Annotated in this window: 60 protein-coding genes and 1 tRNA gene (1 of these 61 running past the window's edge); 11 read left to right on the forward strand and 50 right to left on the reverse strand. The window is 50.7% G+C overall.

Going from position 1 to position 57,671, the window contains the following annotated elements; translation table 11 throughout:
* Positions 1-176: 176 nt before the first annotated feature.
* On the reverse strand, positions 177-581 hold the full coding sequence (locus tag PT964_RS19415; RefSeq protein WP_274365010.1) for a DUF1761 domain-containing protein: 405 nt from the start codon (positions 579-581) through the stop codon (positions 177-179).
* A 162-nt stretch (positions 582-743) separates the two neighbouring features.
* On the opposite strand from PT964_RS19415, the gene PT964_RS19420 reads away from it, so the two are divergent.
* On the forward strand, positions 744-2,237 hold the full coding sequence (locus PT964_RS19420; protein WP_274365011.1) for a peptide MFS transporter: 1,494 nt from the start codon (positions 744-746) through the stop codon (positions 2,235-2,237).
* A 90-nt stretch (positions 2,238-2,327) separates the two neighbouring features.
* Here the strand turns inward: PT964_RS19420 and PT964_RS19425 are convergent, their stop codons facing one another.
* The 5 genes from PT964_RS19425 to PT964_RS19445 form a co-directional block, all read right to left on the reverse strand.
* Complete coding sequence (locus PT964_RS19425) at positions 2,328-2,870, reverse strand: DinB family protein (protein ID WP_274365012.1); 543 nt, start codon at positions 2,868-2,870, stop codon at positions 2,328-2,330.
* Between the two features lie 66 nt (positions 2,871-2,936).
* Positions 2,937-3,884: a helix-turn-helix transcriptional regulator gene (locus PT964_RS19430; protein WP_274365082.1), complete on the reverse strand. Its 948-nt coding sequence runs from the start codon at positions 3,882-3,884 to the stop codon at positions 2,937-2,939.
* 83 nt (positions 3,885-3,967) lie between these two features.
* A complete protein-coding gene (locus PT964_RS19435) occupies positions 3,968-4,324 on the reverse strand; it encodes a nucleotide excision repair endonuclease (protein ID WP_274365013.1) in 357 nt (118 codons plus the stop codon).
* Between the two features lie 78 nt (positions 4,325-4,402).
* Positions 4,403-5,959, reverse strand: a complete 1,557-nt coding sequence (locus PT964_RS19440) for a tetratricopeptide repeat protein (protein ID WP_274365014.1) — start codon at positions 5,957-5,959, stop codon at positions 4,403-4,405.
* 113 nt (positions 5,960-6,072) lie between these two features.
* A complete protein-coding gene (locus PT964_RS19445) occupies positions 6,073-6,210 on the reverse strand; it encodes a hypothetical protein (RefSeq protein ID WP_274365015.1) in 138 nt (45 codons plus the stop codon).
* Between the two features lie 167 nt (positions 6,211-6,377).
* On the opposite strand from PT964_RS19445, the gene PT964_RS19450 reads away from it, so the two are divergent.
* Together PT964_RS19450 and PT964_RS19455 are read left to right on the forward strand one after the other, a co-directional pair.
* The gene (locus PT964_RS19450; protein ID WP_274365016.1) at positions 6,378-6,977 is read left to right on the forward strand and encodes a TetR/AcrR family transcriptional regulator; all 600 of its coding nucleotides are present in this window, start codon (positions 6,378-6,380) and stop codon (positions 6,975-6,977) included.
* Between the two features lie 75 nt (positions 6,978-7,052).
* Entirely contained in the window at positions 7,053-8,261 is a 1,209-nt protein-coding gene (locus tag PT964_RS19455; protein ID WP_274365017.1) for an MFS transporter, read from the forward strand.
* 600 nt (positions 8,262-8,861) lie between these two features.
* On the opposite strand, the gene PT964_RS19460 is transcribed toward PT964_RS19455, so the two are convergent.
* Positions 8,862-10,115: a P-loop ATPase, Sll1717 family gene (locus tag PT964_RS19460; RefSeq protein ID WP_274365018.1), complete on the reverse strand. Its 1,254-nt coding sequence runs from the start codon at positions 10,113-10,115 to the stop codon at positions 8,862-8,864.
* 217 nt (positions 10,116-10,332) lie between these two features.
* On the opposite strand from PT964_RS19460, the gene PT964_RS19465 reads away from it, so the two are divergent.
* Together PT964_RS19465 and PT964_RS19470 are read left to right on the forward strand one after the other, a co-directional pair.
* Positions 10,333-11,349, forward strand: a complete 1,017-nt coding sequence (locus tag PT964_RS19465) for a hypothetical protein (protein ID WP_274365019.1) — start codon at positions 10,333-10,335, stop codon at positions 11,347-11,349.
* A 26-nt stretch (positions 11,350-11,375) separates the two neighbouring features.
* On the forward strand, positions 11,376-11,534 hold the full coding sequence (locus PT964_RS19470; protein ID WP_274365020.1) for a hypothetical protein: 159 nt from the start codon (positions 11,376-11,378) through the stop codon (positions 11,532-11,534).
* Positions 11,535-11,636: 102 nt separating this feature from the next.
* Here the strand turns inward: PT964_RS19470 and rlmH are convergent, their stop codons facing one another.
* The 3 genes from rlmH to PT964_RS19485 all read right to left on the reverse strand — a co-directional run bounded on the left by rlmH (position 11,637) and on the right by PT964_RS19485 (position 13,807).
* The gene (gene rlmH / locus PT964_RS19475; protein ID WP_274365021.1) at positions 11,637-12,116 is read right to left on the reverse strand and encodes a 23S rRNA (pseudouridine(1915)-N(3))-methyltransferase RlmH; all 480 of its coding nucleotides are present in this window, start codon (positions 12,114-12,116) and stop codon (positions 11,637-11,639) included.
* A 263-nt stretch (positions 12,117-12,379) separates the two neighbouring features.
* On the reverse strand, positions 12,380-12,553 hold the full coding sequence (locus tag PT964_RS19480) for a CxxH/CxxC protein (RefSeq protein ID WP_274365022.1): 174 nt from the start codon (positions 12,551-12,553) through the stop codon (positions 12,380-12,382).
* A gap of 33 nt (positions 12,554-12,586) precedes the next feature.
* On the reverse strand, positions 12,587-13,807 hold the full coding sequence (locus tag PT964_RS19485) for a S1C family serine protease (protein ID WP_274365023.1): 1,221 nt from the start codon (positions 13,805-13,807) through the stop codon (positions 12,587-12,589).
* 322 nt (positions 13,808-14,129) lie between these two features.
* On the opposite strand from PT964_RS19485, the gene PT964_RS19490 reads away from it, so the two are divergent.
* Positions 14,130-14,354 (forward strand): hypothetical protein, encoded by a 225-nt coding sequence (locus PT964_RS19490; RefSeq protein ID WP_274365024.1) that lies wholly within the window; start codon positions 14,130-14,132, stop codon positions 14,352-14,354.
* On the opposite strand, the gene PT964_RS19495 is transcribed toward PT964_RS19490, so the two are convergent.
* The 27 genes from PT964_RS19495 to rpsF form a co-directional block, all read right to left on the reverse strand.
* A complete protein-coding gene (locus PT964_RS19495) occupies positions 14,351-15,214 on the reverse strand; it encodes an MBL fold metallo-hydrolase (protein WP_274365025.1) in 864 nt (287 codons plus the stop codon). The genes PT964_RS19490 and PT964_RS19495 overlap by 4 nt on opposite strands.
* 29 nt (positions 15,215-15,243) lie before the next feature.
* Positions 15,244-16,014: a two-component system regulatory protein YycI gene (yycI, locus tag PT964_RS19500; protein ID WP_274365026.1), complete on the reverse strand. Its 771-nt coding sequence runs from the start codon at positions 16,012-16,014 to the stop codon at positions 15,244-15,246.
* Positions 16,014-17,327, reverse strand: a complete 1,314-nt coding sequence (locus PT964_RS19505; protein ID WP_274365027.1) for a YycH family regulatory protein — start codon at positions 17,325-17,327, stop codon at positions 16,014-16,016. The genes yycI and PT964_RS19505 overlap by 1 nt, the downstream gene beginning before the upstream one ends.
* Positions 17,324-19,186, reverse strand: coding sequence for a cell wall metabolism sensor histidine kinase WalK (gene walK, locus PT964_RS19510; RefSeq protein WP_274365028.1), 1,863 nt, complete (start codon positions 19,184-19,186; stop codon positions 17,324-17,326). Before walK ends, PT964_RS19505 begins: the two co-directional genes overlap by 4 nt.
* Complete coding sequence (gene yycF / locus PT964_RS19515) at positions 19,186-19,920, reverse strand: response regulator YycF (protein ID WP_274365029.1); 735 nt, start codon at positions 19,918-19,920, stop codon at positions 19,186-19,188. Before yycF ends, walK begins: the two co-directional genes overlap by 1 nt.
* 142 nt (positions 19,921-20,062) lie before the next feature.
* Positions 20,063-21,640, reverse strand: coding sequence for a M23 family metallopeptidase (locus PT964_RS19520; protein WP_274365030.1), 1,578 nt, complete (start codon positions 21,638-21,640; stop codon positions 20,063-20,065).
* A 231-nt stretch (positions 21,641-21,871) separates the two neighbouring features.
* Positions 21,872-22,495, reverse strand: coding sequence for a hypothetical protein (locus tag PT964_RS19525; protein ID WP_274365031.1), 624 nt, complete (start codon positions 22,493-22,495; stop codon positions 21,872-21,874).
* A gap of 295 nt (positions 22,496-22,790) precedes the next feature.
* Positions 22,791-24,077, reverse strand: a complete 1,287-nt coding sequence (locus PT964_RS19530) for an adenylosuccinate synthase (protein ID WP_274365032.1) — start codon at positions 24,075-24,077, stop codon at positions 22,791-22,793.
* A gap of 146 nt (positions 24,078-24,223) precedes the next feature.
* Positions 24,224-25,591 (reverse strand): replicative DNA helicase, encoded by a 1,368-nt coding sequence (dnaB, locus tag PT964_RS19535; RefSeq protein WP_274365033.1) that lies wholly within the window; start codon positions 25,589-25,591, stop codon positions 24,224-24,226.
* A 1-nt stretch (position 25,592) separates the two neighbouring features.
* Positions 25,593-26,039: a 50S ribosomal protein L9 gene (gene rplI / locus PT964_RS19540; RefSeq protein WP_274365034.1), complete on the reverse strand. Its 447-nt coding sequence runs from the start codon at positions 26,037-26,039 to the stop codon at positions 25,593-25,595.
* On the reverse strand, positions 26,036-27,997 hold the full coding sequence (locus tag PT964_RS19545; protein ID WP_274365035.1) for a DHH family phosphoesterase: 1,962 nt from the start codon (positions 27,995-27,997) through the stop codon (positions 26,036-26,038). Before PT964_RS19545 ends, rplI begins: the two co-directional genes overlap by 4 nt.
* Before the next feature lie 21 nt (positions 27,998-28,018).
* Positions 28,019-28,942, reverse strand: a complete 924-nt coding sequence (locus tag PT964_RS19550) for a DUF2232 domain-containing protein (protein WP_274365036.1) — start codon at positions 28,940-28,942, stop codon at positions 28,019-28,021.
* An 8-nt stretch (positions 28,943-28,950) separates the two neighbouring features.
* A complete protein-coding gene (locus tag PT964_RS19555) occupies positions 28,951-29,259 on the reverse strand; it encodes a MazG-like family protein (RefSeq protein WP_274365037.1) in 309 nt (102 codons plus the stop codon).
* Between the two features lie 149 nt (positions 29,260-29,408).
* Entirely contained in the window at positions 29,409-30,557 is a 1,149-nt protein-coding gene (locus PT964_RS19560) for a Gfo/Idh/MocA family protein (protein WP_274365038.1), read from the reverse strand.
* 33 nt (positions 30,558-30,590) lie between these two features.
* Positions 30,591-31,646, reverse strand: a complete 1,056-nt coding sequence (locus PT964_RS19565; protein ID WP_274365039.1) for a Gfo/Idh/MocA family protein — start codon at positions 31,644-31,646, stop codon at positions 30,591-30,593.
* Positions 31,647-31,661: 15 nt separating this feature from the next.
* Positions 31,662-32,390 (reverse strand): ThuA domain-containing protein, encoded by a 729-nt coding sequence (locus PT964_RS19570; RefSeq protein ID WP_274365040.1) that lies wholly within the window; start codon positions 32,388-32,390, stop codon positions 31,662-31,664.
* A 103-nt stretch (positions 32,391-32,493) separates the two neighbouring features.
* Complete coding sequence (locus PT964_RS19575; protein ID WP_274365041.1) at positions 32,494-33,786, reverse strand: extracellular solute-binding protein; 1,293 nt, start codon at positions 33,784-33,786, stop codon at positions 32,494-32,496.
* Between the two features lie 25 nt (positions 33,787-33,811).
* Positions 33,812-35,356, reverse strand: a complete 1,545-nt coding sequence (locus PT964_RS19580; protein ID WP_274365042.1) for a response regulator transcription factor — start codon at positions 35,354-35,356, stop codon at positions 33,812-33,814.
* Positions 35,331-37,163: a cache domain-containing sensor histidine kinase gene (locus PT964_RS19585; RefSeq protein ID WP_274365043.1), complete on the reverse strand. Its 1,833-nt coding sequence runs from the start codon at positions 37,161-37,163 to the stop codon at positions 35,331-35,333. The genes PT964_RS19580 and PT964_RS19585 overlap by 26 nt, the downstream gene beginning before the upstream one ends.
* Positions 37,164-37,342: 179 nt before the next feature.
* Entirely contained in the window at positions 37,343-39,145 is a 1,803-nt protein-coding gene (locus PT964_RS19590) for a glycoside hydrolase family 66 protein (RefSeq protein ID WP_274365044.1), read from the reverse strand.
* 22 nt (positions 39,146-39,167) lie between these two features.
* On the reverse strand, positions 39,168-40,001 hold the full coding sequence (locus tag PT964_RS19595) for a carbohydrate ABC transporter permease (RefSeq protein WP_274365045.1): 834 nt from the start codon (positions 39,999-40,001) through the stop codon (positions 39,168-39,170).
* Between the two features lie 15 nt (positions 40,002-40,016).
* Positions 40,017-40,976 (reverse strand): carbohydrate ABC transporter permease, encoded by a 960-nt coding sequence (locus PT964_RS19600; protein ID WP_274365046.1) that lies wholly within the window; start codon positions 40,974-40,976, stop codon positions 40,017-40,019.
* A gap of 109 nt (positions 40,977-41,085) precedes the next feature.
* Entirely contained in the window at positions 41,086-42,408 is a 1,323-nt protein-coding gene (locus PT964_RS19605; RefSeq protein WP_274365047.1) for an extracellular solute-binding protein, read from the reverse strand.
* Positions 42,409-42,760: 352 nt separating this feature from the next.
* Complete coding sequence (locus tag PT964_RS19610; RefSeq protein WP_274365048.1) at positions 42,761-42,922, reverse strand: hypothetical protein; 162 nt, start codon at positions 42,920-42,922, stop codon at positions 42,761-42,763.
* A 405-nt stretch (positions 42,923-43,327) separates the two neighbouring features.
* Positions 43,328-43,630, reverse strand: a complete 303-nt coding sequence (rpsR, locus tag PT964_RS19615) for a 30S ribosomal protein S18 (RefSeq protein ID WP_274365049.1) — start codon at positions 43,628-43,630, stop codon at positions 43,328-43,330.
* Between the two features lie 83 nt (positions 43,631-43,713).
* Positions 43,714-44,196, reverse strand: coding sequence for a single-stranded DNA-binding protein (ssb, locus tag PT964_RS19620; RefSeq protein ID WP_274365050.1), 483 nt, complete (start codon positions 44,194-44,196; stop codon positions 43,714-43,716).
* A gap of 42 nt (positions 44,197-44,238) precedes the next feature.
* On the reverse strand, positions 44,239-44,523 hold the full coding sequence (gene rpsF, locus PT964_RS19625; RefSeq protein ID WP_274365051.1) for a 30S ribosomal protein S6: 285 nt from the start codon (positions 44,521-44,523) through the stop codon (positions 44,239-44,241).
* A gap of 202 nt (positions 44,524-44,725) precedes the next feature.
* Here rpsF and PT964_RS19630 point away from each other — a divergent pair, with 202 nt between their 5' ends.
* Positions 44,726-44,920 (forward strand): YjzC family protein, encoded by a 195-nt coding sequence (locus PT964_RS19630; protein ID WP_274365052.1) that lies wholly within the window; start codon positions 44,726-44,728, stop codon positions 44,918-44,920.
* A 289-nt stretch (positions 44,921-45,209) separates the two neighbouring features.
* Here PT964_RS19630 and PT964_RS19635 read toward each other — a convergent pair whose 3' ends face one another.
* Positions 45,210-45,350 (reverse strand): hypothetical protein, encoded by a 141-nt coding sequence (locus tag PT964_RS19635; protein WP_274365053.1) that lies wholly within the window; start codon positions 45,348-45,350, stop codon positions 45,210-45,212.
* Positions 45,351-45,465: 115 nt separating this feature from the next.
* Between PT964_RS19635 and PT964_RS19640 the strand changes: the two genes are divergently transcribed.
* From PT964_RS19640 to PT964_RS19650, 3 genes are all read left to right on the forward strand, one after another.
* On the forward strand, positions 45,466-46,071 hold the full coding sequence (locus tag PT964_RS19640; RefSeq protein WP_274365054.1) for a DUF3889 domain-containing protein: 606 nt from the start codon (positions 45,466-45,468) through the stop codon (positions 46,069-46,071).
* 110 nt (positions 46,072-46,181) lie between these two features.
* Positions 46,182-46,592 (forward strand): VOC family protein, encoded by a 411-nt coding sequence (locus PT964_RS19645; protein WP_274365055.1) that lies wholly within the window; start codon positions 46,182-46,184, stop codon positions 46,590-46,592.
* A gap of 145 nt (positions 46,593-46,737) precedes the next feature.
* Positions 46,738-47,562 (forward strand): CPBP family intramembrane glutamic endopeptidase, encoded by an 825-nt coding sequence (locus PT964_RS19650; RefSeq protein ID WP_274365056.1) that lies wholly within the window; start codon positions 46,738-46,740, stop codon positions 47,560-47,562.
* A 211-nt stretch (positions 47,563-47,773) separates the two neighbouring features.
* Here the strand turns inward: PT964_RS19650 and PT964_RS19655 are convergent.
* From PT964_RS19655 to PT964_RS19670, 4 genes are all read right to left on the reverse strand, one after another.
* Positions 47,774-47,864: transfer RNA gene (locus tag PT964_RS19655), tRNA-Ser, on the reverse strand.
* An 87-nt stretch (positions 47,865-47,951) separates the two neighbouring features.
* Positions 47,952-48,161 carry a DUF951 domain-containing protein gene (locus PT964_RS19660; protein ID WP_274365057.1) on the reverse strand — a complete coding sequence of 70 codons (210 nt, stop codon included), beginning with the start codon at positions 48,159-48,161 and terminating at the stop codon, positions 47,952-47,954.
* Positions 48,162-48,188: 27 nt separating this feature from the next.
* A complete protein-coding gene (locus tag PT964_RS19665) occupies positions 48,189-49,049 on the reverse strand; it encodes a mechanosensitive ion channel family protein (protein ID WP_274365058.1) in 861 nt (286 codons plus the stop codon).
* Positions 49,050-49,063: 14 nt separating this feature from the next.
* Complete coding sequence (locus PT964_RS19670; RefSeq protein ID WP_274365059.1) at positions 49,064-49,315, reverse strand: putative Se/S carrier protein; 252 nt, start codon at positions 49,313-49,315, stop codon at positions 49,064-49,066.
* 119 nt (positions 49,316-49,434) lie between these two features.
* Here PT964_RS19670 and yyaC point away from each other — a divergent pair, with 119 nt between their 5' ends.
* Entirely contained in the window at positions 49,435-50,046 is a 612-nt protein-coding gene (gene yyaC, locus PT964_RS19675; protein ID WP_274365060.1) for a spore protease YyaC, read from the forward strand.
* On the opposite strand, the gene PT964_RS19680 is transcribed toward yyaC, so the two are convergent.
* The 8 genes from PT964_RS19680 to mnmE all read right to left on the reverse strand — a co-directional run.
* Positions 50,012-50,515: a DUF4446 family protein gene (locus tag PT964_RS19680; protein WP_274365061.1), complete on the reverse strand. Its 504-nt coding sequence runs from the start codon at positions 50,513-50,515 to the stop codon at positions 50,012-50,014. The genes yyaC and PT964_RS19680 overlap by 35 nt on opposite strands.
* 24 nt (positions 50,516-50,539) lie before the next feature.
* Positions 50,540-51,712, reverse strand: coding sequence for an aminotransferase class V-fold PLP-dependent enzyme (locus tag PT964_RS19685; protein ID WP_274365062.1), 1,173 nt, complete (start codon positions 51,710-51,712; stop codon positions 50,540-50,542).
* Between the two features lie 78 nt (positions 51,713-51,790).
* Positions 51,791-52,648 carry a ParB/RepB/Spo0J family partition protein gene (locus tag PT964_RS19690; protein WP_274365063.1) on the reverse strand — a complete coding sequence of 286 codons (858 nt, stop codon included), beginning with the start codon at positions 52,646-52,648 and terminating at the stop codon, positions 51,791-51,793.
* On the reverse strand, positions 52,641-53,402 hold the full coding sequence (locus PT964_RS19695; protein ID WP_274365064.1) for a ParA family protein: 762 nt from the start codon (positions 53,400-53,402) through the stop codon (positions 52,641-52,643). The genes PT964_RS19690 and PT964_RS19695 overlap by 8 nt, the downstream gene beginning before the upstream one ends.
* Positions 53,403-53,665: 263 nt before the next feature.
* Positions 53,666-54,490: a nucleoid occlusion protein gene (noc, locus tag PT964_RS19700; protein ID WP_274365083.1), complete on the reverse strand. Its 825-nt coding sequence runs from the start codon at positions 54,488-54,490 to the stop codon at positions 53,666-53,668.
* Between the two features lie 356 nt (positions 54,491-54,846).
* Positions 54,847-55,575, reverse strand: coding sequence for a 16S rRNA (guanine(527)-N(7))-methyltransferase RsmG (gene rsmG / locus PT964_RS19705; protein WP_274365065.1), 729 nt, complete (start codon positions 55,573-55,575; stop codon positions 54,847-54,849).
* Positions 55,576-55,579: 4 nt separating this feature from the next.
* Positions 55,580-57,484, reverse strand: coding sequence for a tRNA uridine-5-carboxymethylaminomethyl(34) synthesis enzyme MnmG (mnmG, locus tag PT964_RS19710; protein ID WP_274365066.1), 1,905 nt, complete (start codon positions 57,482-57,484; stop codon positions 55,580-55,582).
* A 28-nt stretch (positions 57,485-57,512) separates the two neighbouring features.
* A protein-coding gene (gene mnmE / locus PT964_RS19715) for a tRNA uridine-5-carboxymethylaminomethyl(34) synthesis GTPase MnmE (protein ID WP_274365067.1) crosses the window boundary here: on the reverse strand, positions 57,513-57,671 show its 3' portion. The gene runs 1,218 nt beyond the window's last position; 159 of the gene's 1,377 nt are visible here — the last part of the coding sequence; its start codon lies beyond the right edge, outside the window; it ends in the stop codon at positions 57,513-57,515.

A 57,671-nucleotide genomic window follows, 5' to 3' on the forward strand; every position in this document is an offset into this window, starting at 1 on the left:
TATGGAAATCCTTGTTAGTTAATTGGTCAGTCGTAGAAAAAAAAGGGCTTTTCCGGAAACACCCATAGGGTTTTCGGAAAAGCTCTGACTTCTATAACCCGATTTCCTGCAAAATGTAACGAATTCCCTCTACACCGTACCGGCGCTAGGCGAACCGCTCATGCTCGCTTTGCTTCCTACATTGCACCAATGATCAGACCTGCGAGAAGATACGAAACCAGATGATAGCCAATTGTGATGAGATAAAGACCTAAGGTCTTACTTTCAAATAAGAAGTTCATGCCTATTTTTAACGAAACGCTGATCCCGATCAACAAACCGATGACAATTCCTGAAAGAAGGCTAGGTTCTTCTATCATCGATTGCAGCAAGGCCAAAAGAAACGCTCCGCCTAATGCGGTCAGCGCCGTGAGTATATAGGTCAGCGGACTTCCACCGGACATATCCTCTTTCCTCAACCCCACTTGCTTCATCCACGCATTGCCGAACAAGACCGGCGAATACCATAAAAATCCGAGAACCATCGTTACTGCAGTTGCCGCAAGAACGGCAAAATAATTCACTTCCGCAAGATGTATCAAGGCCATTATCCCTTCTAGAAATAGTAGTTTACGTTATTTTTCCATGTAAACGCACTTTTGGCAAGTGGTTAGACTTTTCTATTTTTACAGCTCATAAAACCCACCAAAAAGGGAATTATTAACTCATTGACATAAATGTACATGACGAGCGGGGTTGTTGTAGTGTCGGATGCAAATAAACAAAAAATCAGCTCCAGTGTTCCCCAATATGGCTTTTTTGGGCACCCGAAAGGACTATTCACTCTCTTCTTTACAGAATTTTGGGAGCGATTTTCTTATTACGGCATGAGAGCCATTCTTGTTTTCTATATGTACTACGAGGTGTCAAAAGGCGGATTGGGGCTGGACAAAACCATTTCTCTTGCCATTATGTCCATCTACGGATCGCTTGTATATATGTCCGGTATTATCGGCGGCTGGCTGGCCGACAGAATATTCGGCACTTCAAAAGCCGTATTTTACGGTGGAATTTTCATTATGCTCGGCCATATTGTTCTTGCAGTGCCTGGAAGTGTCGCCTTATTCTTTGTTTCCATGGCGCTAATTGTACTGGGCACTGGCTTGTTGAAGCCCAATGTATCGAGCATTGTAGGTGAAATTTACAGTGAAAAGGATAACCGACGCGACGGCGGATTCAGCATCTTCTATATGGGGATTAACCTTGGCGGATTTCTAGCGCCATTAGTCGTCGGAACCGTTGGCTTGCAATATAATTTCCATTTGGGCTTCGGACTTGCGGCCGTCGGAATGTTTTTCGGATTAGCGGTTTTCATTCTTACCAAGAAAAAAAATCTTGGTCTGGCCGGCACCTTCGTTCCCAATCCTCTTTCACCGGCTGAGCAGGCAAAAGTATTTGCCCGAATTGGAATAGGTGTTGCTTTAGTAGGAGTCTTAATGGCAATTACGATTCCAATGGGGCTGCTAACATTCGATACCTTTATAGCCGTTGTGGGCGTTCTTGGATTTGTAATTCCAGCCCTCTATATACTTGTGATGTACCGAAGTCCTAAAACAACAGCGGTGGAACGTTCAAGACTTATCGCATATATTCCATTGTTTCTTGCCTCCGTAATGTTCTGGGCAATCCAAGAACAAGGATCGACCATCCTTGCCAATTTTGCAGATCAACGTACACAGTTAGACTTCGCGGGCATTCATATTTCTCCCGCCTGGTTTCAATCATTAAACCCATTATTCATTATCATACTTGCACCTGTATTTGCTTGGATATGGGTGAAGCTCGGGGATCGTCAGCCGTCGATCCCGGCAAAATTTGCTTTAGCTTTGTTTTTCGCCGGGATATCCTTTCTTGTCATTCTATTGCCGGCTTATTTGGGGGGAAGCAGCTCTTTGGTCAACCCATTATGGCTTGTCCTAAGCTATTTCGTTGTCGTAATTGGCGAATTGTGTTTATCTCCTGTCGGATTGTCTGCCACAACCAAATTAGCGCCTGCCGCCTTCTCCGCCCAAACGATGAGCCTATGGTTCTTATCTAGCGCAGCCGCTCAAGCCGTCAATGCGCAAATCGTTAAATTTTACTCACCGGAAACAGAAATGGTCTACTTCGGCGTCATTGGAGCGATATCACTCATCCTTGGATTCATTCTGCTTATGATTGCTCCAAAAATCCAGAATAAGATGCAGGGAATACGATGAAATACGGCTTCTACATATGACATCGAAAACGACACCTGTCCAATACCACTGCTTCCCGCTTTCCGGATTGGCAGCTCCCTGCTTCCGTTCTTACAAATGCGATTCTCTCCAAGCCTCATCCAGACGCTTCTTCTGCAGCAAATGGTGGCGATAGTGCATCTCGATCAGTTGAAACCATTCGAGCGCGTTCAATCCGCCGAATCGCGGATGTGCAACTGTATTTCGGACAAGTGCCGCCGCCACCGCCGGTTCGACCTCAGCCATCAGACGAACCGTGTGCCGCAGCCCATCCTCAAGTTGTTCCTTGCTTTCCGGTTGCGGCGGTGTGTATTGAGGGGATGGCGGAACCCGGATGCGATCCGGCGGAAAGCTTCCCGCGCTGAACAGCTCCTCACCTTGTATCGTCTTTCCCGCCGAAGCGACCTCCGGATTGCCGTCCGGCTCAAGGCATAGGGCAACGTTCCGTAAATGCATGAACTGTGCGGAACGAATGAGATGCATAAGCATTTGACCGAACGACCATTCGTCTTCCGCGGGTTTCCACAGCAACTGCTCAAGGCTGATGCCTTTCAAATCACGAATATAGTTTTCGACCGTCTCCTCGAACTTGAGAAGCGTTTCCTTCGTATTCATTGCTGAATCCAACTCCTTATACTTAAGTTGCCTCCAGCATACAACAACGCTACTGACATCAGTCTGTCAGTAGCGTTGTTGCATTTTTTCGATTTCTTCGCGCATTCTGTCCCGCAGCGATTCCGGCTCCAGTACCCGTACCGCCGCACCCCATCCGAGCGTCCATTGAAGCAGCTCCTCGATTCGTCGGACGCGGAACGTCGCCAGCCAGCCTTCCACCCCTAGCTCGAGTGACTCCATATAAAAGTTTTCCGCTTCCTGAACCCGGTCCGCGATGGCCGGGTCGACCAACATCCGGACAATCACGTTCCGATCGTCTGAAGGCCGGTGATCCTGAAGCTGAAAGCCGGGAAGGACCTCGAACGTTTCTTCCAGTATGACGAGCTCGTTCATTCGGGAAAGCCGAAAGTGTCGAATGTCGCGCCTCAGTCTGCAGAACGCAACAAGCACCCACGCTCCCTGAGAAAAAACGAGCCCATAAGGATCGGCCGTGCGTTCGCTGTGACGATTTCCGTCCGGTTCCGGCAGGTTTTTTGAATAGCGGAAACGAATCCTTCGCTTCTCCAGAATGGCTTGGCGCAGCTGCTCGAACCATCCTTTTTCCCGCCCGCGCGTTCTCGCCGCTCTATCGTTCAGCAATCGGATCGCCGACCGTACACGGGCTGTCTCCTCGCGCACGTTCTCCGGTAAAATCGCCTCAATCTTTTCCTGTGAGCTGCGTGCACTCGAGCCGTACTTAGAATCTAGTCTCAGTTCTACGAAGTCTGCCCCGATTAGCAGCGCCACTGCTTCCTCCGCCGTGAAGCTTACCGGGGGCAGGAAGTAGCCGTCCATAATGGAATACCCTACGCCCGGCGCACCCGCCACCGGCACGCCCGCCTCGCTGAGCGCTTGCATGTCACGGTAAATGGTGCGGACACTCGTTTCGAAACGGGCAGCCAAATCCTCGGCGCGCAGCACGCCTTTACGCTGCAACTCAATGACGATGCCCAGCATCCGTTCGGATTTGTTCACTGCCACCTCTTCCTTTCTCCACGTGCAATCACAGAGCCGCAGCCTGACAGCGTTGAATTCATGATCATGAACTACCAAACCAATTATTGATTCAGCAATTTATCCGGATTATATTTCGCCCCAAGCTTGTTTGCTATATAGGTTTCATAAATTTCCCGATCCACGGGGTCCTCTACGATGCACACCTCTATTTTCGTAACTTCATCCCTGTGATTCTTAATGGGCGAGACGTTATCTTCAAAATGCTTCTTGATCCGCTGCCGCAGTTTTCGAGCCTTGCCTACAAACAGCAATTCGTCCTTGCTGTTATAGAACATGAAAATGCCGCCTTTTTCCCTAGTGATCTGGTGGAAATCCGTAAAGCCGTAGATGTGGCTCAATTCGGGAGCCTTTTGCTTATAGATGATTACTTCAGGCGTTGGGATGGTAATTGTTATCAAGTTTAACCACGTCCTCTTCATGTATAGGATTACATCGTAACATAGATGATCGTCATCGTCTCTTTAAGTATACATAAATCACTGCAACTCAAAATGGCTCATCAACGCCAATGCCTCTTCATGATCAGGCTCAAGCTCCAATAATTTCCGAACATACCTCAATGCATCTTCGACTAACTCTAACTCGAAACAACAAATGGCCAGGCAATAAAAAACGGTTGATACAACCTCATCTTGCTCTTGAGCTACTGACATTTCCAAATACCATTTGGAGTGTTCGTACATACCCATCTCAAACAGTACCAATCCGGCATCAAGCGCTAAATCATAACGCTGCTCCATGACGTAATACGACGACCACATCATCTGTATGCCTCTCAAAATGTCCTGCTTTTCTTCATCGGTTGCATCCGGTAATAGATTGGAGATCTGCTTCGTGTTCTGAATGAAAAATTCTGCATCATATCCGCCCAAACGCCAAAAACTTAATATTTGCTGCAGTCCCATGCTATCTTGATTACGATCCACCCATTCCTTCAAACTAAAAAATTCGTCCGGACCAAAGCGTTCAATACATCGACGATAAGCTAATCTAATATTGGGATAATCCATTGGTTTGTCCAAATTGAGAATACAGCCGACATTTATATTTTTATAATGATGCGGGGGGAATAACGCCGCTGCTCCTCTTTGCTCATAGACATACCGAATTGCATGGTAGTTTGCCGTTAAAGAGAAACTTCCATGTAAGACCAACTCCGGCGGTTTCGCGAATTTCCAGTTATCCAGTAAGTGATCCCCTTTGTCTGCTGTTATCAATAGGAATCCCGCCTGAGATAACCGATTCAAACGCTCTAAACAACTTAATCCGGAGGCGGGAAATAAAATATGCGAGTCTTCTAGTTGTTCCTGATACATGGAAATGACATCACGGTAAGGATAGGTTTCTTGTTCGTACTCAGGCGCCCGGCGATACTCGTATTGTAAAGTTATTTGCTTTAACCATTCTGATGGTTTGAGCGAATCATTGCGTTCGGGATATTCGAAATGAACATCTGCTTCATAAATTTGCCCGTCACCAATATAAATCAATTCTTGCGGAATGCTGTCAAAAAAGTAGTTGGCAACAATAATTAACGGTTGTTCTAACTCTCCTTCACTAATCGTTGTGCCCGATACAACGAGGTTCAGTACGGTATCATGGACAGCATCAAATTGCGCAAAATCCAACAACCCCTCGGTAATATAAGATTGCAGAGCGGGATGTTTCTTCCAAGCTAATACATTGTTTATCGCGAGATCCGTCATGATGTACCGGAACGAAGGCAGCGATATCCCCGCGTAGTCTCTTAACTGGCACAACTCATGCAGCACATGGTAAGCAAGACGTCCCGCTCCTGCTCCAAGCTCCACAATGAAAACAGGATCTTCGCGATCCCCCTTATCGGCCCGGTCTTGAAGAAACTCAAAGATCATATCTGCATATGCAGTAGCGATCATCGGATTACTCGTTATAAATTGAGGAACTTGGCCGTTTCTCCACGCCCTCGTTCCTTCCTCTTCATAATATTTTCGCTGGAAATCCCAAATAGGCGCTTCACTGAAGCGGTAACGTTGTTTATTATTACTTGTCATTAAACGATCCTGCTCTCTGGATAGTACTTTTTTCGATACGCATTCCTTTTCTGTTATGAGATCTACACCATCTTTGTTTCCAAAGTACAAATCAACAATTTTTATGCCTATTTTCAGCTTGCACTAACATCTTGAAGTTCATTCCAGAACCCTTGGTTCGAAAAAGGTAATCTTTCGTTGTAAAGAATTTCATCGAGTTTCTTGAACTCCGCTCCCTTGAATTCATTTTCTGTACGTTTGTATCCTTTCATTTTACCACTCCTCGGTCTATAAGATATCGACCTTCTGCAATGGTTGATTCGGGCACAAGAAATGCTTGCGCAAGTCTGCTTTATCGAATAGAATACTGAATAAACATTCAGTATTCTATGATCGATTTTCCCTCAAATCTACCCAGCCGGAAAGTGGTGAAGCATAGTTGAATAAAAAGAAACAGCAAACCGAGCAGACGAAAAAGAAGATAGCCGACGCATCCCGAGCTTTGTTCGTGCAAAAAGGCTACAAGGCCACGTCGATTGAAGATATCGTGAAAGCAACCGGCTGCAGCGGCGGCAACATTTATTATCATTTCAAGAGCAAAGAAGGGCTTTTTTTATATTTAATTGAAGAATGGAACCGGGAATGGGAAGATACATGGCTGGCAAAGGAACCGCTCTATTCGACTACCAAAGATAAATTGTACGGCATGGCTGAGCATTTGGCTCTTGATCAATTCAATCACCCGCTAACCAAGGCCGTTGACGAGTTTTTTAATAATTCGGAGAAAGCTTCCGAGGTGGAAGAACGTATTAATGAGATGATCCAAGGTTATCTTAACTTTAACCAACAGCTGCTGCAGAAAGGGATCGACAACGGCGAGTTTGAAATCATGAATGTATCCGGACTAGCCCTGATCTTAGACAGTTTGCTGTATGGTTTAAGTCAACACTCTCGAAGAATGAAACGAGAAGAAGCGCTGGCGGCTTATAAGTTAGCTATGGATGTGTTTTTACACGGTATAGCCAATCCGGCCCACTAGCCGCTTTTTTTACGCCATTATCTAGAATGAATATTCAGTATTAGCATGTATGCTTATGATTTGGAGGAATACAGAATGGCGTTATTATTAAAAAAGCGCGGTGCCGTGCTGCTCCTAATGCTTAATCTATTTCTAGTCTTTACTGGGATCGGCCTGATCATCCCGATTTTGCCTAAATTCATGGAGGATCTGGGCATTTCGGGGAGTACTGTCGGCTTGCTGGTTGCAGCCTTTTCGTTGACTCAGCTTCTTTTTTCGCCGCTAGCCGGCCGCTTGGCTGATTCATTCGGAAGAAAACGGATCATTGTCATCGGCATGATCGTGTTTGCCTTGTCGGAAGGGCTGTTCGGGATTTCAGATGACGCGGTGCTGTTGTTTGTATCACGACTGCTCGGCGGCATAAGTGCCGCGCTCATCATGCCGGCTGTTATGGCTTACGCAGCGGACGTCACGACCAAAGAAGAACGCGCTGCCGGAATGGGCTATATTAACGCGGCCATTACAACAGGCTTTATTATCGGGCCTGGCATTGGCGGATATATCGCCGAATTCGGCATACGCGTACCCTTTTATAGCGCTGCAGTTGCGGGGATTATAGCAGCCTGCATTACTTTGTTTATCCTGCAGGAGTCACTGCCGGCAGAAGAAGTGTCATCAGAGCTGCCATCCTATGCGGAACCACGGGGCGGTCTTCTTTCACAATTGATGCACTCCTATCGCGAGCCCTACTTTTTAAGCCTGATTATCGTATTTGTCATGTCTTTCGGACTGGCTAATTTTGAAACGGTCTTTGGACTGTTCGTCGATCATAAATTCGGGTTTACTCCTAAAGATATTGCCTTTATCATTACGTTCGGCTCCATTTCCGGTGCTGTTGTCCAAGTTACAGCCTTTAGCTGGATTCTGAACCGTTTTGGCGAAAAACGCGTCATCTCGATTTGCCTTCTATTTGCCGGCGTATTTATACTTCTGACGCTGTTCGTTCACAAATACTGGCTCATTTTTGCCGTTACCTTTATTGTCTTTCTGGCAATCGATATTTTGCGTCCGGCCATCAGTACCCAAATGTCGATGCTGGCTAAGGACCAGCAAGGCTACGTTGCCGGCCTTAACTCGGCCTTTACCAGTCTCGGCAATATTGCCGGACCTGCCATAGCCGGATTTTTGTTCGATGTGGATATCAACTATCCTTACACGCTCGCATGTATTATTCTGCTCATCAGTTTCGGCTTATCACTACGAGTGGGAAAACGTAAGCTGCAGGATTCCGCTACGGCATTCTAACAATTCAAAGGTTCTGTTCTACGGATCGGGAGCTCATTGATATCATTCAAGAAAAATGGCTTCCGGTTCCCCTCACTATTGAGTCTCCCTTGAAGAATCAAGCACCAGAACTCGACTCAGTTTGGTCAACTGCTGATTACCAAGGTTAGTATCCACTACCCAATGCTTATCAACTAGGGTAACTCTCCTCACATAAATTCAGGAAAGACTAAATAAATTCGCCGTTACTTGTGAAAAGGTTTTCCGCGCTATCTGTAACGGCAAGTTTAAAGCCCCTCATAATTAATAAGAGGGGCCTTTGGCTTTAGGTTTCATCATTTTAATAAATGTGAGTCACAATTAGGGCATAGTGGGGAGGTCTCTTCTGAAAAATGCGACCTGTGCAGAAAATAGAATCTATCACAAGTTTGACACTCTACGGCCATATCTGCTTCAAGTTCCACTACAGTTCTTGATTCTAATATAACAGGAACCAGAATTGCGTCTTGAATTAAATAATAGGGGGATGGCCTCCCAGTTCTATTTGGAACTGAGCAAACTTGCTTAATTACACCTTTGTCATCCCATATTTGAATTTTTCTGCGTGCAGTGTTCGCTGATCTAGAAAAGATCACTACTTAAATAGTTCGTTGTAAAACCAACCATACTTATTCGCTTTAAATCACTAATTAGATCAATACCATAAATGGGGCGCGCGCTTTCCCGGCAAAACTTTTTTATTCCGAGATCTAAACTCGTCGAATCGATTTTACCTTCTATTCCTCTTCGTATTTGCTCATCAACAATATCTTGCAGCATTCTAATAATATTACGAGGTGAGTTATTGGAAAAAGAAATGATAGTTCTGTAGGGATCAACGATACTCTCATCAAATAAACTTTTTAAAGAACTGACTTTACCATCACTATAAGCTATAAGCCTGCGGTCAATCATGGTACATAATTCAGAATATCTCCATTCTAATCTAAAGTCTTGCACCCTATCTCGTCGGGCATCGACCTCATAGAATGGTTCTAAAGCGTCCCAGAGGAAAAACTTTATAGCTATTTCGTTAGAATTAACAAATCTTAAATCTTTTATCAAGGGACTAATTAATCTATAGGATTTCTCAGGATCATTGCCAGTTAATTCTGTCTCATCAACTTTATCAATTAATACATAAAAGGCCTTAAAAGATTTTTTGATTATTGAAACTAGGATATTAAATTGGTTCATTGGATCTTCATTTAATTTTGGCTCTTCAAACTTCCCAGGGGCTACACCACTTAAACCAAACTTCGCCTTTAGAAATACTGAAGCTAGCCCAACTAAAGGCAAGTTCTCATTCCACCACTTTTTCACTCTTGTTGGTATTGTCATTGACCTTTTAACAACATCTTTGATCGTTGGGGTATCAACTTCTCCAAGATAGTTATCTATCATTTTGGTTAAAAATTTTCTTTCATCAGAGGGAAAGAAAAAGTTGGGGTCAACATCTAACTGACTTAAATGACCAAAATATGTAATTAATGTAAGTTTATTTAGGTTTCTTAAATGATACCCTAAATCAACCTCATCTAAAGATTTAATATTGGTAGTAAAAAAATAATCGTACGTAACCACGAAAACATTTTCTGATATACCTCTATCTTCGATCATCCTACGTTGAGCAGACTTACCTCCCCCTCGTGGGGCAAGAACTACGTGCGTCTCTGGTTCTTCAGGTTTCCCCCATAAAGATTGGTAATACGGTGGATCTACGAAATAATGATCTAGTCTGCTCTCTTGGTCTGCATTTGTATATTTAAACGGATCCTCTTCAAACCCTAATGAAGTATAAAAATCTTCTTTTTTGCTGACCCCAACTCGACTCATTTAGATCCTCCATTCAGATTCAATAGTATGCTTGTATTATATAACATAAGGGGAAACTTTTGGATACTTGCCCTTATTTATAATAAGGTTCAGCAGCCTTTTGTGGTAAAGCACTTGGGAATTTTCCTACTAATAAGAATATTCCGTTTTGGCACTAAATTCCACGCAAATTTGTTATAATATTTAGATTATCATATTCATTTCTTTGAGGTGTAGGATGAATAGTTTTGTAAAATTCTTATTTATTGTTATTGCTCCAGCTCTAGCGTTAGCTGCAACATCCCATGGGTCCCTAATACTCAATAAACCTTTTATATTCGAAAATGAATTTATTAAATTGGATACAACTTGGGCTACAATAGTTCTATTACTTTATATCGCTATTTCATCTGCATTCTTTATATATTCAAGAGTAATGGAGATTTTGAATGAAAAGAAAGAACAAATTAATTCATTAATTTTGGAGAATAGTGAACATAAGAGAAACCTTCAAGATAATGCAAGCGGACTTTGGAGAGAACTTAAATACTTAAATAAGTATAAACAAAACGAAGTATTAGCAAATATAATGGAAATATTCACAAAAAACAATACATCCGTTGTTTCCGTTCAAATGTACGAATACTTTATTAATAAAAGTAACTTTTTCGGAGTAACTCAAGTTAAAATTAATCACACTATTGGGGTTGCTAAAGAAGGGCAAAATCAAAATGCAATTTTGCAGTCATATTATACTATTCCTTCTTATATTCTTAATGCTTTTTATAAGGCTAGAGCAACTGCAGAACTAGGTTATCGAAACTTAGCGAAAGCTTTACACCGATTTGCAGTAAGATATACAAGACAATTGAATTCGCGTACTGAAGAAACTTTGACAAAACAAGATGTCTTCTTACTGGCACTACTAATTCTTGCTTTAGAGAAATTAGACCTCTATGACGACCTAAGAATAACCAAACACGATGATACCCTTCATAAACTTCAAAAAAACGGCATACTAAGGGGGATCATTGATAATGGAGAATATTATACTTTTACTTATAAATCACCTGGAAATATGAATAATGAAAAAGTAACGAGGACATACTTAACAAAAAAAATAACCATTAACGGATTGCAATGCATTTTTGTAATCACAGCAGATATTCAAGACCAACAAATTAATTTACATCAATTAGGCAATCAGTTTACAGAGCTTTTGGTTGCCAGTGACTTAAAAGTTGAATATAATTAAGTAAAGTGAAACGGGAGATGGCATTAATGAGTTTAAAATTAACCGATCAACAAAAAGCAATTATAAAAAAAGATCTCATTAACGCTGGTGCAATTCAAAGGGAAAGACCTCTTACACCCCGTGACTCTTATTATTCAAAAAGCATTGGCAAAACAAATACCACCCCAGCTAAGGTTAGAATATAGGTGTTATGATAGCGAGAGACGAGACGGCACTTTACAGGCCGTCTCGTATTTATTTTAGTAAGGAATTCTTCTCTACACTTACTTCAACCCTCCGCTTTACCACTATTTGTGGTACGGTTCCCCCCGGTTGATCCGGAACGAGCGGTACACCTGCTCCAGCAGCAGAAGGCGCATGATCTGGTGCGGGTACGTCATCGCGCCGAAGGAGAGGCGCTGGTCCGCGCGGGCGAGCACCGCGTCCGCAAGCCCGAGGGAGCCGCCGATGACGAAGGCGACGGAGCTCCGACCGTAGGTGGCCAGACGGTCGAGCTCACCCGCAAGCTGCTCGGACGACCAGCGCGCGCCGTCGATGGCGAGGGCTATCACATAGGCGTCAGGCTTCAGCGCCGCCATGATCCGCTCGCCCTCGCGGGCTTTCACCTGCGTTTCCTCCGCAGGGCTTAAATTTTCAGGCGCCTTCTCGTCCGCCACCTCAACGATCTGCACCTTCGCGTAAGCGCTCAGCCGCTTCAAATATTCGTCGATCCCCTGCGTAAGATACTTCTCTTTCAGCTTGCCTACGGTAACCACCTGTATATGCACGACGCATCGCAACTCCTTCACATCATCCAAAAATAAATTAGCACCACTGCGAGTGCTTATTTGCCTCAAAACAAGCCCCTGCCGAAAAATAGCATCACTACAGAGCGCTATTTGCCGAAAATGCCGGTTCATACCGCCACTTCCGTCGACTTAGCAACTTGTAGTGATGCTATTTTACCACGACAGCCCGAAAAAGGCCGAATAAGCACTCATAGTGATGCTAACACTCTAACTCCGTAATCCCCGCGCCGGCGATATAACCGCTAAACGACCAAAAACCGCGCCTTCCGCCCGCACTCCGGCTCCGTGCAAAGCGCCGGCGGCTCCCACGCGGCGAACGAAGCCTCGTTCAAATCCACCACGTCGGGCGCATCCTCATGTTCGTCAATAAATCGATCAATCGCAATTTCCAGATGCTCTTCACATACGCAATACATCAGTCGAATACATTCTCCTTATCCAATAAAACATTACGGATCCGGGTTTTCGGTCAGCTGTACGTCAACGTCGTACTTTTTGCCGTCCCGGTAGTAGTCTACTTTGACATTATCGCCGATCTTCTTGCGGTCATACAAAAATTTACGAAGATCCAGCGTGCTCCCGATCGGCTTGTCATCCAAGGAAACTATGACATCATTCGTCGTCAGCCCGGCATCCTTCGCAGGACCGTATGCCTCGAGCACAATAATGCCGTCCTCCACTTCGTCCGGAAGCTTCAGCATATTCCCGTCTTCGCCGTCGCCTCTATACAATTCCAAATCCACCGTGGCAACGCCCATATACGGGCGACGAACCTTGCCGTACTGCTCCAGCTCTTCGATTATGGAGACCACAAGGTTGCTCGGAATCGCGAAACCAAGCCCCTCCACTCCGGGCTGGGCCACCTTCATCGTATTAACGCCGATGACCTTCCCGTCCATTCCCACCAAGGCGCCGCCGCTGTTGCCGTGGTTGATGGCGGCGTCCGTCTGGAGCAGCTCCATCTCCCAGTCGATATTTCCGTCCATCGCGAGCGAGATCGGAATAATCCGATTGAGCGACGAAATCATTCCACCCGTGAACGTCGGCGAATAGCCGAGTCCGAACGGATGGCCGATCGCGATAACCGATTCCCCTTCGCGCAGCTTCGACGAATCGCCGAATTCCGCGACGCTGGGAAGCTTACGCCCGTCAACCTCAAGCACCGCCAAATCCGTCAGCACGTCGCTGCCGATCAGCTTCGCATCCATACGCTGGCCGTCGGATAATACGACTTCTATAGAAGAGGCATCTTCGATGACGTGGTGGTTGGTGACAATTTTTCCGCGCTTGCCGTCGATTTCATACACGATGCCGGATCCGAGCGAAACCTCGGGAGCCGTTCCCTCTTCGCCTTCGTGAGAACTGATGACGCTGACGATCGCCGGCTTCAGCTCTTCAACGATGTGCACAACCCGGTCCGGCTGGCTGGCGACATCCTCATATGCTACATCAGGCGAGCGTTCATCCGTCCGGACGCCGCCTCCCGCTCCCCCGAACAGCCAAGGGGACAATATCAGAAAAATAGCAAGCGCTCCGCCGGCCGCCGATGCCGCTGCAATTCCGGTATAACGCCCCGGGCGGCGCCAAGTCGGCCAATTGGAAGAAGAGAGTTTTCTCTTGCTCCTGCGGGACAGCTTGGGAGAGTAAAAATCATCGTCGAACAAACCCATGTGGCCGTACACTCCTCCCCATACGGGCAAAAAGGCAACCAGCTTTACCGCTCTTACCGAACGGCGCCCGTTTGCTGACCCCTGTTCTTCATGATACCCAAAAAACGCAACATTCACCAAGGATAAATGGTTTGCCGTCCTTTCCGAACGGTGTCCGTTTACCGAAGACGACTTCAGGGGGGATATATCTGTAGGATATACTCGCTGAATCGTAAAAAATGAGGAATGTTTTTCGTCCTATCTACCTACAATAGTAACATACCGCGTCTAGTAAAAAATAATAGAATTTATGACCATTTGAAACCAAAGGGAGAAGTGACTTATGAAGCGGACTATGAACGCCTGGGATCAAGTAAATCTGGTGGCGCAGCTCGCCGATTTGAAGGATTCTCAATACACGAACACGCTGGCGTTAAGCGCATTGATTGAAATCCTGATTGAAAAAGGAGTCCTCTCCCCCGAAGACTTCCACCACCGAACCGCGCAGCTCGAGAAAGAGGATTTACAGACCGCCCTCCGGCGCCGTTCGGACATTACCGCCCATTAAGCGGTAGCTTCGTCTTCCCTTGCGGCGGCGGCTTCGCTTTCGGCGCTCCCCAATCCTCCAACATCGATGCGATCCCATTCCGTCGCCCGATCCCAGTATGTATCCATCAACCGGACGGGACGCTCCGGCGTGCTTAATCCGGACTCTGCCAATATATTATTCACAGTCAGCTTGGCTAAATCCATCTGATTATGGTCTCGGCTCAAATGGGCTAAATAAACCCGCTTCGTTCGAGGAGAAAGCAGCTCGCACAGCGCTTCCCCGGCCGCATCGTTGGACAAGTGCCCGAGGTCGCCGAGAATGCGCCTCTTGATGTTCCAAGGGTATTTCCCGACACGCAGCATCTGGATATCGTGGTTCGATTCAAGAACCAGAACATCGGAATCCCGAATTTTCTCCTTCACGACCGGGCTCATGTACCCAAGATCGGTCGCGACGCTGAGCTTGAAGCCCTCGGCATGAAAGTTGTATGCCACCGGTTCGGCCGCATCATGCGAAATCGGGAACGACTCCACCCGCAAATCGCCGATCATAATTTCATCGCCTGTTTTAAAGATCATGCGCTGTTCCATCGCCACATCGCCGCAAAGCCGGTCCAGCTCGTTCCACGTCTTCGCGTTCGCGTATACAGGAAGCGCGTATTTGCGCGCCAATGCGCCGATTCCTTTAATATGATCGGAATGCTCGTGCGTAACGAACATACAGCTCAGCTGATCTCCGCTGACACCCTTCTCCGCGAGCAGCTGCTCGATTCGCTTCATGCTCAGGCCCGCATCAAGCAGTATTTTGCGGTCTCCGTATTCGACCAGCGTTGCATTGCCGGTCGATCCGCTGGAAAGCACCGTAAATCGAATTCCCATAAACTTCGTTCTCCCTTGCTCATCTCTTATCATTTGCTCTCTGCGTCTCTTCCGGCCATGGAAGGCCCTTCAACCGCGCCGTTAATCGCGTGCACATAGTACAGCTCTCCGCTCCCCAGCGCGACGCGCCAATAGGGCGCAAGCACCTGCGTCTCCGATTCGAAGATCGGACCGTGGTAGCCGAGCTGAATATCCGTTATGACGGAGCCTTGAGGCAAATAGTTTTCTGCGAGGCTTCCTAGAACCGTATATGCCGATAGGATTTCCTCTCCCTTGCCGCTCGTATCCGCATCGGGGCTCGGCGTCTGAACCTCCGCCTGCAGCATGCGGTAGGCATCGACGGAGCCGCCGACCGCAAACAGCTCTACTCTCACTTCAAACATCGGCATGCCGTTATACATTTGATTCATAATGTAAACCGCCCGGTCGCCGTTGGCGGCATAAGGATCATGCTCGTACATGCGGATGGACGGCATTTCGCCAACCAGCAATCCTCTGATGTCGGCCGCGCTCGAGAGCAAATTCTCGTCGAACGGAGACTTTAACCGTTTCTTCTCGAAGGATGGAATGCCGCCGATCAGCTTCACGGTAATTTCCTTCAGTCTCGGCATCGTGTCCGGAACCGCGGCGTTCACTTCGATCCGCTTGGCCGCAAGCAGCCGGTTCGCCTCTTCCCTGCGCAAGCCGGCCTCCGAGTATGCATCCAGTCCGATCTTGCCGGACCAGAGCTGGAAACCGAGCAGCATATTCAGCAAGAGAAACGATATGATCAACACTGTTTTGGCTCGGCTCCAGTCCATTACATCGCTCCTCCCGGCAGCGCCTCAACGGTCCCGTCGGAAAGCAGCACCGCCCAGACCGGCTTCAAGATCGCTTTTTCATATTCCTCATCCAGCACTAACCGGTACGCCGGAATCAACTGCTTCACGGAAGCAAACTTGCTGTAGCCCTGCAAAGCTTTCACCAGCGATTCGCCGCCACGAAGCTGCACCAGCTCTCTATTCTCGCTCGTCTCTTCGAGCTGAATCATCGATCGCTCATAGGCCGTAACGACGCCGTTCTGCAGCGTCAGCCGAATCGTGCCGTAGGGCAGCTGCTCACCCGGCGATACAATCGGGAACGACCCCGGGTAGTTGCCGATATATTGACGGAACACCACCGTCTGCTCCTGACTGACGCCCGACTCCTGCTGAATCGAGCTCAGCAAATAGCTCCCGTTCCAGCCTCCGTGCCGGTTGATGAATTGAACGGCCGACAACGAGGTGCCCAGCTCATCATACGTTCCCTCGACCGGAGCGGCCGGATCGGAGTAGCTCAGCCAATGCTGGTCGTTCGACAGCTGGAGTCCTCTTTTGCCGTCGGTGTAAATCTCGGAACCGTTCCGCTCCCGAAGAAATCTCGTAGTAGCCGGATCCGGAAACAAGCTTCGCTGGAGCTGCTCTGCCGTGAACGAGGTGTAGTGCATCTCATACTGAATCATTTGGAGCGGCTCCATAGGCAGATAGTGGCTTCCGCCGATAAGCTGGTACTTGCCGCGCGCCTTGCCGAAGCCTACAAACCGCTCTACGTCCTTGACGGTCAGGTCTGCCTTCGTCGCTTCATACACCGTGCGGTTGCCGCTTCCGATGAAAAACACCCGCACCTCTTCCCGATCCGCTCTCGTAAATATCCAGATTCGCTCAATCGGCTTCGAATCCTCCAAGCCGTCGCCCTTCAGGTGCATGAATTGCTCCAGCAAGGAAAGCGGCATATCCGACGGAAACCGGATTTCAAGACCGAGCGTATTTCTCGGGCTTTGCTCCGCAAGCTCCGGAATCGCTCCCACCTCTCGAATACCGTCGAAGGCGCGCTGCTTCACCACATCCAATATCATGCGGTAGAAGGTCATATTCGGGTAAAGCACCGTATGCTGATCCTCGCCAAAATGAAGCACGATATCCGAAGGAAACAGCAGCTGCGACAGCTCTGCTTGCGTCCCCTGCAATTTGGACTCCACATAATCGTTCGGGATAATCGCATCGAATTTGGGCGAGCTGTACGCGAGAAGGTAGCTTTGCACGAGGCTGGCCGCAACGAGAACGGTCAAGATGACCGTCTTTACATTCTCATTCATCTCGCGTCACGCTCCTCTTCCCATACAGGCAGCGTAAAGTAAACGGTCGTTCCGGCGCCTGCCTCGGATTCGATTCGTATGGTGCCGCCGTGCGCCTTTACTATTTCCAGGGCAATAGACAAGCCTAACCCCGTACCCCCCATATTTCTGGAGCGTGCTTTATCTACGCGATAAAACCGTTCGAATATTCTATCCAAATCCTTCTTCGGAATACCGATGCCGTTATCCTTCACGGACACCTCGACCCACTCGGGCGCCTTATGCTCCGCATTCCTCAACGGTCTGGCGGACAGCGTAATCGTCCCCCCGTCTTGATTGTATTTCACCGCATTGGAAACAAGATTGTCCAGCACTTGGTCGATCGCATCCGGATCCGCATACACAAGCGGCACTTCGCCGTCCGTCTCCGCCTCGATCCGCATGCCCCGCTGCTCCGCTTGAACTGCAAACCGGTCGGTGACATCGTCCAGCATCATAACGATATCCGTATGGTCGCGCATGAGCGCGTTTTGGCGGGAATCGAACCGGGACAGATGCAGCAAGTCGCTGACGAGGCGAATCATACGCTCCGTCTCGTTGCGCGTTACGCCGACAAAACGGCGGGCCAACGAAGGATCCTCCAATGCGCCTTCATCCAGCGCCTCAAGGTAGCTCTTGATCGTCGTCAGCGGCGTCCGAAGCTCGTGCGATACGTTCGCCACGAACTCTTTACGGGACGCCTCCAGCTTCTCCTGTTCCGTAACGTCGTGCAGCAACAGCACCGAACCGGTCACGCCTTTATCGCGGCGGTGAATCGGAGAGAACGTAACCCTCACCGTTAACGGATCGCTCGTTATTCCCTCGCCTAAACTGATGAGCAGCGTTCCGCCTTCCTTTTGCCATAACGAGTTGTCCACTCGCGTACGGCCCAGGCCCAGCAGCATAAAGACGTCTTTCCCCTCCGCCGCATCATCGTCATCCAAATGCAGCATTTGCCTGGCGCGGCGGTTCATGACGATCGTCTGGCCCCGCTCGTCCGTCGCAATGACGCCGTCACTCATGTTAGAGAGGATGGACGCAAGCTTGTCCTTCTCTTCCTCAATGGAAGAGAGCGCCTCTTTCAGCCGGTCCGTCATATCGTTAAACGCATTGCCCAGCTGTCCTATCTCATCGCCCGTTAAAACCGCAACCTTTTGATTAAAATTGCCTTTCGCCATCGCTGCAGCTTTCCGGGTTATATCCTTAATCGGCGCAGTAATCATATTCGATAAAATGATGCCCAGCAAAGCGGTCAACGCAAGCGCGATCGCCGTGCCCGAGAACAATATTTGTTTGATCCGGTTGGTCGTGTCGAACAAGCCTTCCATGGAGGCGACCACATACACAGCCCCGATCACCTTGCCGTGATTGCGCACGGGCATAGCGAGACTATGCTTCCGTTTGCCGTCGGCGTCGATAATCGTCCGCTCGTTACCCCGGATGCCTTGAAGCGCCCTCGTCACTTCCGTCTGGACGTTCTTTTGTCCGACAATCCCCTGCTGCTGGTGCATCGAAGCGCTGACGATGATCCCGTTCGCGTCGATCACTTGAATTTCCCGGTCGTTAGGCGCGAAATTCCGGATAAACTCGTCGAGATCCTCGTACGATTTGCCCGTCTCTTCTCTTGCCCCGGACATATTGGCGGCGTTCAAATAATCCACGACGTATTCCGCGAGGAAATACGCCTCGTTGTTCAGCGATTCCTTAAAATTGCCGAAGAAGGAGGTTTCCATCGTACGGATAAAATAAACCCCGATCAGCTGCATGGCGATCAGAATAAGCAGAACGTAGATGATGATGATGCGGTTTTGGATCGTCTGCAGCCTGCGCATGCCCTTCATTACAGCGACAGGCCTCCCAGCTTCGGACTTCGCATCATATATCCGAGTCCCCGCCGTGTCAAAATGTACTCCGGCTTGCTCGGGTCGTCTTCGATTTTCTCCCGCAAGCGGCGCACCGTAACGTCCACCGTCCGCACGTCGCCGAAATATTCGAAGCCCCAGACAGCCTGGAGCAAATGCTCGCGCGTCATCACCTTGCCGCTGTTTTTCGCCAGATAATGAATCAACTCGAATTCCCGGTGGGTGAGATCGATGGCCACTCCATCTTTATAGAGCACATACATGTCGCTGTCGATGACCAAGTTAAACAGCTTCAACGTATTGTTGCCGGACGCTTCCGCGCTTTCCGCCGCCGCCGCCCCTTTCCACTTCGACTGCCGCCGCAGATGGGCTTTCACTCGTGCCAGCAGCTCGCGGTTGGAGAACGGCTTCGTCACATAATCGTCCGCGCCGAGCTCCAGACCCAGCACCTTGTCGAGCTCCGTATCCTTGGCGGTGAGCATGATGATCGGGGTGTTCAGCTTCGCCCGCACCTCGCGGCATACATCCATGCCGTCCTTGATGGGAAGCATCAAGTCAAGCAATATTAGGTCCGGCTGCTCCTCGAACGCAAGCTCCACCGCCTGCTGTCCGTCGAACGCACAGACGACTTCGTACCCTTCCTTCTCCAAGTTAAATTTCAAAATGTCGGCAATCGGCTTCTCATCGTCGACCACTAAAATTTTCCCTTGCATCCCCGTCCACCACCTTTGCCTCTATCTTACCATATGACAAGGATAAACGGCATTGCTGTCCTTTGTGACGGAAACCGTTCCGAGCCGTCAAAAAAAGAGGCATAGACAAACCGTACCTGTTTGTCTTGCCCCTTTTTGCCGATTAGGATAAATATTTTAACGGATTTCGAGTATTGCCGTCCACAATGACCTCGAAATGAAGATGAACGCCTGTCGAGCGGCCCGTGCTTCCCATAACGCCGATTTTGTCGCCTTTTTCTACCGTTTGGCCCTTCTTCACCGAAATTTTGCTTAGGTGACCATACCGGGTCTTATATCCGTTCTGATGATCGATAATAATGCAATTTCCATATGCGCCGTCTTTACCCGCAAAGACGACTTTCCCGTTATCCGCGGCCATGATCGTTTTGTTGCTGGAGGTAATGTCGATTCCCTCATGTTGCCGGCCCCACCGCTTGCCGAAGCCGCTGGAGAGCTTTGCGGAGACAACCGGCCAAATAAACCGTCCGGTTCCTTCGCCGAGCACCACCTTTGTGCCTCTCTTGACGATGGCCGGTACCGGTTCTTCAATGACCTGCTCGCCGGCGATATCTTCGTCCATGAGCAAGCCGTTGATCTTAGTAAGCTTATACGTTACCTTCTTCTTGCCGTCGACCCCCTTGCGGAGCGTCTTCGACTGGCCCTTGCGCATCGTCTTGTCTTCTTCATATATCGTATCGTGCTGAATCGCGATCGTCTCGCTCAGCAGTTCAACCGTCTCGATCGTAACCGCCGGCTGCGGCATCGTCAGATCAAGGACGTCGCCGACCCGAATGAAATCACGTTCGATCAAATCTTTCTTATCCTGATTATTGGAATATATAAGTTCCATCGGAATGTCGAGCTTCTCGGCGATTCCTGAAATCGTATCGCCCTCTTGAACGACGTATTTGGTCGGCTTGATGTCGCCGTTCAGAAGAAACTTCAGCACTTCTTCCTCGTCCATGACATCGTTCGGTTCGATTTCGCGCTGGGCCAGCTCAATCGGCTCTATGATTCTAACGGACTCCACCTTCGTCTCGCTTCGGCCGATTAAATCGATGTCGCGCAGTGTGCCTGCGTCCGCCTCGGCCGCAAGTACGCCGACAGCTCCCGACGCTTGCGGCTTTGTGAAGCTGTCCTTAATCTTATCCAATATGCGATTGGCGGTTTCCTGGTCCTTCACGACCGCAACCGTCTTGCCGGCGACCTTCAGCTCGACGCCGACCGCTTTCGCTTCCAGCGCTGCCGCAAGGCTGGCGGACGTCTCGCTGTCCTCGCCTTCGCCCATAAACAGGAGTTCCTTCTCAATTCTCAAGCCGTCACGCTCGATTTCCCAAACAACTTCCGGATTTTCCTCCGAAACCTGTTTCAGTTTATCGGCAATGACCTGCTCTACAACAGATGGACTGCTAACCTCGCCAAGCAATTCGTCGCCCATGTAAACTTCGTATATTTCATTCATATTGGCTTGCACATACTGATTACCTGCATAAGTGATGCCCGCTATTAGTGCGATTACGCCGACGCTTCCGGCGATATGGATTTTGTATGTACAAAACCATTGCTTCGAATCTCGCATGCCGTCTTTGGCCCGCAGCTTCAGCTTCGTGTAAAGGCCTTTCGACTTCAAGTTCAGCATCGCATCCTTGAGCTTCTCGGAAGCCCGATTTCGCGGTACATTGTTCCTGAACTTCGCCATGCTCGCCTCCTCCACGCTTGTTAGCGAAACAAGTTTTCATGATTTTGCATAAAAGCTTTGAAAATCGGTGAAAATAATCGGTTTTTCTCCAATTTGCTTTTACTTTACCATGTTTACCTCCTCGGGGCAACATTGGCGTGCGAATTATGTAGATTTTGGGAGATAATGTGCTCTTTCTCACAGCAAAAACCGGGTTCCTAGCGGAAACCCGGTAAATTTGATCACTATAGGTCAATATTTTGCCAATATGGCGATCAGCCGTTCATACTCGCTCTGTTCGAGGTAATCCTGCAAAATATCCGACGCTTCCTGCATTTCCTCCGCCGTAATGCCGCCTTCAAGCAGCTTCGATATGTTTTGTATTTCTTCCGGCGGGAGCTTCTCCATCAGCAGCTTGAAAATCTCCATCCGGTCCTCGGACGAAATGCTGTCCTTTTTGGCCTCTAGGTCATCTGTGGAAAGGTACATATCGTTGCCGCTTCCCGATCCGATGGAGCCCATGACGGGCAGCGCATTGTCCGGAGCGGATTCCGAAGCGGGCGTATCGGACGAATCTTGAGTGTCGTACGGATTTCTGTCCGTTCCCGGCTGTTCTGTCTCCGTGCTTGCGGACGATTGGGCTTTTTCGGGTGTTGACGCGTTTCCGCCGTTGTCAGCCGCCGAACCGGTACCTGATCCGGCAAGGAAGGCGATCAGATCGGTTAAAGCAATCGGATTTGCTGCCTGCTGGCCTTGAAACGGCTTCAGCAGCTGCTGCACATATATGTTCACCATCGACCATGTCACAATGACCGATACTCCCGTTATAATTGCGGTTGATATTGCCGTCTTTACCAGCCAGCCTATCCATTTCATTAGTGAATCCCCCGTTCCGCTGAAGATGTATTCACCAGTATTGACCGAACGTGTGGGCGCCAAACTGCGTTGGAGGAAATAAGTGAGCGTACTTTGTCCCGTTCTTAGGCAGTTCCGAAGTGTGGCGGTGGAACAAACGGATTTTTGTTACGCTACAGCTCGCCGCTCCCTTCTCTCGCTGCCTCCTACGGAACTTTCTTCCGCTGCAGCACAACATACCGCTTCTCCCCTCACCAGCACGAAAAAAGCCCCTGTCTGTGTGAAAAACACACAGCCAGGGGCTTCCACTATTTCTTTACGCGTACACCGGACGCACCAGATTCGTCTGCTCGCGGTTGCGGCCGACGGAGAAGATCGAGATCGGAATGCCGGTCAGCTGCGACACTCGTTCCACATAATGGCGCGTCGTCTCCGGCAAATCCTCCAGCGAGCGAGCACCCGTGATATCCTCGCTCCAGCCCGGAAGCTCCTCGTACACCGCTTCGCATTCCGCCAGCATCCGCAAATTCGAAGGGTAATAGTCGATCACTTCGCCTTTATACCGATACGCCGTGCAAATTTTAACGGTTTCCAAGCCGCTCAATACGTCAAGCGAGTTCAACGACAACCCGGTAATCCCGCTTACCCGGCGCGCATGACGCACGACGACGCTGTCGAACCAGCCGACGCGGCGAGGGCGTCCGGTAACCGTACCGTACTCATGGCCGCGCTCGCGAATCGTATCGCCGATTTCGTCGTGCAGCTCCGTCGGGAACGGACCGTCCCCTACACGGGTCGTATACGCCTTCGCCACGCCGATTACTTGGTGAATCTTCGTAGGCCCGACGCCGGATCCGATGCAGACGCCGCCCGCCGAAGGATTCGACGACGTTACGAACGGGTAAGTGCCGTGGTCGATGTCGAGCATGACGCCTTGCGCGCCTTCGAACAGCACCCGGCGGCCCTCGTCGATCACATCGTTCAGGACGATCGAAGTGTCCGTAACGTACGGACGAAGGAAATCCGCATAGCCGAGATACTCCTTCAAAATTTCTTCCACATCAAGCGCAGGCGCGCCGTACACTTGCGCCAGCAGCTTGTTCTTGTCTTCCATAATGCGGCGCAGCTTCCGCTCAAACTCTTCCGCATCCATCAAATCGCCGATGCGGATGCCGTTGCGGGCCGCTTTGTCCATATAAGCCGGACCGATGCCCTTGCGGGTCGTGCCGATTTTATCCGCGCCCTTGCGGTCCTCATCCAGTCCGTCGAGCACAAGATGATACGGCATGATAAGATGCGCGCGGTCGCTGATTTTCAGATTGACGGTGGAAAAACCGTTCTCATGGATATAATTGATCTCTTCAATCAAAGCTTTCGGATTGATGACCATTCCGTTGCCGATGACACAGCGCTTCTCTTTATAAAAGATGCCGGATGGAATCATTGTCAGCTTGTATTTCTTATTATCGATCATAATCGTATGACCGGCGTTATTGCCGCCTTGATAACGGGCAATAACCTCTGCCGATTCGGCAAGAAAATCCGTGATTTTCCCTTTGCCCTCGTCTCCCCATTGCGTACCTACCACAACGACTGTCGACATGAGCGTTCCCCCTTCGGGTTCATTATTGTAAAGCATTAACGCGAAGCATACTTAGTGTACCAATGCAGATGGTGGGAGTCAATGAAAAACCGAACGATTACCCGATAAAACGGGCAATCATTCGGTATTGCGTAACATAATCGACACTATATCGCGGCAGGCATCGCGTCCGAATGGTTTTTGTCCAACGACACGAATTTGTTGAAGCTCTTCAGGAACACCAGCTCCACCGTTCCGACCGGGCCGTTCCGCTGCTTGGCGATAATGATCTCGATAATATTCTTTTTTTCCGAATCTTGGTTGTAATAATCATCCCGGTATAAGAATCCGACAATATCTGCGTCCTGCTCGATCGAACCGGATTCCCTCAGGTCCGACATCATCGGGCGCTTGTCCTGGCGCTGCTCGACGCCCCGGCTCAGCTGCGACAGCGCGATTACCGGAACTTCGAGCTCACGGGCGATTTGCTTCAGCGTACGGGAAATTTCCGATACTTCCTGCTGACGGTTTTCGCCGGACTTGCCTCCGCGTCCCGCAATCAGCTGCAAATAATCGATCAGAATCATGCCGAGACCTTTTTCCTTCTTCAGTCTGCGGCATTTGGCCCGGATATCGGCGACGGTAACGACCGGAGAATCATCGATGTAAATATCCGCCTCGGAAAGCGTACCGATCGCCATCGTCAGCTTCTCCCAGTCGTCTCCCTCTAGGGTTCCGGTACGCATCCTTCCCGCGTCGACGTTCGCTTCCGCGCATATTATACGCTGCACGAGCTGCGCCGCAGACATCTCAAGCGAGAAGATGGCGACCGTTTCCTTCGCGCGTACGGCGACGTTCTGAGCCACGTTCAAGGCGAACGCCGTCTTACCTACGGAAGGACGAGCCGCGATGATAATTAAATCGCTGCGCTGAAAGCCGGCCGTCATCTTGTCGAGATCCGGGAAACCCGACGGGATGCCCGTAGTCACGCCGCGCTGGTTATAGAGCGTCTCGACCTTCTCAAATACTTCCATCAACACATCTTTAATCGAGACGAAGCCCGAGCCGGATTTGCGATTCGATATTTCGAGAATGTTTCTCTCCGCTTCGCTTAGCAGATCCTGTACGTCTTCGGCGCCCGCATAACCGTTCGTGACGATTTCCGTCGCCGTCCGGATCAACTTGCGGAGCATCGCCTTCTCTTCCACAATCTTGGCATAATAGAGCACGTTCGCGGCGGTCGGCACGGCGCTTGCAAGCTCCGTCAAATACTTGATTCCGCCGACTTCCTCCAGCTGCTGCTTGCCCTGCAGCTTCGTCGTCAGCGTAATCAGATCGATCGGCTCGTTCTCGCTGCCCAGCTCGACCATCGATTCATAGATTCGGCCGTGCGCCTCCCGATAAAAATCTTCGGGCTGCAGCAGCTCCATTACCGTAACCAATGTAACGCTGTCCAGCAAAATGGCGCCGAGCACCGCTTGCTCAGCCTCCAAATTTTGCGGGGGAATTCTATCGAAGCCAATATCCCGGTTCATATTATTGCCCTTCTACTACTTGAACCTTCAAAGTTGCCGTAACGTCCGGATGAAGCTTTACCGGCACGTTCGTGAAGCCGAGCGTGCGGATCGGCTCGTCCATAATGATTTTGCGCTTGTCCAGCTTGATCTTCATCTTCTCGAGCTCTTCCGCCACCTGTTTGTTGGTGATCGAGCCGAACAGACGGCCGCCTTCGCCCGCCTTGGAACGAAGCACGACAGTCAGCTGCTCCAGCTTTTTGCCCAGCTCGATCGCCTCTTCCTTTTCCTTCTCCTTGCGGCGAAGCTCGGCCTGCTTCTGATTTTCCAGCGTCTTAACGTTTCCTTCGTTGGCCGGTTTCGCCACTCCGCGCGGGATCAGGAAGTTTTGCGCGTAGCCTTCCGATACCTCTTTAATTTCGCCCTTCTTGCCTTGACCCTTCACGTCTTGTAAAAAGATAACCTTCATTCGAACAGCCCCTCCCGTTCTTCAATGTCATTAATAATAGCCAGTAAACGCTCCTTCGCCTGTTCAAGCGTGCCTTCCACCTGAGCGGCCGCATTCGTCATATGGCCTCCGCCCCCGAATTGCTCCATAATGACCTGTACGTTGACATGTCCCATCGAGCGGGCGCTGATGCCGATCAGCCCGTCGGTGCGCTCGCTGATGACGAAGGAAGCGACGATGCCCTGCATATTCAGCAGCGTGTCGGCAACCTGCGCAATGAGCAGTTGAGGATATTTTTGCCCCGGCTCCGTGACCGCCACGGCGAAATGCTCGTGCACGATTTGAGCGTGCCTAATAATGCTCGCCTTCATCATATAGCCTTTCAAATCGTCCTTCATCAGCCGCTGAATCAGTTCCGAATCGGCGCCGCTCCGCCGCAGGAACGAAGCCGCTTCGAACGTTCGGGCTCCGGTGCGGACGGAGAAGCTCTTCGTATCGGTGACGATGCCGGACAGCAGCGCGGTCGCTTCCAATACGCCGAGCTGCAGATTGTCGTGAATGTACTGCAACAGCTCTGTGACGAGCTCGCAAGTGGACGACGCGTACGGCTCCATGTAAATCAGCGTCGCGTCGTTAATAAATTCTTCGCCGCGGCGGTGATGGTCGATTACCATCAGGCGATTCGTCAAGCCGAGGAGCCTCGGCTCCGCCACCAGCGTCGACCGGTGCGTATCGACCACGACGGCCAGCGTTCTCGGCGTCGTGATTTCCATCGCATCCTCCGGAGGAATAAATTTTTGCGTCAAATCTTCATCCTCGTAGATGAGCTCCATCAGACGGTGGATCGAAGGATTTACGCCTTCGAGCACGATGTACGCTTCCTTCCCGAACGTCTCCGCCGCGCGAAGGACGCCGATGGCCGCCCCGATCGCGTCGGTGTCCGGAATTTTATGTCCCATGATAATCAGCTTGTCGCTTTCTTTTATCAAATCGCGCATCGCGTGCGCAACGACGCGGGCGCGCACTCTGGTGCGTTTCTCCACCGCGTTCGAACGGCCGCCGTAAAAGTTGATCCGTTGGCCGACCTTCACACCCACTTGGTCGCCGCCGCGTCCGAGCGCAATATCGAGACTCGTTTGGGCAAGGTGACCCAGCTCCACCAAATTGTCGGTGCCCGATGCGACCCCGATGCTGACCGTCACCGGCAGCTTTAAATGGCTTGTAGCGTCCCGAACCTCGTCGAGCACGTCGAATTTCGCCTGTTCCAGCTTGTTCAGCGTCCGTTGATTCATAAGGAGCAAGAATCGGTCCGAAGACGTGCGGCGCAAATAGATTAGATTGCGGGCGCACCAATCGTTGATGACCGTCGTTACTTTGGCCATGACCATGCTTCTTGCCTGATCGTCCATTCCTTGCGTCACTTCGTCCACATTATCGAGCGCGAGAATGCCGAGCGACGGCTTTTCTTCTTCATATCGCTTGGACAAAGAGGTGAATGCGGTAATGTCCGTAAAGAACAGGAGGCGCTCCTCCGGCTTCACGTTCACTCGAAACATCCGCTTTCCAAGTACAATTTCTTGCACGCTCTCTTTGTCCTTAATCGTCTTGAGTCCCGGCCACAGGCTGCTTACCGTTTCCCCCACCACCGTATCTCTTTCGAGCATTTTGGCAATAAAAGGGTTGTGCCACTCGATCCTCTTCTCGTCGTCGTACAGCACCACGCCGATCGGCATGCCGTTCATCAGCTCGTTCGTCGCACGCTTCACCCGATGGGAGATCGTTGCGATATACGCTTGAAGCTCCTTGCGCCGACGAAGCTCCTGCATCACCGAGAAATAGGCGGTTGCCGAAAATACGAACAATCCGACGGTTCCGGCCGCCCAATGAAAGGCAAACAAAGCGACGACAGCCGCAGCCAGCGCCGCAAGAGTCCATAACGTCTGCGAACCGGGCCATTTGCCGTTTAACCATTTCGGCATGCCGGAATCTCTCCTTCCTGATTACGGTTTGCGTAACCGTTCGCGAAGCGGAAAGGCAGTGTCAAATACGCCAAGCAAGCTAAAAGCCGAGGACAGCGGCCAAACCAGGATAAATAGTGCGATGCCCGCCCACGGAAGCCATCGCCCCCAACGTTTCGCATCCGCGATAAAAAACAAAAACGCAATGCCTTGTACGGCAAAAACAAACATTAAGATCGGCACGATATTGACGATAACGGCCGATAGGAACGATTCGGCGTTAAAAGGCAGAAACAAATCGAAAAATAACGCGATTAAGTAATACCAAACCAAATATCTCGGCAATCTCCACAGACGCATCGGCTTGAGCCCGGCAAGGGACTCGCCCATCCGGTTGAGCAGCCGGCGGGCGACGGCATGCGTCACACCCGCAAGCAGCAAGGACGTGCCGAAAATATATAACGGAACGAGCACTTGCGTCAATTGAACGAGCGTTTCCAGCTCTTGACCCGCAATCAGCCCCGTCATTTGCTCGGGAAGCAGCGAGACGCTTTCTCGGATCGTCGCGTCGATCGAACGGTCCAATTCGAACCCGAGCATCGTAGCCGCTACAAGCAGCAGCAGAAACATCGCCACGTACGCGGCCGTTCCTCTTACGATCACGGACCGTGCGGGCCGCAGCTGCCGATAGGAGCTCCCCATGACGATTCCCGGAATGAGAGAGAATGCGGCTAATAAAATAACTTGCCCGAAAGCGCCTCCGGCGAAAATCGCCCCGATGACACTAGACAATGCAACGGTTGCCCCAAACACGCTGCGTCTGGTCTTAACATATAATATGGCCGCAGGTATTGAAAGAAACCAAAAAGTGATGAGCATAAAGGGGGTAACTAAAGACATGAGCAATACTGCGTTAACGATCCCCCAAATCGTCGCGTGACGTTTCTCACGCGGCTGTTCCGACAACAAACGGTTCACCTTCCATCCATATGACGCTCGAGCGCCGACATATCCCCGTACCACTTCTCCAGCTGGTGCTCGTCGTTCGCGTGGGATTTCACCTTCTCGGCGATTTTCTCGTCCAACTCCCTGTACGATAAGCCCAGCCTGCGCCCAAGCACATAGCAAGAGACTACGAGAGAAGCCAAGCTGTCCGTAATTTTTTCTTGTTTGCCTTCCCAAAGTCCCCGAAACAGATGCGCGATCTGATCCGTCATCTCGGTCTTCAACCAATCGATTACTTTGGCCCGCTTGGCCACATCCACTTCTTTATCGTTCGGCATCGTCCTTCTCCCTATGAACCAGACGTTCGGCTTCGAAGTCTTTTCTTTTTAGCATTATATCACAAAGAAAGGGAAACCGTTTAGCGGACCTTCCGAGCTTCGCACAGGCAAAAAAAAGGAACCCGCCTCCGGGCTCCATACCTCTTGCTTTATTTTACGGCGATCCATTTATGCTCTTGAGCGGACCGCATGACCGCGTCCATCACGGCTTGTACGCCGCTTCCGTCGGCGAAGGTGGCTAATCCCGCTGCTGCGGATAGTGCAGCTGACCCAGTTGACGCACCCGACGCACCGCCGAAAGCTTCCGAACCCGACTTTCGCTCAAGGATCGCGTCGATCCACTTCCACACCTCGTTGCGATCGGTCAGCCTCCATGGACGGAACCGCTCCTCCGAAGGATCCGCTTGCTCATCCAACGGAATGGCGCCGGTAACGGCTACTTCCGACCAAGCCTCTCTGTGAGGAGCATACTGCAGGCTGCAGCCCCTTTCCCCGGCCGCAAACCGAAGCTTGCCTTTCAACCCTGTAAGCTCGAGCCGGATCGTCTGGCCGCTGCCGCCTTGGTGCTCAAGCCAGCTTGTATGGAACGTGCCGCGCATGCCGTCGGCAAACCGCGCCAAGAAGCTTACGGAGTCGGCCGCCGCATCGTCATATCGGTCGGCATGCGCGAATCGTGCCTCGCCGCATACTTCCGTAATTCCGGTCCCGGTCACGAACTGCGCAAGATCGATCAAATGCGAGCCCAAATCGGCCAGCACCCCTCCGATGCCGCCTTTGGACGCGGCTCCGCGCCAGCCCGGCGGCTGCGTGATCCCGTACTCCCCGGAATATTCGAAGTAACCCGAATGGATGTCACCGATCGCTCCTTCCGCAACCATCGCTTTCATTCGCTGAATCCCCGGATGCTCGCGATACGTGAAGTTGACGCTGTGCAGCACTTTCGACGTTTCCGCCGCGGCCGCCATCCGTGCGGCTTCCTCCGCATTCATGGCAAGGGGCTTTTCGCATATCACGTGAATCCCTTTGCGCATCGCCGCTTCGGCGACCGGCGCATGAAGCACGTTCGGCGTCACGATGCACACGCCGTCCAAACCCGCTTCCTCCAGCATTCGCTCATAGGAGGTGTAGACATGAGGTATGCCGTATTTCTCCGACATCCGCTGCGCGCTTTCGCCGCCTTCGCTGCAGATCGCATGAATGTCCGCGTTAGGGTGCAACTGAATGGCGGGCAAATACCATAAATCGGAAAACCAGCTGGCCCCGACGAGGCCGATTTTTAACCGCTGCTCTTGAACCAAAGAACGGACCCTCCCCCAAAAGGTACTTCCTTCCTACAGATCCATTCTAACTCCTTTAGCCGAAGATTGGATAAGCAAATCGATAATTTTTTGATTTTCGTATCCGTCCGTGAAGGTCGGGGTGTCCTTCGTATCCTTCCCGCGGGCAAAATTCAAGAAGTCTTGCAGCTGATTCAGCTCGAACCGCTCCGGCACATCCGACACGGACACGTTGGAATCGACTTCGCCGTCTCTGCGGGACCATCTCTTCACCGTTCGCGGATATTCGCTGTTCACCTGCACGGTGCCCTTCGTTCCGTAGATCGTTACCTCCAGATGGTTGCCGAAGCCGACCGCGTTGCGCGACGTCGTAAACACGCCCGCGGCACCGTTCTCGAAACCCGCCACGAACGCCGTGAAATCGTCGACGTCCACCTCCGCCGTCTCTCCGGAGCCGCCCGGCAGCTTCCGCTCCGGCACGAACGTCTTCAGCAAGCCGGCGACATGCGTAAATTGTCCGGCAAAATAACGCGCGGAGTCGATCATATGCGCGCCCAAGTCCCCCAAAGCGCCGGAGCCCGACATCTCCTTGCTGAATCTCCAGCTGTAAGGGGTGTCAAACAGCTCGGCCCCCCACTGCTGAAGATATTCCACCGCGATATGTCTGATTTCGCCTAGCTCGCCTTGCTCCAAGAGCTCCTTCGCATAACGGAACGCCGGGACGTACCGGTACGAAAACCCGACCATACACCGAATCGGCGACCGGTCGTATTTCGTCTTCAGCGCCTTCGCTTCCTCGAACGTAACGGTGAACGGCTTTTCCGTCATCAGGGGCTTTCCGTGCCCGATGCACAAATCGATAATTTCGGCATGAAATTTGTTCGGAACGACCGAAATAATACAGTCGACGTTCGGATCCTTCACAATGGAAGCGTAATCCTCATACCGCGCGCTTACGCCGAGATTCTCGCCTACATTGCGCAGCGCCTCGGGATTTACGTCGCAAATCGCCGTAATTTCCGCTTCGTCAATCTTCGATAGCAGCCAGATATGATGATTTGCCATGCCGCCTAAGCCGATTAAACCGACCCTCATTTTTCCCTCTGCCATATTCGCGTACGCTCCTTATTTTTTCGAGATCGGCTCAAGCGGAGTCGCCGCATGTCCGTATACCGGGACCGGAGTAGCCTTCGGAGCCGCCCATTTGACCGCATTGCCGATCACTTTGAGCACGTCCTTGTGATAATAGGTCGGGTACGTCTCATGACCGGGGCGGAAGTAAAATATTTTCCCTTTGCTTCTCGTGAAGGTCATTCCGCTGCGGAACACCTCACCGCCTTCGAACCAGCTCACAAGGACGAGCTCATCCGGCGCCGGCACATCGAAGTGCTCTCCGTACATCTCTTCCCGCTCCAGCTCGATGTATTCGCCGATGCCTTCCGTAATCGGATGGGCGGGCGCCACGACCCACATCCGCTCCTTCTCGTCCGCCTCCCGCCATTTCAGCCGGCCCGTTTCCGTGCCCATCAGCTTTCCGAATATTTTGGAAGCGTGGCCGGAGTGAAGCACGATCAGTCCCATGCCGTCCAGCACTCTGCGGTACACGCGGTTTACGATTTCGTCCGACACCTCGTGATGCGCGATATGTCCCCACCAGATCAATACGTCCGTGCCGTTCAGCACTTCTTCCGTCAGGCCGTGCTCCGGTTCGTCCAAGGTGGCGGTACGAATGACGAAGCCCTCTTGGGCGATTCCCTTCTTGATCGCAGTATGCATTCCTTCCGGATACACCGCGGCTACCTCCGGGTTTTTCAATTCGTGGCGGTACTCGTTCCAAATCGTTACATGGATCATACGAATTCCCTGCTTCCTTTTTATAAAATGATATGCTAACCCCATTCTAAACAAGCTTCCTTCGGATTCGGGTTAACAAAATACATGAAATGGTGTATATAATTCACTTTTCGGCGAGCGCCCGGTCCATCTTCGCCGCGGCCTCATCGAGAGCTTCCTTCGCGGGCCGGCCTTTGATGAAAATATCCTCCATCGCATCGTTATAGATTTGCTCGATCCGGCTCCACTGCGGAATCGCCGGGCGATAGAACGCTTCCTCGATCCCCTTCATATAAGCGTCGATATACGGGTTTTTCTCCCTTACCGCTGCGGAATCCCGGAAAGCTTCCATATTTGTCGGAATCAAACCCGTATGAAACAGCATCTGCTGCGTATCCTTGCGCATCATCCATTTCATGAACGTCCAGGCCTCGTCCTTCACCCGGCTGCCCTTCGTCAGTACAAGGTTTTCGCCCCCGATGACCGAGCCGAACCGGCTCTCTCCCCTCGGAAACGGTTCCGGGTCGGTAGCCGTAAGCAAATCGGTCTTTAAGTTCTTGGAATTCAGCAAAATGCTGTAATACCACGGCCCTTCGTCGATCATGAGCAAGCTTTTGTTTTCGGATTGAATATCGTTCCATAAATCGGCGCTTCCGGTAAACATAGCGGGGTTGATAACCTTTTCTTTATACAGCCTCAACAGCGTTTCCGCTGCGAGGACACTTTCCTCGCTGTTGAAATATCCGGCCGTCTGCGTAAAATGCTCATCGGCGAGCTTGCCGCCGAGCCCGAAAAAATAAGGCAGGCTCGCCCACAGCTCGATCCCCGACATGCCGAGCACGAGACGGTGTTTCTTAGCCGCTTCCACAACTTCCGTCAGCGAAGCGCTTTCCGCATTCAGTCCGAGCTTATCAAGGAGCGCGCGGTTGTAAATCGCCGCTTTCGTATTGATGTTAAGAGGCAAGCCGTACACATCTTCTTCGTACTGGCTCGCACTCAGCGTGTCTCCGCGAAGCTGCGCCGCCGTCTCGCGAAAGTCGGAAAACCGGCTGATCGGGTAAAGCAGACCGCGTTCGGCGAAGCTCGGCACCCACGAAATATCCATGCGTACGACATCCGGCGGCTTATCCGCCGACGCCCTCGCCACCAGCGCCGCCTGATATTCCTGATTGTATTCCTGCCGGACGGATTCAATATGAATGTGCGGATGCTCCTTCTCGAAGGCGGGGACGACAAGCTGCTCGAACACTCTTGTTTCTTCGTCGCTGTACGTATGCCATACAACAACGGTTTTGTCCGGATTGTCGCCTAGCCGGCCGACATTGCCCTGATTATCAATGATGCCGTCATTGCCGCATCCCGTCGTCATTGAAACGATCGACAACATGACCGCCATCAAAACCGATAGTCTCCGCACGGCTTTTTTTCCCCCTCCCTGTCGTTTATAAATGCTGCAGCTCCCTGTAATCCATCGGAGAATATCCGGTAATCTTTTTAAACAGCTTGCTGAAATACTTCACATCGTTGAAGCCGGACTGCTCGGCTACTTCGTAAATTTTCAAGTCCGTTCCGGAAAGCAGCTCTTTCGCTTTCTGGATGCGCAGCTCGATCACGTAGTCGATGAAATTGTGGCCCGTCGTCTTTTTGAACAATATCGAAAAGTAGTTTTTGCTGACATGGACGACGTCCGCCACCTGCTGCAGCGTAATCGATTCAAGATAATGCCGCCGGATGTATTCCAGCGCCTTCGCTGCCGGATTGTGAGCGTGGATGCTGTCCGTCCGCTCGAGACTCTGCCTGCGAAGCTCCGCGATCTGCTCCATAAGCAATGCGCATAGCTCCTCCAGCGTCTCCGCTTTGTACAGCCGATCGAAGCCTTCGACCAACGCGTAAGGATCGGCCGATTGTTTGAACAGGAGGGACAGCACTCTGCACGCTTGCTCCTTTAATTCGGCCGGCCGTTTGCCGCCTGCGGACCAGCACGATTTCCATGTCTCCACGATATGATTCAGCCGCTCGTCGGTCCGATCGGGGGACTCCAGCAGCATGCCTGGCAAATTGCACTCCGCTTTCCCCGCCGCACTTCGGTCGGAAGGCTCCCGGTAGCGGTAAATGCCCTCGTGCTCGAAGAAATACCTTCGACATGCCTCTTGGCTTTGTTGAAAGCGCTCCTTTACAGTACCGCTCCCCGCCCCGATTGCAAGACCGAAGGTGATGCCGGTGCCCGCCTCCTTCGCCATCAGCTGCTGCAAAGCTTGCATCTCCCGCTCCAGCTCCCCGCCGCTGAGCTTGGGAATCAGAAAGAACAGCTCAACCTCCGCGGTTTGGAAAGCGATCCCTTGCGGAAACCGGCGATAAAACACATCGACAAGCGATTCGAGCACGATCGATTTATGCAAAAAACCGTACGCTTCTTCCAGCGCCCGCACACGGTTCAAAGCGGCATATACCGCCGCATAATCCGATTCCAGCCATGCCGGAATGCCGTGTTCGGGAAGCTCCTCCGACCGGTCCACCAGAAACCGCTTCAGATTGTTCTCATACGCCCGTCTTTCCCGCTCCATGCCTCCTGCAAGCACGCCTAGAAGCCGGGTTTCCAGCCGCTCGTTCTCGTGCAGCATTTCCGCGCATTTGCGCACAAGCTGAACCAAATCCTCAGGCTCTAATGTGGGCTTCAATATATAATCGACAACCCCGAGCTTCAGCCCTTCGCGAACGTATTCGAAATCGTTGTAGCTGCTAACCAGAATGACTTTGATCCGGGGGTTCAATTTCAACGCGGCCCGCGTCAGCGCAAGACCGTCCATCACGGGCATCTTGATATCCGTAATCAGAATATCTGCGGGCTCGGCCTTCATTGCCTCCAATGCCTCGGCGCCGTTGGCGAAATCGCCGGTCACCCGGCACCCTTCCTTCTCCCAGTCGACCGACGCTTTGATGCCGAACCGAATGACCGGCTCGTCATCTACGATCATGACCCGAAGCATCCGCATCCCCCTCCTGATTGTGGAATTTCGGGTACAGGACGATCGTCGCAACCGTACCCTCTTGCTCGCCGGGGCGTAACGTTACATAAGAGTCTCGCCCGAAATACAGCGTCACGCTTTCATATACATGCTGCAGCCCGATGCCGGATTGCCCCGAAGCTACCGCCTCTTCAATCGAGCGCTCCACTACCTTCCGCTCCGGCAAAATGCCGATCCCGTTATCCCGCACGCGGATGACGGCTGCCTCACCGTCCATGAGCGCCTCGATATGAAGCTCCCCGTCCGTTCCTTTCGGTACGATTCCGTGAAAAATCGCATTCTCCACTAGCGGCTGGATCAGCATGCGCGGAATGACAAACTCGGCGGCTTGCGGATCCACCGTGGTATCCAGCACAAATCTTCGGCTGTACCGAAGCTCGAGAATCGCCAAATATTTCTCGATGATGTCCAGCTCTTCCCCGATCGTGACGAAATTGCCCTTCTTGCCCATATTCGCCTCCAGGAGGCGGATCAACGCGGACATTCCCTTGTCCGCCTTCTCCTTCTGGTCGTACTTGATGAGCCAGCGAAGGGTGCTCAGCGTATTGAACAAAAAATGCGGGTTGATGCGGTGCATAACGGCCCGCAGCTCGGCATCCTGCTTCTGCTTTTGCTCCTGCTTCACTTGCTCCATCAGCTGATCGATATCCGCCATCATCCGGTTGAATTGCTTGCTCATCAGCCCGAGCTCGTCGTTGGAATGAATGTGGGTCCGCACCGACAAGTCTCCCTGCTGCGCCAGCTTCATTTGCCGCGTCAGCTGTTTGATCGGGCGGGTTACCCTTCCTGCGATGACGAGACCGACCAATATGCCCGCTAGCGTAAACCCGACGAACGACAGCATAATATTGTAGTTTAAAGCGTCCAGCTTTTGGGTGATCTCCCGGACGGGAACCGTCCCTACAATGTACCAGCCGTTGCTCAGCCGCTGCTTGACGCCGTAATACGGCACGCCTCCGTTCGAAAATTCAAATTCGATAAAGTCGTTCCCGACGATGGATCGGAGCAGCTGTTCGTTCTCAACATAACGGTTGATGTTTCCCGTATCGGGGTCGATCATGATGCGGCCTTCCTGGTCCACAACAAAAAATCCGCCCGTATCGCCCAATTTGATTTGTTCGATTTTCTCGATAATTTTTTGCCCGTTTAAATTAACGAGCACGTAGCCGATATTGTCCATCGTGTCGAAATCCTTCAGCACGCGCGCGATCGGCAGCACAAGCTTCGTGTTGTCTCCCGCGCCGCTGAATCGGTCGGCCTGAAGCCCTTGCCAGACGAGACCTCCGTCCCGCTTCCTCGCTTCGACGGCCCAGTCCAACTCGTCCAGGTCGTAACGGGCGAGCTTCGCCTTGGAGAAGGTGCCGCTTCCCCAGCTTTGCTCGACATTTTTGAGCACGTAAGCGATATTTACGAACGAGCTGGAGTACACGATGTTATTGAGTATGCCTTTAAAATACTCCTCGTTCTCCCGCCATTCTTGCAGGTTCGTCGTTGTTTCGCCGGCGTCCTTCTTCACGACCTTCTGGATCCGCAAATCCGTATACAGCAAATCCGACACGTCGCTGCCGGCATTCAGAATGAACGACAACGAATCCGCGGCTTGCTTAGCGATCTGCACGGACGATTCTCTTGCACTGTTTTTCACCGTGGAATTCGAAACGAAATAAAACGAAGCGCTGGTAAACAAAGTGGAGATCAGAATGACGATGACGAATGCGGCGATCATTTTGACGGCGAACCTGTTTTTCACTTGAATCTGATGCGGCATTCTCTGACCCCCTTTTTCCGTATCTACCGATTTTGCAACAAACTTGTTGCTATCCCTGCCCCTTTTCCGCCTCGCGACTGATTTAGCACCAATTGTTGCTACTCACTCCGTAGCATTGCCGCTTACCTAGACCCTATCAGACGGAAAGACGCCTCTCAGAGACGTCTATGTTCCGTGTATTATTTATGATCCTCGTACTCCATGACAACCATGTCCCAATATTTCAAAGTCGGCAGCGTAACTTCCACTTTATCGCCTTGCTGTTTGAACGCAAGATCGATTGGCGATCCGTTGTAAGCGTCTGGCGATGCGAACCATACACGCTTCACCTTGCCGCTCGCTTGAACGGAAACCTTCACATTGTTTTTTACCGCCGGCTCCTTCTGTGTCGCCTGCGAATCGTTCCACTGCATATGAATGGCGTCCGTGAAGTTGATGAAGTGCGCAATCTCGTATCCCGGCTTCCGTTTCGCATACGCCCATACTTTGCCCTGCTCGGCCCCGGCGGACAGCTCCGCGCCTTCGATTCCCGTAATATCCGCCTGCGAATCCTCCACTCCGTCGCGAAGCACGTTCTGATACGCTACGAGGAAATCGTAATAGGCTACAAGCTGTGCTTCAAGCTCCTCCGGAATCGTCAAATTGCGGTTCGGGAAATATTCCTTCGCCAGCATGTTCTCGCCGAGCTCGAGGTGCGAGCCCCCGGCTGCGAAAATGACCGCGTCCGTCAACAGAACGCCCGGCGCATTGAACTCGTTGCCGGAAGAATCGGCATGATCGTAGTTCATATATGCCGCAAATACCGTATTCAATCGGCCCTTGCCGAATTTGTAGTTTTGATCCGCGATGTCCTTCAAATGCTTATATTGCGGATGCCCGCTCCAAACCTCGGTATACAGAAACTTCACAGGGGCTTGTGAAGCGATATACGCTTGACCGTATTGTCCCACCGCGTTCATAACATAATCTACATCGATCGCTTTCTTCGCCGCCTGCAGGAACGGAGCGTACGTTGCGGCGAGGTCGACCTTCTTCGAATCGGCGTTGTACAGATTGCCCCGGTCTCCGAGCTGGTCGACGTGCCAGCCGTCAAACGGCAGAAGCTCGAACGTCTTCTTCTCCTGCTCGAACAAATACTGCCGCCATTGCGGATTCGACGGGTCGTACAAATTTATGTTGCTGGCCCACGATGCCGGAAGCGGATGGAAGTCCGGCGTCGTGCCGAGGGGATCCTTGTACAGCCCCCACTCCTTCTTCACTCCGTCCGCTTCCGCATCGTCGTAAGCGCCGAACAGCAAATTGTAGTTCATCGCTTTCATATTTTTATCGTGCGCCAAATCGATATAATCCGCAACCGTCTCGCGCGACACTTTCCGGTTGGCGATATCGGGCCAGCTTTCCGCAAGCTGACCGTTCTCCAGCTTCAGCGGCATATGATGCTTCCACTGCCAGTCGTAGAACTGAATGCCGTTAATATGGAACCGGTTCAGCCGCTCGATGACCGCCTCCCGCTGCCCCGCTTCCATCGGGAGAAAATCGGCTAAATACCCGTAACGAGGAAACTTCCCCCAGTCGGAAGATACGTCCACGGCAATGTTGGCATGATCGGAAATTTCCGAGCCTTGCTTCAAGTATACTTCGGCCATGTAGCCTTTGTAATCATCTTCCGGAGCTTTCCATTCCCACGACAGCTCGTTCCCGCCGTTCAGCTTAATTTCGGTTTCCTCCACGACGTCGCTCAGCTGCTTATAACGCACAACCAGCGTCCCGTCCGTCACGGCCTCCTCGAGCGGCAGCTTGAACCGAACCGTATCTCCTGGGTTATAACGAGCTTTGTCCGTCGTTACGACGCCAAGAATGTCGCCATTCTTCGCGTCCTGCGGCTGAATCGCCTTCTGTCCGCCGAAGCATCCCGTCAAAGCCGACGCCGCCAGCAGCACAGCCAGACCGATTACAGCAGCCTTTTTGTAAGACCTGATCATCGTTGTTCTCTCCCCTATTGCGTTACCCTTTAATACCGCCTTCATTGAAGCCGGACTGAACGAACCGCTTCTGGAATATGATGTAGATCAGCATGACAGGCACCAGAGCGATCATGGATGCGGCGAAAATTTGGCCGTAGTTCGTGGCGTATTTGTCGTTGAACATCATGATCGCGATCGGCAGCGTACGCATCGCTTCGTCCTTGATCAAGGTAAGCGCAAGGAAGTATTCCTCCCACGTGCCTTGGAAAATAAAGATGGCGAGCGTCCCCATCGCCGGCAGCGACTGCGGCAAATAAATGTTCCAAAATATGCGCCAGTTCCCTCCGCCGTCGATCAGCACCGATTCCTCCAGCTCCTTCGGGATGCTTTCGAAGAAGCCTCTTAGAAAGAACATGTTTCCTACGACACCCGTAGCGATATATACGAGCCATAGTCCCGTATACGTGTTTACCAGCCCAAGGCTTTTAATGACGACGAACTGCGGAATGATGTTGACGACCGCCGGAATCATCATAGTGAGCAGGAAAACTTTGAAGATCGCCTCTTTGCCCGGGAAGGTAAATCTAGCAAAGCCGTATGCGGTTAACGCCGATATAAACAAAGAGCCGACCATCGCCACGGAAGTGACGATTACGCTGTTCATAAAGTAGTTCACGAAATGGTTTTTGTTCCAAACCGTGATATAGTTCGTAATGTTGGGCGTTACCGAGAACACCTGATGCGGCTTCGGCAGCGTGTTCGTGCCGAGGAAGAACGTCGTCAAAATCATATAAATGAAGGGAAACACAAACAGAAGCGCCCCGAGTATGATGATCGCATATACTGCGAATTTTGCTATGAAAGGTGTTTTCATGCTTGGCTTCCCCCCTTAGAACAATCTCTGCTTGCCGAATTTGGTCATTTGGGAGTAGGTGAGCAGGAACACCAATATTCCCATCATGAAGCCCATGGCGGATGCGGGCCCGAATTTGAGCTGCTCGAACGCCTGGGTAAAGATTAAGCTCGGGATAACTTGAGTTTGATCCATCGGGCCGCCCTTGGTAATAAAGTACACCTGCGGGAAAAATCCGAAGGCGCCGTTGATCAGGTTAATGATAACGTACAGCGTGATCGGCTTTAAGAGCGGGATCGTAATTTTGAAAAACTTATCCGTCGCCGTCGCCCCGTCCATATCCGCCGCTTCATACAAATCTTTCGGCACGCCCTGCAGAGCCGCCAAATAAATGACGACGCCCCAGCCGACCGTCTTCCATATATGAAACAGCCAAATCATGATCATCGCCGACCAATAATTGTTTCTCCAAGAGATCGCCTCGGGCAATATCCCCAGCTGCTTGTGCAAAATAAAGTTCACGAAGCCGCCGTCGCCGTCGGCAAACAAATATTTGAACAAAAGCGCGACAATAATCCAGGACGTAACGATCGGCAAATAATAGACCGTCCGGAACGCGATTTTGAATTTGACGAATTTAGCGTTGATCAGCACGGCAAAAAATACCGCGAGAAACCAGTTGATCGGCACGGTGGCCGCGACGTTGAGGAGTGTATTGCGCAGTGCTATCAAAAATTTGTGGTTCGGATCTTGAAACACTTTGATATAGTTTGCTAAACCGACCCATTCGTTCTTGGCATTCGGCATAATGCTGAAATCTTGGAAACTGATCGTAATGTTTTTAATCATCGGATAGATGATAAACACGGCCGTACCCGCAAAACCTAGTATTACGAACGGGAGTACCGCCCACCATTGCTTTAATCCCTTAATGAACGGACTTTGTTTATTCTGCTGCCCGGCTTCGCCGCCCGGCAGACTGACGGAATTGGTCACGCCCGCAGCCCCCTTTCGTGGAAATGAAAGCTACTTCACCGGAAGAAGCGGTGGTACATTGCCCGGTGAAGTAGCATCTTGGTCAAGCATTTACATCATACATAAGCTATTACTTAAGAATCGCTTGGATTTGCTTCGCCGCTTCGTCAAGCGCAGCCTTCGGCTCCATCTCGCCGCGAATCGCCTTTTCGAACGCCAGGTTGAAGATGCCTTCCATTTCGCTCCATTGCGGAATCGGTGTGCGCGGCAATGCCGTTTCAAGCTGCTTCACATATTCCGCGATATAAGGAACGTCCATGCCTGCCATAGCTTCCGCAGCCGTTTTGTTCGTAGGAATCATACCCGCTTCGATCATGATCTTTTGCGGTTGTTCCGTAAGCATCCACTTCGCGAACGTCCATGCCTCGTTCGGATGCTTCGAGTTTGCGAAGATGACGAGGTCTTCGCCGCCGATCACCGAACGGCTTCCGCCCGGTCCTTCCGGCATTAAGCCGCGAACGGTTTGCTCCACCGGATCGAAGCCGGTTTGTTCTTTCTCGCCGATCTTAATGCTGTAGAACCAAGGGCCGTCGTCGGTCATCAAGTAATCGCCGCTGATCAAGCCGTCCCAAGTTCCCGGTTCGCCGCCGAGAATCGGCGGGATAATCAAGCCGTCCTTCTGCCAGCCGACGATCGTTTCAAGCGCCGCAACGCTCTCGGGGCTGTTCAAATAGCCTTCCACTTGAGTGTAGTCGTCGTTCGTTATCTTGCCGCCAAGACTCCAGAACCACGGCGTCAAGCCCCAAGCGTGGACTCCGGAAACGCCGAGTCCGTATTTGCCTTTCGCCTTCAGTGTCTTCGCCGCGGCTACCAGCTCATCCATCGTCTTCGGCGGCTCGCTCAAGCCTGCTTCTTGCAGCGTCGCTTTATTGTAGATTGCGATTTTCGTGTTTGTGTTCACCGGAACGCCGTAATACCCGTCTTCGAACCGGTTCGTTTCCATCGGGCCTTCAAATACGCTTTCTTTCAATTGATCGAAGCCCTCAAGCTTGCTGACATCCGTCAATGCGCCTTGGGAAGCAAATTCAGGCACCCAGATGATGTCCATACGCATCAAGTCCGGAGCCGCGTCGCCCGCAACGCCCGCGATGACTTGCTGCTTCAAGCCTTCGTACGGCATACGGGTCAGTTTCAGCTCGATATTCGGGTAAGCTTCCTCGAAGGCCGGCTTAATTTTTTCCGTCAATACTTTCTCTTCCGCATCGCTATATGTGTGCCAGTATTCGATCGTAACCTTCTTCGCCGCTGCTCCTCCGTTATCCGTTCCTTCAGAGCCGCCGTTGCCTCCGTTATCGGCGCTTCCCCCGTTACCGCCGCCGCCTCCGCAAGCCGCAAGCGATAAAGCAAGCACCAGCGCAAGAACGGCCATCAGCGTCTTTCTCATGCTCTTCATGTTCGTTTCCCCTTTCTTTTTGCTTACAGTCTTAATTATGCTTTTGACTGCGGCGATGGGTAACCGCTTTCATTCCGCAAAAGGTGTTTTATATTTCGATGAACATGATTACAGGCTGACCTGCGCTTTTGCAGGGTGCATTTTATTACTGACTTTGTTAGAAAATGTACACCACTCAAAGAAAAAAAGCCTTAACCCGGGGTTGTTCGGGCTAAGGCTTGGGGAATCGCGGCAATTACAGGAACACGATCATGGAGAGCACGAACATAAAGACGACGGCTGTTATTACCGGCACGGACGTACGTTTGACGATTTCGACCGGGCTCATCTTTCGGCGCAGGCGATAAGGAAATTATTCAGGATATATGCTGTTGGCATGTTCGTAACGTAATTTTTCAGAAGCAATTTTCATTTGCACGTCTTTCGCCGTTCTTTCCTTCTCTGAAGTGTAAGGGGTGTTTGGTTCAGATGCGGCTATTTCTTTTGTCCGGACATCATTATTGGGTTCCTTCATACAATATCCCCCTTTTTTCGCAATTCAATTAACTGCTATCTCTCTTATGTTTCTCCTAGAGCTATAGGTTGTATCCATGGAAAATGAAAGGCAATCGGAAGATAGACATTCGGATTTGTCTAACGGACAGGGATGCAGCTATTCGGCGTTTTGAATGGAGTTTGCTGTTGTAACGGACAACATTGCAGTTATTGCCTCAAAAAATCAGGGATCAACGCCAAAAATCGAGATTTAGCGTCTGTCGTGTCCGTTAGCCGTGTGGCGGCGGGCAAAATGGCGATATAACGTCTGTCGTGTCCATTAGCCCGCAGGTTAACGAGGGAGATAATCGATCGCGATGAAAAGGAAGGTATTTTCATGAAAAAAACCGACAGCATCTTTGCTGTCGGTTCGTCCATTGTTTGATTACTCCGTAGTGTACGGAAGCAACGCCATTTGACGGGCACGCTTGATTGCAACCGTCAACGCGCGTTGGTACTTCGCGGAAGTTCCCGTTACACGGCGCGGAAGAATTTTGCCGCGCTCGCTGATGAACTTCTTCAGCAAATCGATATCCTTATAGTCGATGTGCGTGATTTTGTTTACCTTGAAGTAGCAAACCTTACGGCGCTTACCGCCGCGCTTGCCGCGGCCGCCGAATTTACGCTCCGGACGGTCGGCGCGCTCCGGGCGATCCGCACGTTCTTGACGCTCGTTTTGTTCTGCCATTGTGTCCACTCCTTTCGCACTTGTGTACAATTACCGTTATGTTGCAGGCATCAATGCCTGTTCAGATGCATCTTCTGATTGAATCAGAACGGCAAATCATCATCCGAAATATCGACCGGCTTGCCATCGTCAGAGAACGGGTCAAAGCTGCTGTTATTGTTGCTGCGCTGGCCTCCCCCGGTACGACCTCCGCCTTGGAAGCCTCCTCCGGACGGTTCGCGCAACCCGCCTTCTTCGCGGTCACGGTTCGCCGATTCAAGGAATCGCACGTTATCCGCTACGACCTCCGTAACGTAGACGCGCTTGCCTTCGTTATTATCGTAATTGCGGACTTGAATCCTGCCTTCCACCGCGCACAGGCGACCCTTCCGCATATAATTCGCCACCGTCTCGGCTAGCTGCCGCCAAGTAACGATCGGAATGAAATCGGCCTCCTTCTCCCCCTGTTGGTTGGAGAATCCGCGATCCACCGCCAGCGTAAATTGCGTTACTGCAACTCCGGACGGCGTGTAGCGAAGCTCAGGATCTTTCGTCAGACGACCGATTAGAATGACGCGATTCAGCAACGTATTTCCCCCCTGCTCAAGCAAAAATTCGCCGGTTCGGCGTTACGCTACGTCTTGTACGATCATGAAACGGATAACTTCGTCGGAAATCCGCATCACGCGATCAAGTTCCTTGACGACTTCAGGCGTCGCTGTGAAATTCACCAGCACGTACACGCCGTCACGGTACTTATTGATCTCGTACGCAAGACGACGCTTACCCATCACGTTAGACTTCGTGATTTCGCCGCCGTTGTTGATGATGCCCTGGAATTTCTCAACTACCGCTTGGACAGCTGCTTCCTCCAAATCGGAACGGACAATATACATCACTTCATACTTGCGCATCGAAAATTCACCTCCTTTTGGACTAAGGCCCCGCTTCTGTTCTGCGGAGCAAGGAGTGAGAGGTTTTTAAACTCACACTAAATTCTAATATACCAAATGCACATGCCCATGACAAGTGATGCTTATGCGAATCGGCAATGGCATTTATCGGGAATCATGAGCCGAATCCCCTGCGGTTATCCTATGAAGGGAGGTGACAGCTATGGGTGAACGTACGCAATTTAAGCCGGGGGACAAAGCGCCGAACGACGGAATTTACATGGAGGTCGGGATTGACGACTTCCATTCCGGCATTAAGGACCCCCGCCGTGTCGTCGCTAAGAAGGGTCAAGCGCTTCCCGACACGAAGAATGCTGACCGCAGATGGGTTTTAACACGAAAAAACAACCCGCGTTAACTCCTGAAACGAAAAAAGCATAGGACGTGTGCGCTTCTGCGCCCGCCTATGCTTTATTTTTGTTGTGCTGTGCCGCTGATGCTCGACGGCCCCCGGACGGCGCCTCGATCATGACCATAAGTGTGCCGCCCAGCTTGCCCATACACCAATCCCGTAAAACAATATATCTCTCAGCAGGCTAAGGATCTCGCTCAGTAACGATTCTGTTTGTTCCATGCCATTACCCCCGTCGGCTGCGAATAAAAGGCGCTAGCGCTTGTTCCATCATATTCGCAAGGGGTCCGTTTGGTTAACGATCTTTGACGTTAAGCTCCTTCTGGATCGGATATGGATTATGGCGTACGTTCTTCGCTAGAACCTCTTCGGCGAATTCTTCATTGTGCGCGTATTTGTTGCCCTGGTTCTTTTTGTATTTCGGCTTGCCGGCCATTGTGCTCACCTCCCGCATACTCGTAGGTTGTTGCTTTGGAGGAGCGTATATACGTCATGGTTAAAATGGACCACAAGAGGAATAATATGGGTAAAAACTCCGGGTGGCATGCTCCATGTACAGCAAGCACATGCTTTTGTTAGGCATTTTCGCCTTCTCTTTGTTCGCTTTCCCGCAAACAAGCGCTTTTTCATCTAATCATGCGGATCCGTCCCCAAATTACCGCGCATGGAGTGCGGCTGCGCTTGAACGCGTCGAGCTCGATTTCCCGAATGCCGCAGTTGTCGATTTCCTGTTTATCGGGTGCAAGCCCATGTCCGAGTCTGCAACGAATTACATCTTCAAATTTTGGCTTAGGCAAGGCCCCGATGAATTCGGAGCCTATGTAACCGTTACGGTGAATATGCCTGCACAAAGGGCGGTCCGTTTTGCAGTCGAAAAAACGGATTTGCTTATCCCCTCTTATGGAAAATGGATCGTACTAACCAAGCATGCGGTTCTGAAGCGTTACCCCGGTGCCGAACGGATCGACGTTCGCCCGTATGAATGTAAATGGCTGTCCAAGGATCGGGCTAAGCAAACGTATTTGTTTTGGGTGAAATACCATGGCAAAGAAATGCTTGTTTTGGCGTCAGTCGTCTACAGCATTCAAACCGAAACGATCATCAACGTAGAGCTTGCCCCAAAAAGAGAGTTAACGGCCCCAATTCCGCCCCGCTAAGTCGTAAGCCCAAAGTTGTACGGCCTTATGCCCTTATGTACGATTCCGCATCCGATTGTTCGTGATATGATCCTCATGAAATCATTTTTGCTAAAAGGAGTTCCGTACATATGACCGACATTTTGGGTGCAGTACAGTATCGTGTAGCAAGACCGACGGACCGGCTTCAGGAGGTCGTATCTTTTTACCATGACGGATTGGGATTGCCGATTGTAAGCTCTTTCGAGGACCATGACGGATACGACGGCGTCATGATCGGATTGCCCGACGTCCGGTACCATCTGGAGTTTACCCGTCATGCGGAAGGCAGTCCTTGCCCCGCCCCCTCCAAGGATAATTTGCTTGTGTTTTACATCCCCGACCGAACGGCGATTCAAAGCATTGCGTCCCGTCTCGCGGCAATGGGCTTTCCCGAGGTAGAACCGGAAAACCCTTATTGGCGCGGCAAGAGCGTAACCGTCGAGGATCCGGACGGCTGGCGCATCGTACTGATGAATACTTCCGGTTTGTCCGCCGATTGATACTCACTTGAGGCTCCTGACTTCTCTTATTATGACTTTTTTTATGATTCAGGCTATGACTACTCGTTGACGATCGTCACTTACCGGTATGACTGTACGAAGTTAAGATGAGTACATCACATCAACCGGAAAGAAGGACGTCTTCATGAAAAACCGTTATGTACGCATTGTTGCCTTGAATCTACTTCAATTCGCGCTATTGGTCCTGTTATTTGTCGGGATCGGAGCGAAGGAATTTGTCGATCCGACAAGCAATAATCTTTACATGTTTGCGTTAGCCGCCGGGGCGGGCAGTGTGCCGGCTATCTTGCTTACCTTGTTATTTTACAAATACGTCGACAATCAACCGCTTCGCGGACTGCGGTTCGGCTTCAACCGCAAGCATGTCATCTTTTCGGTCGTTTCCTCCGCCTTCATTGTGGGTGCATATCTCGTTTATTGCTGGGCGCTTTCCGTCGGCGGGATGATTGATGTTTCGTTGAACCGCAATTTCTTTGCGAATGCGCATGCGGTTCCTATGTTTTTGTCTGTCGGCTTTGCATGGTTTTTAGCGGCCTTTAACGAAGAGCTGTTGGATCGGGCTTATTTTGTGGCCAACTTCAAGCATCTGTCCCCCATCAAGCTATATGTTTACTCCAGTATCCTGTTTATGATTTTACATGCGTTTAAAGGTTTGGATCCGTTCTATACGACGTTTCTGCTGCTGATGGGCATGACCTTTATGTACGTCTTTATTAAGACGGGTTCCGTTCTTGCCGCATCAATTCCGCATGCGGCGTATAACTTCATCACCGCACAACCGGTCGGAAATACGGATATCAGCGTCTTAAACATTACATCGGGACAAATCGGCGATCTTCAGATCGGGGTCTATTCCTTACTTGTTATGGCCGGGTTGATTGTTCTATCCCAGCTTTTTTATCGCCGCTCCATGACCAAATGCTTGACCCGTTTCAACGAGACGATGTGAAAGCACAAAAAAACGACCCCATCGGGTCGTTAATTTTTGTATGTATGACGGAAAGGGTGGGATACTCCTCCTGCCGACCCATCCGGCCGAAGGAGACTGCGAAGCGATTCCTCGCGAAGCTTATGCTCCGACGAACCCGCTTCTTAGGTTCTCATCCCGCTCCTTTCCGAGCATAAAAAAACGACCCACGCGGGTCGTTAATTCGTATGTATGGCGGAAAGGGTGGGATTCGAACCCACGCACGCCTCGCGACGCCTAGTTGATTTCGAGTCAACCCCCTTGGGCCTCTTGGGTACCTTTCCACATCTATAAATAACGCGACAAAGAGTATATTACCACAGCTTGAACAACAGCGCAATCCCCCGGGAAACATTTCCGGGGGATTTTATTTAGTCCTCTTTTTTCGGCGCCGCGATCAGCACCTTCTTCATACTCTTCTCGAATTTCGCCCGCGGAATCAGCACACTGTGCTGACAGCCGCGGCACTTGATCCGTATGTCCATCCCCATACGGATAATTTCCATTTCGTTCGTTCCGCACGGGTGCGGCTTCTTCATCATGACAACGTCTCCAAGATCGAACTTTTTCGCTTCCGTCATGGCTCCGACCTCTCCGTTCTTCGCACCTTACGATATTTTAATTCCTTCGGCATCAAGCGCCTTTTTGATTTCAACATTCATAATACGCGCTGCCTCTTGCTGAGTGTTCGGTTTACATTCCATTGTAACGCGAATCGTCACATCCGAAGCTCCAAGCTTTTGCACGCCGAGCACTTCCGGTTCTTTCACGATGTTCTCATTAGGCTCATATACGCGCAGCGCAGCTTCTTGGATCACCCGCATCGCTTTATCGATATCCGCAGCATAAGGTATGGATATGTCCATAACACCTACGGAATTGTTAGCCGAATAATTCGTCACTTGCATGATCGACCCGTTCGGGATGATGTGCATTTCTCCCGTCCAGCTTTTAATCCGGGTGACGCGAAGCCCGATTTCCACCACTTCCCCTTCGAAGCTGCCGGTCTTTATAACGTCCCCTACCGCAAACTGATCTTCAAAGATAATAAAAAACCCCGTAATTACATCCTTCACCAAGCTCTGTGCTCCGAAGCCGATCGCAAGCCCCAACACGCCGGCACCGGCAAGCAAAGGCGCAAGCTCTACGCCAAGCTCCGCCAAAATCAATAAAATAACGATAAAATTAATCGTATACGAAAGCACGTTGTTTACAAGGCGGCCGATCGTTTGCGAACGCCGGGGGTCGATTCTGACCGGGCCTCCTCTTTTTCGGTCAATCATCATATGCCCCACTGCGCGGCTCGCTATGCCGATCACAATCTTCCCCGCAATCAAGTAAACGGCTATTTTCACTATGATCCAGACAATTCCTAGCCAGAAAGCGGGTTCGATTACAGCTTCCATCGTTTCTTTGTAAAATGCCGCGAGATCCAATCCGTTACCCGTCAACCACTCTTTTCCGAGCACGATAATCCCTCTTCCTATTCATATATGTTAACATACTGATCGCCGTTTTTTAAAAATATTCCCTTAATCTCCACCTTTTCTTCTATAATAATCTCTTTCACCTGTGTCAAAAATCGACCTTCAAAACCGATCGTAAGCGCGCAGCCGGCGGTGATCTCCTTCGGCGTCGGCCTGAGATCGATTTCGATATCCGCATATTCAAGCAGCATCTCCGCACGGAGCGCCTGCTGCGTCGAATCGAATGCAATCAAGTATTGCTCCGGCATACCCCTTCTCCCCCCGCCTCTTAAAAATCTATTGATTTTTATCGCTCCAACGTATAAAAAAATATCGCCGTCCGTATACTGTTAGTACGAAAAAATGCGTAACGACAGGCGGGTAATCTATGAACTTTTCTATCGGCTCGTTCTCTTTAGCTCCGAAGAAGCAGCAATCGGCTCCCTTCAAGCTGTCGCATTCCGAACCTGACGCCGTTAATCAGCTGGGCGCCACTCTCCGCAATGTATTTAACAGCATTCCCGATGACAGGACGCTCGTCATTGTTTGCGTCGGAACCGACCGCTCCACAGGCGACGCGTTAGGGCCGCTTGTCGGGACAAAGCTGAGCAAGCGTTCCGCCCTACCTGTGTTCGGGACGTTAGACGAGCCTGTGCACGCGATGAACATGACGGAGCGGCTCGATTCCGTAGCCAATATGTACCGCAATCCTTATATCGTCGCCATTGACGCTTGTTTAGGTCAATTATCCAGCGTCGGTTGCATACAAGCCGCAGAAGGCCCGGTAAAGCCTGGCGCCGGGGTGAACAAAGAACTCCCCCCTGTCGGCGATTATCACGTTACCGGGATTGTGAATGTAGGCGGCTTTATGGAATACTTTGTCTTGCAAAACACCCGATTGAGCCTCGTTATGAATATGGCGGACGTCATTTCCGAATCGATCTGTGTTGCCGCATCCGGCGGCCTTACCGCTTCTTCTGCTCAGTTGCTTGATGGATAACTTCCTTTTCTTCAGGCGTCAGCGCATAATTGGAATTTCCGTTCTTGACCGGTTTAGCATAAACAACGCTTTCTCCGCGATTATGAATCGTTGTAATAACCGCACCGTCGCCTGAGGCATCCAAAAGCGCGATGGAAAAGCTAAGATCGCTTCCTCGTTCCGCGAATGCGTTGTATCTCATGACGGCCAAATTGCCTTTTAATGCGGCCGTCTTTCTTTGAAGCTCGGCAATCGCCGATTCGTTCGCCTTCCCCATGCTTTGCAGCTTTTCAAACTGAACGTGGATTTCTTGAATTACCCCTTCCAGTCCGTCAACACTCGATCCGTTCACGAACCGGTTCAGTCTTCTTCTAAGTCTGCCAATCTTTATCAACGCGGTAATATATAGAATAAGCATAATAAATAATAGAAGTACAAATGCCGAAATACAAGCTTCCAGCGGAAGCTCAAATACGTTCAGCTCATTCATGATGACGCCCCCAAGCAGTATGCCTTATTTCAGTCGGTAAGAATCGGCGATTTCCGCAATGGCTCTTATGAAATCATCGACCTCTCCATCCGTATTAAAATATCCTGCACTCGCGCGTACCGCTCCCGTCGCTGTCGTTCCCGCCATCTCATGCGCGAGCGGCGTACAGTGGAAACCGGACCTGACCGCGATTCGATAATGTTGATCGAGAATGTATGCAACCTCTGACGGATCGGCTTGTTTGATCGCAAACGCAACAATTCCGGTTCGTTGTTCTCCGACATCCGGCCCAAGAATCGCGATTTCCGGTATCGAAAGCAGCCCTTCCATCATCCGCTGTGTGAGCGCCCATTCTTTAGTATGGATTTTCGCGGGCGTCTCATGCAGTACGAAGTCCACGCCGGCGCCCAATCCAGCGATTCCCGGTGTGTTTTGCGTGCCCGCCTCATACCTGTCCGGTCTGACCGACGGCTGCTCAACCGCCTCGGATTGACTGCCCGTTCCCCCATGGATCATCGGTGCCAGCTCTATATCCGGGGCGATATACAGCCCCCCGGTACCTTGTGGTCCATATAAGCCTTTATGACCCGGAAAAGCGAGCAAATCGATTCCCATTGCGCCTACATCGATATCAAGCACACCTGCCGTCTGTGCAGCATCGACTAGGAGCTTCGCCCCTCGTTGTTTCACGGCAACTGCGATTTCCGCAAGCGGGACAATGCTACCAAGCAAATTTGAGCTGTGATTTACAACGACCAGCTTGGTACGCTCTGTCATTGCTTCAACCACTTTCGACGCCGGCAGTTCGCCTTTTTCAGATGTCTTCACATAAGTGACACGAACTCCCTTTACCCGCTTTAAATACTCAAGCGGCCTTCGAACCGAATTATGCTCAATTGCTGTACATACAACGTGATCTCCCTCTCCGACGAACCCTTGAATCGCAACATTCAAAGCATGCGTCGTATTTAAGCAATAAGCGATATCATTCGGATTTCGGACACCGAACAATTTCGCAAGCTTCTTCCGCGTTTGAAACAACACCCTGCTTGCCTCAACCGCCATCGCGTGGCTCCCTCGCCCCGGATTTGCACCGCACTCGGTAAGCGTTCGGCTTACCGCCTCAATGACAGACGGCGGCTTCGGCCATGAAGATGCCGCGTTATCGAAGTAAATGAACCCATTGGTTTGATTCATTATACTACCCCTCCCTTCCGTCGTCAGAAGAAAACAGCATACCTCAAACCCAAGCCGGGCTTGCGGTATGCCATTAAATTATCCCGTATGTGTTCCTTGCATGATATCAAGCAATCGTTGCAAATCGTCGGCCGAGTAATACGAGATTTCAATTTTCCCTTTATCCTTGTTCGCTTTAATTTTCACGGTCGTTCTTAGCATCTCGCGCAAGCTTTCTTCCAGCTCGTGAATATACGGATCCCGTTTTACTTTTTTCGCTAAAGCGGCTTTCTTTTGCTGAGGGTCCTCTCTTCTGCGAATCTCCTCTTCCAGCTCACGGACGCTCCATTCCTTCGCGATCGTCAACTCTGTCAGCTCCAGGATCGATTTCTCATCCTTAAGGCCCGCGATCGCTCTAGCATGACCCATCGATAATGTTCCACGTGAAACATAATTTTTCACTTTAGAGGGAAGCTGCAGCAGGCGGAGAAAATTCGCAATGTGCGACCTGGATTTCCCGACCTTCACGGAAAGCTCCTCTTGCGTTAGCGAAAACGTATCGATTAAATTTTGATACGCAGTGGCTACCTCCATCGCATTCAAGTCCTCGCGTTGCAAATTCTCGATCAACGCGATCTCCATCACCTGTTGATCGGTGAAGCTTCGTACGACCGCAGGAATGGTAGCCATACCCGCTTTTTGCGATGCTCTCCATCTGCGTTCGCCGGCGATAATTTCATAGCCCTTTAATACGGAACGAACGATAATCGGCTGAATGACGCCATGCTCTTTAATCGAGGAGGCTAACTCCGCAATACCGTCATCGTCAAAGTGCTTTCTTGGTTGATACGGATTCGCCCTTAATTGCGATACCGCAATTTCCACTACTTTATCGTCGTCTTTAATGCTAAGCGCCGGAATCAACGCGTCTAATCCTTTTCCCAGCCGTTTATTCAACCGAGATCACTTCCTTCGCAAGCTCCAAATATACTTCTGCGCCTTTGGATCTTGGATCATAAGTAATGATCGACTGTCCATGGCTCGGTGCTTCGCTAAGTCGAACGTTGCGGGGAATTATCGTTTGGTACACTTTATGCTGAAAATACTTTTTTACTTCCTCTATGACCTGAATTCCTAAATTCGTACGGGCATCCAGCATCGTCAAAAGAACACCTTCGATCTGCAATCCCGTATTTAAATGCTTCTGGACAAGCCGAATCGTATTCAACAATTGACTCAAGCCTTCTAAAGCGTAATATTCGCATTGAATCGGAATTATAACGGAATCTGCGGCCGTGAGCGAGTTGACGGTAAGCATACCTAGCGAAGGCGGGCAATCGATCAAAATATAATCATACATGTGGCGAACGAGATTCAGCGACTTCTTCAGCCTAACCTCCCGAGAAATCGTCGGAACAAGCTCAATCTCGGCACCGGCCAATTGAATGGTCGCCGGAAGCACCTTAAGATTCGGAATTATCGTATCAACGATCGCTTCTTTCGGATGTACGTCATTAATTAATACATCATAAATACAATGTGCAACATCCGCCTTATTGACTCCGATCCCGCTTGTAGAATTCCCTTGCGGATCGATGTCAACCAACAGTACATTTTTCCCTAACGAAGCAAGGGACGCTCCTAAATTTACGGAGGTTGTCGTTTTACCGACTCCGCCCTTTTGATTCGTTATGGCAATGATTTTAGACAACTCGTTCACCCCAAAGCTTTAAAAATTCATGGCGGAAAGTACATTCTTCCGACCTGCCGCCCTACTTATACATTTCTACAAGAAAACCTCTTTCGAAGCCCAATCAAAAAGCGGACCGCGAATAGAGGACGGTTTTTCTTGGTAAACAATTTATTGACAGGCTTTATACTTATAAATATTATAACGTAAAAAAATCACTAGAATCACAGTAAGATGTCGGCAAAAAAAGCGGCTTTCGCCGCCGAAAAGAGACGATACCGCATTTATTTTTTAGGGATTTTGATTACGATTTCATATCGATCCTCATAATCCTGTTCGTCGGTTACAATTTGCATACCGGAGCCCAGCACCATATCTACCGACTGACGAATCGTGTTAACGGCAAGCCGAACATCCTTCGAGAACGAAAACCTTCTCGGTTTCTTTTCCTTGGACTGCTGAATCGATTCCAACAGGAATGCAATCCGGTTCTCGGTTTGCTTCACATTCAACTCTTTCGTCAAAATATCTTCTAAAATTTTCAGTTGCAGCTCTTCCGAAGGCAACGATAGCATAGCCCGAGCATGCCTTTCGGTAATTCTCCGCTCCATTAAAGCCATTTTTACCGTATCGCAAAGCTGCAGCAGACGAATTTTATTGGCGATGGTGGATTGGCTTTTCCCTAATCTCTGAGCAAGACTCTCTTGCGTCAACTGATGAATTTCTATCAGCTTCTGATAGGCAATAGCTTCTTCAATAGAAGTAAGCCCTTCTCGCTGCAAGTTCTCGATCAAAGATATCGAGGCTGCTTGAGAGTCGTTGAATTCACGGACTATGGCAGGGATCGTATCCCAACCCAGCTTTGAAACGGCACGCCAACGGCGCTCCCCGGCAATCAATTCAAACTTTCCGTCCCTGACTCGAACGACAATCGGTTGAATCACGCCATGCGTTTTAATCGTTTGGCATAATTCCTCGATTTTTTCGTCATCGAACACACTTCTCGGCTGATAGGGGCTCGGAACGATTTCATGAACGGGAATTTGCTTTACTTCTTCATTCGTTTGTTTCTCCGCCATACCAAAAAAGCGGCTAAACTGGTCCTTCATCATGTTGTGCAACACCCTGCTTTCACTCTGACCTTATTTCGTGGTCTTATGAGCAACATTACGTCCCATGAGCAAAACAAACCTCCGCAAAAAACCGATTCTGCGGAGACAAGTGGGCTTTTTAACGATATAGAATATGTTCGCTCTAATTATAAAGCGGTCACCTATCCCATACCAAGAAAAACCTCTTCTTCATCGCGGTTGCTCATCCTCGAATGTACTGCAAAAGAAGTTTTTCTTTAGAAGCTTTTTGCTGTTCCTAAATATAATTCGATAACAATCGTCATTTTCCTGCAATATATTTCGAAAGAATTTATGTTCCACGTGGAACATATTGCCGAATCTAAGGACAAAGATCAAGGCTGGAGCAAGGGTGACTTCAACGGCGTCCCGGCCTTGCGCGGATAAGCTTTCGGCGTATTTTTATGCTTGTCGATAATAATGATATGCCGTTTCGAGCCATCCTCCGGAAGCTCAAGCGAATGCTCCTCCCGAACCTTCCCGCCGAGCTGCCGAATCGCAAATTGCGCTTCTTTCAGCTCCTCCTGCGGATCGGCGCCTTTCATTGCGGAAAATATTCCGCCCACCTTAACAAGCGGCATACAGAACTCCGCAAGCACACTCAACCTCGCCACCGCTCGCGCCGTAACCATGTCATACGTTTCTCTGTGTGCCCGGTCGCGGCCGACATCCTCCGCCCTCCCGTGTACGCAATGCACATCTTGCAAGCCAAGCGACTTCGTTAACGATGTCAGAAAACCGATCCGCTTCTGAAGCGAATCGATGATGGTGACGGATAAATGAGGGAACAAAATTTTTAACGGTATGCTCGGAAAGCCCGCTCCCGCCCCTACATCTGCAAGCGTGTTGATCTCCTGCAGCGGAACGACGAAAGAAAGGGAAGCCGAATCGTAAAAATGCTTTACGTACACCTGTTCCCTATCCGTGATCGCCGTTAAATTCATGCGCTCGTTCCAGTCGACGAGCTCGCGGAAATACGTCTCAAATTGCTCCGATTGACGAGGCGAAACGTCGATGCCGCGCTTCGCCATCAATTGTACGAAAGTCAAAGCGATATCGCTCATGGACTTATACCTGCTTTGCATGGGCTTCCGCCGTTTTTCGGTTGAAATGCTCTAAATACACCAGAAGAATGGAAATGTCGGCGGGAGAAACGCCGGAAATCCGCGACGCCTGGCCGATCGAAATCGGACGAATCTTCGTAAGCTTCTGCCTCGCTTCCGTTGCGATGCCATGAATGTCGTTATAATCGATCGTATCGGGAATCCGCTTCTGATCCATCTTCTTGAGTCTTTCGACTTGCGCCAGCTGCTTTTCGATATATCCGGTATACTTAATCTGAATTTCAACTTGCTCCTTCATCTCTTTATCCAGTTCAAACGGAGAAGGGAGCATCCGTTCCATATGCGCATATGTGATTTCCGGACGGCGAAGGATCGACGCGGCGTCCACGGAATTGTTCAGAAGCACGGATCCGGCTTCAGCAAGAACGGCCTGAACGTGCTCTTCCGGACGCAGCTTCGTCTTCTGAAGCCGCTCCACCTCTTGCTCAATCATCGATTTCTTGTGCAAGAAGCGCTGATAACGTTCCTCGGGAACAAGACCTATATCATGTCCGATTGGAGTAAGACGAAGATCGGCATTATCATGGCGCAGCAACAGGCGATATTCAGCCCGGGAAGTAAGCAGCCGGTACGGCTCGCTCGTCCCTTTCGTGACAAGATCGTCAATCAGCACGCCTATATAAGCGTCGGATCTGCCGAGAATGACCGGCTCCTCGCCTTTCACCTTGCGAGCGGCATTAATACCGGCCATAATCCCTTGCGCCGCCGCTTCCTCATAACCCGAGGTGCCGTTAATTTGCCCTGCCGTAAACAAGCCGGAAATCAGCTTCGTCTCGAGCGAAGGCCACAGCTGCGTCGGAACGACCGCATCATACTCGATCGCATAACCGGTGCGCATCATTTCCACTCGCTCCAGACCGGGCACCGATCGAAGCATGCGAAGCTGAATATCCTCAGGCATGCTTGTGGAAAGACCTTGCACATAATATTCTTTCGTACTGCGGCCCTCAGGCTCGAGGAACAACTGATGCTTCGGCTTATCGGCAAATCTCACGATTTTGTCCTCGATGGACGGACAATACCGCGGCCCCGTACCTTCAATCGCTCCTGAAAACATAGGAGCCCGGTGCAAATTCGAATTAATGACCTCATGCGTCTCCGGCGATGTGTAGGTCAGCCAGCATGGGAGCTGTTCCGCCGTCGGTCCTTCCTTCGTTTCGTAGGAAAAAAATTGCGGCTCAGGATCCCCCGGCTGAATTTCCATTTTGTCGAAATCGATCGTATCCTTATGAACGCGCGGCGGCGTACCCGTTTTAAAGCGAACCAATTTCAGCCCGAGCTCCCGCAAATTTTCGGAAAGCTTGACGGATGGCTGCTGATTGTTCGGTCCGCTTTCATACATCAGTTCGCCCATAATGATTTTGCCGCGCAGGTACGTTCCTGTCGTCAATACGACGGATTTCGCCAAATATTGCGCGCCGGTTTTCGTAACGGCTCCTTTGCAGACGCCGTCCTCAACGATCAGCTCCTCCACCATCCCCTGGCGAAGCGTCAGGTTCGGCGTTTGCTCGATCGTCTCCTTCATCGTTTGCTGATACAAGAACTTATCCGCTTGCGCTCGCAGCGCATGCACCGCCGGCCCTTTGCCGGTGTTTAACATTCTCATTTGAATGAACGTCTTGTCGATGTTGCGTCCCATTTCCCCGCCCAAAGCATCGATTTCGCGAACGACATGCCCCTTCGCCGGGCCGCCGATGGACGGATTGCAAGGCATGAATGCAACCATATCCAAATTAATCGTCAAAAGGAGCGTTTCGCACCCCATTCTTGCCGCCGCCAAAGCCGCCTCGCAGCCCGCATGTCCCGCGCCGATCACAATGACATCATATTCTCCAGCTACATAGCTCATTTGTTTGAATGTCCCTCCCTCTGATTCGTCATTTCCCTAAACAAAACTGTGAAAAAATTTGATCGATCAACGAATCGCTCACTGCATCACCGATAATTTCGCCCAGCTGCTCCCAAGCGTTCCGGATATCGATTTGAATCATATCGATCGGCACCTTCATTTCGACGCCTTGAAGTGCTTCATCCAG

Source organism: Paenibacillus thermotolerans, from assembly GCF_028745515.1.
Taxonomy (GTDB): Bacteria; Bacillota; Bacilli; order Paenibacillales; family YIM-B00363; genus Paenibacillus_AE; species Paenibacillus_AE thermotolerans.

Bases quoted from the DNA above. Each gene is read 5' to 3' on its own strand.
- PT964_RS19425 (WP_274365012.1), bottom strand. From the start codon at position 2,870: ATGAATACGAAGGAAACGCTTCTCAAGTTCGAGGAGACGGTCGAAAAC.
- PT964_RS19440 (WP_274365014.1), bottom strand. From the start codon at position 5,959: ATGACAAGTAATAATAAACAACGTTACCGCTTCAGTGAAGCGCCTATT.
- PT964_RS19445 (WP_274365015.1), bottom strand. From the start codon at position 6,210: ATGAAAGGATACAAACGTACAGAAAATGAATTCAAGGGAGCGGAGTTC.
- PT964_RS19455 (WP_274365017.1), top strand. From the start codon at position 7,053: ATGGCGTTATTATTAAAAAAGCGCGGTGCCGTGCTGCTCCTAATGCTT.
- PT964_RS19460 (WP_274365018.1), bottom strand. From the start codon at position 10,115: ATGAGTCGAGTTGGGGTCAGCAAAAAAGAAGATTTTTATACTTCATTA.
- PT964_RS19465 (WP_274365019.1), top strand. From the start codon at position 10,333: ATGAATAGTTTTGTAAAATTCTTATTTATTGTTATTGCTCCAGCTCTA.
- PT964_RS19470 (WP_274365020.1), top strand. From the start codon at position 11,376: ATGAGTTTAAAATTAACCGATCAACAAAAAGCAATTATAAAAAAAGAT.
- PT964_RS19480 (WP_274365022.1), bottom strand. From the start codon at position 12,553: ATGTATTGCGTATGTGAAGAGCATCTGGAAATTGCGATTGATCGATTT.
- PT964_RS19485 (WP_274365023.1), bottom strand. From the start codon at position 13,807: ATGGGTTTGTTCGACGATGATTTTTACTCTCCCAAGCTGTCCCGCAGG.
- PT964_RS19490 (WP_274365024.1), top strand. From the start codon at position 14,130: ATGAAGCGGACTATGAACGCCTGGGATCAAGTAAATCTGGTGGCGCAG.
- PT964_RS19495 (WP_274365025.1), bottom strand. From the start codon at position 15,214: ATGGGAATTCGATTTACGGTGCTTTCCAGCGGATCGACCGGCAATGCA.
- yycI (WP_274365026.1), bottom strand. From the start codon at position 16,014: ATGGACTGGAGCCGAGCCAAAACAGTGTTGATCATATCGTTTCTCTTG.
- PT964_RS19505 (WP_274365027.1), bottom strand. From the start codon at position 17,327: ATGAATGAGAATGTAAAGACGGTCATCTTGACCGTTCTCGTTGCGGCC.
- walK (WP_274365028.1), bottom strand. From the start codon at position 19,186: ATGAAGGGCATGCGCAGGCTGCAGACGATCCAAAACCGCATCATCATC.
- yycF (WP_274365029.1), bottom strand. From the start codon at position 19,920: ATGCAAGGGAAAATTTTAGTGGTCGACGATGAGAAGCCGATTGCCGAC.
- PT964_RS19520 (WP_274365030.1), bottom strand. From the start codon at position 21,640: ATGGCGAAGTTCAGGAACAATGTACCGCGAAATCGGGCTTCCGAGAAG.
- PT964_RS19525 (WP_274365031.1), bottom strand. From the start codon at position 22,495: ATGAAATGGATAGGCTGGCTGGTAAAGACGGCAATATCAACCGCAATT.
- PT964_RS19530 (WP_274365032.1), bottom strand. From the start codon at position 24,077: ATGTCGACAGTCGTTGTGGTAGGTACGCAATGGGGAGACGAGGGCAAA.
- dnaB (WP_274365033.1), bottom strand. From the start codon at position 25,591: ATGAACCGGGATATTGGCTTCGATAGAATTCCCCCGCAAAATTTGGAG.
- rplI (WP_274365034.1), bottom strand. From the start codon at position 26,039: ATGAAGGTTATCTTTTTACAAGACGTGAAGGGTCAAGGCAAGAAGGGC.
- PT964_RS19545 (WP_274365035.1), bottom strand. From the start codon at position 27,997: ATGCCGAAATGGTTAAACGGCAAATGGCCCGGTTCGCAGACGTTATGG.
- PT964_RS19555 (WP_274365037.1), bottom strand. From the start codon at position 29,259: ATGCCGAACGATAAAGAAGTGGATGTGGCCAAGCGGGCCAAAGTAATC.
- PT964_RS19565 (WP_274365039.1), bottom strand. From the start codon at position 31,646: ATGGCAGAGGGAAAAATGAGGGTCGGTTTAATCGGCTTAGGCGGCATG.
- PT964_RS19570 (WP_274365040.1), bottom strand. From the start codon at position 32,390: ATGATCCATGTAACGATTTGGAACGAGTACCGCCACGAATTGAAAAAC.
- PT964_RS19580 (WP_274365042.1), bottom strand. From the start codon at position 35,356: ATGCTTCGGGTCATGATCGTAGATGACGAGCCGGTCATTCGGTTCGGC.
- PT964_RS19585 (WP_274365043.1), bottom strand. From the start codon at position 37,163: ATGCCGCATCAGATTCAAGTGAAAAACAGGTTCGCCGTCAAAATGATC.
- PT964_RS19590 (WP_274365044.1), bottom strand. From the start codon at position 39,145: ATGATCAGGTCTTACAAAAAGGCTGCTGTAATCGGTCTGGCTGTGCTG.
- PT964_RS19595 (WP_274365045.1), bottom strand. From the start codon at position 40,001: ATGAAAACACCTTTCATAGCAAAATTCGCAGTATATGCGATCATCATA.
- PT964_RS19605 (WP_274365047.1), bottom strand. From the start codon at position 42,408: ATGAAGAGCATGAGAAAGACGCTGATGGCCGTTCTTGCGCTGGTGCTT.
- PT964_RS19610 (WP_274365048.1), bottom strand. From the start codon at position 42,922: ATGAAGGAACCCAATAATGATGTCCGGACAAAAGAAATAGCCGCATCT.
- rpsR (WP_274365049.1), bottom strand. From the start codon at position 43,630: ATGGCAGAACAAAACGAGCGTCAAGAACGTGCGGATCGCCCGGAGCGC.
- rpsF (WP_274365051.1), bottom strand. From the start codon at position 44,523: ATGCGCAAGTATGAAGTGATGTATATTGTCCGTTCCGATTTGGAGGAA.
- PT964_RS19630 (WP_274365052.1), top strand. From the start codon at position 44,726: ATGGGTGAACGTACGCAATTTAAGCCGGGGGACAAAGCGCCGAACGAC.
- PT964_RS19635 (WP_274365053.1), bottom strand. From the start codon at position 45,350: ATGGCCGGCAAGCCGAAATACAAAAAGAACCAGGGCAACAAATACGCG.
- PT964_RS19640 (WP_274365054.1), top strand. From the start codon at position 45,466: ATGTACAGCAAGCACATGCTTTTGTTAGGCATTTTCGCCTTCTCTTTG.
- PT964_RS19645 (WP_274365055.1), top strand. From the start codon at position 46,182: ATGACCGACATTTTGGGTGCAGTACAGTATCGTGTAGCAAGACCGACG.
- PT964_RS19650 (WP_274365056.1), top strand. From the start codon at position 46,738: ATGAAAAACCGTTATGTACGCATTGTTGCCTTGAATCTACTTCAATTC.
- PT964_RS19660 (WP_274365057.1), bottom strand. From the start codon at position 48,161: ATGACGGAAGCGAAAAAGTTCGATCTTGGAGACGTTGTCATGATGAAG.
- PT964_RS19670 (WP_274365059.1), bottom strand. From the start codon at position 49,315: ATGCCGGAGCAATACTTGATTGCATTCGATTCGACGCAGCAGGCGCTC.
- yyaC (WP_274365060.1), top strand. From the start codon at position 49,435: ATGAACTTTTCTATCGGCTCGTTCTCTTTAGCTCCGAAGAAGCAGCAA.
- PT964_RS19680 (WP_274365061.1), bottom strand. From the start codon at position 50,515: ATGAATGAGCTGAACGTATTTGAGCTTCCGCTGGAAGCTTGTATTTCG.
- PT964_RS19685 (WP_274365062.1), bottom strand. From the start codon at position 51,712: ATGAATCAAACCAATGGGTTCATTTACTTCGATAACGCGGCATCTTCA.
- noc (WP_274365083.1), bottom strand. From the start codon at position 54,490: ATGAAGGACCAGTTTAGCCGCTTTTTTGGTATGGCGGAGAAACAAACG.
- rsmG (WP_274365065.1), bottom strand. From the start codon at position 55,575: ATGAGCGATATCGCTTTGACTTTCGTACAATTGATGGCGAAGCGCGGC.
- mnmG (WP_274365066.1), bottom strand. From the start codon at position 57,484: ATGAGCTATGTAGCTGGAGAATATGATGTCATTGTGATCGGCGCGGGA.